Annotated in this window: 43 protein-coding genes and 1 pseudogene; 17 read left to right on the top strand and 27 right to left on the bottom strand. The window is 67.4% G+C overall.

What is annotated here, in order from left to right; genetic code table 11:
• Positions 1-137 precede the first annotated feature (137 nt).
• Both GEV10_15440 and GEV10_15435 read right to left on the bottom strand, forming a co-directional pair.
• Positions 138-539, bottom strand: a complete 402-nt coding sequence (locus GEV10_15440) for a RidA family protein (GenBank protein ID MQA79850.1) — start codon at positions 537-539, stop codon at positions 138-140.
• A gap of 196 nt (positions 540-735) precedes the next feature.
• Positions 736-3537 (bottom strand): AAA family ATPase, encoded by a 2802-nt coding sequence (locus GEV10_15435; GenBank protein ID MQA79849.1) that lies wholly within the window; start codon positions 3535-3537, stop codon positions 736-738.
• A 195-nt stretch (positions 3538-3732) separates the two neighbouring features.
• Here GEV10_15435 and GEV10_15430 point away from each other — a divergent pair, with 195 nt between their 5' ends.
• The 11 genes from GEV10_15430 to GEV10_15380 are packed head-to-tail and all read left to right on the top strand — an operon-like array spanning position 3733 to position 14940.
• Positions 3733-5154 carry an aspartate kinase gene (locus tag GEV10_15430; protein MQA79848.1) on the top strand — a complete coding sequence of 474 codons (1422 nt, stop codon included), beginning with the start codon at positions 3733-3735 and terminating at the stop codon, positions 5152-5154.
• 20 nt (positions 5155-5174) lie between these two features.
• The gene (locus tag GEV10_15425) at positions 5175-5999 is read left to right on the top strand and encodes a 2-amino-4,5-dihydroxy-6-one-heptanoic acid-7-phosphate synthase (protein MQA79847.1); all 825 of its coding nucleotides are present in this window, start codon (positions 5175-5177) and stop codon (positions 5997-5999) included.
• A gap of 42 nt (positions 6000-6041) precedes the next feature.
• Positions 6042-7142 carry a 3-dehydroquinate synthase II family protein gene (locus GEV10_15420; protein MQA79846.1) on the top strand — a complete coding sequence of 367 codons (1101 nt, stop codon included), beginning with the start codon at positions 6042-6044 and terminating at the stop codon, positions 7140-7142.
• 16 nt (positions 7143-7158) lie between these two features.
• Complete coding sequence (locus tag GEV10_15415; GenBank protein ID MQA79845.1) at positions 7159-8475, top strand: AMP-binding protein; 1317 nt, start codon at positions 7159-7161, stop codon at positions 8473-8475.
• 51 nt (positions 8476-8526) lie between these two features.
• Entirely contained in the window at positions 8527-9690 is a 1164-nt protein-coding gene (locus GEV10_15410) for an NAD(P)-binding protein (protein MQA79844.1), read from the top strand.
• A gap of 23 nt (positions 9691-9713) precedes the next feature.
• On the top strand, positions 9714-10490 hold the full coding sequence (locus tag GEV10_15405) for a 2,3-dihydro-2,3-dihydroxybenzoate dehydrogenase (protein MQA79843.1): 777 nt from the start codon (positions 9714-9716) through the stop codon (positions 10488-10490).
• A gap of 42 nt (positions 10491-10532) precedes the next feature.
• A complete protein-coding gene (locus GEV10_15400) occupies positions 10533-11243 on the top strand; it encodes an isochorismatase family protein (protein MQA79842.1) in 711 nt (236 codons plus the stop codon).
• A complete protein-coding gene (locus GEV10_15395) occupies positions 11240-12058 on the top strand; it encodes an amidohydrolase family protein (protein MQA79841.1) in 819 nt (272 codons plus the stop codon). The genes GEV10_15400 and GEV10_15395 overlap by 4 nt, the downstream gene beginning before the upstream one ends.
• A complete protein-coding gene (locus GEV10_15390) occupies positions 12051-13670 on the top strand; it encodes a 2-polyprenyl-6-methoxyphenol hydroxylase (protein MQA79840.1) in 1620 nt (539 codons plus the stop codon). The genes GEV10_15395 and GEV10_15390 overlap by 8 nt, the downstream gene beginning before the upstream one ends.
• Positions 13671-13688: 18 nt before the next feature.
• Positions 13689-14504 carry a hypothetical protein gene (locus GEV10_15385; GenBank protein MQA79839.1) on the top strand — a complete coding sequence of 272 codons (816 nt, stop codon included), beginning with the start codon at positions 13689-13691 and terminating at the stop codon, positions 14502-14504.
• Positions 14505-14535: 31 nt separating this feature from the next.
• Positions 14536-14940 (top strand): hypothetical protein, encoded by a 405-nt coding sequence (locus GEV10_15380; protein MQA79838.1) that lies wholly within the window; start codon positions 14536-14538, stop codon positions 14938-14940.
• A 188-nt stretch (positions 14941-15128) separates the two neighbouring features.
• On the opposite strand, the gene GEV10_15375 is transcribed toward GEV10_15380, so the two are convergent.
• The 6 genes from GEV10_15375 to GEV10_15350 all read right to left on the bottom strand — a co-directional run bounded on the left by GEV10_15375 (position 15129) and on the right by GEV10_15350 (position 21114).
• On the bottom strand, positions 15129-16598 hold the full coding sequence (locus GEV10_15375) for an FAD-binding protein (GenBank protein MQA79837.1): 1470 nt from the start codon (positions 16596-16598) through the stop codon (positions 15129-15131).
• 110 nt (positions 16599-16708) lie between these two features.
• The gene (locus GEV10_15370; protein MQA79836.1) at positions 16709-18055 is read right to left on the bottom strand and encodes an FAD-binding protein; all 1347 of its coding nucleotides are present in this window, start codon (positions 18053-18055) and stop codon (positions 16709-16711) included.
• Positions 18052-19464 carry a hypothetical protein gene (locus GEV10_15365; protein ID MQA79835.1) on the bottom strand — a complete coding sequence of 471 codons (1413 nt, stop codon included), beginning with the start codon at positions 19462-19464 and terminating at the stop codon, positions 18052-18054. The genes GEV10_15370 and GEV10_15365 overlap by 4 nt, the downstream gene beginning before the upstream one ends.
• A gap of 145 nt (positions 19465-19609) precedes the next feature.
• Positions 19610-20005 carry a PPOX class F420-dependent oxidoreductase gene (locus GEV10_15360; protein MQA79834.1) on the bottom strand — a complete coding sequence of 132 codons (396 nt, stop codon included), beginning with the start codon at positions 20003-20005 and terminating at the stop codon, positions 19610-19612.
• A gap of 12 nt (positions 20006-20017) precedes the next feature.
• Positions 20018-20581 carry an FMN reductase gene (locus GEV10_15355; protein MQA79833.1) on the bottom strand — a complete coding sequence of 188 codons (564 nt, stop codon included), beginning with the start codon at positions 20579-20581 and terminating at the stop codon, positions 20018-20020.
• 29 nt (positions 20582-20610) lie between these two features.
• Complete coding sequence (locus GEV10_15350) at positions 20611-21114, bottom strand: DoxX family protein (GenBank protein ID MQA79832.1); 504 nt, start codon at positions 21112-21114, stop codon at positions 20611-20613.
• Between the two features lie 96 nt (positions 21115-21210).
• Between GEV10_15350 and GEV10_15345 the strand changes: the two genes are divergently transcribed.
• On the top strand, positions 21211-21684 hold the full coding sequence (locus GEV10_15345) for a MarR family transcriptional regulator (protein ID MQA79831.1): 474 nt from the start codon (positions 21211-21213) through the stop codon (positions 21682-21684).
• 83 nt (positions 21685-21767) lie between these two features.
• Positions 21768-22259 (top strand): MarR family transcriptional regulator, encoded by a 492-nt coding sequence (locus GEV10_15340; protein ID MQA79830.1) that lies wholly within the window; start codon positions 21768-21770, stop codon positions 22257-22259.
• 195 nt (positions 22260-22454) lie between these two features.
• Here GEV10_15340 and GEV10_15335 read toward each other — a convergent pair whose 3' ends face one another.
• Together GEV10_15335 and GEV10_15330 are read right to left on the bottom strand one after the other, a co-directional pair.
• On the bottom strand, positions 22455-22712 hold the full coding sequence (locus GEV10_15335) for a hypothetical protein (GenBank protein ID MQA79829.1): 258 nt from the start codon (positions 22710-22712) through the stop codon (positions 22455-22457).
• 191 nt (positions 22713-22903) lie between these two features.
• Positions 22904-23218, bottom strand: a pseudogene (locus GEV10_15330) (rhodanese-like domain-containing protein).
• A gap of 95 nt (positions 23219-23313) precedes the next feature.
• Between GEV10_15330 and GEV10_15325 the strand changes: the two are divergent.
• Complete coding sequence (locus tag GEV10_15325) at positions 23314-23949, top strand: TetR family transcriptional regulator (GenBank protein ID MQA79828.1); 636 nt, start codon at positions 23314-23316, stop codon at positions 23947-23949.
• 457 nt (positions 23950-24406) lie between these two features.
• Here the strand turns inward: GEV10_15325 and GEV10_15320 are convergent, their stop codons facing one another.
• On the bottom strand, positions 24407-24877 hold the full coding sequence (locus GEV10_15320; GenBank protein MQA79827.1) for a DUF998 domain-containing protein: 471 nt from the start codon (positions 24875-24877) through the stop codon (positions 24407-24409).
• Here GEV10_15320 and GEV10_15315 point away from each other — a divergent pair.
• Together GEV10_15315 and GEV10_15310 are read left to right on the top strand one after the other, a co-directional pair.
• Positions 24867-25976: a hypothetical protein gene (locus GEV10_15315; GenBank protein ID MQA79826.1), complete on the top strand. Its 1110-nt coding sequence runs from the start codon at positions 24867-24869 to the stop codon at positions 25974-25976. The genes GEV10_15320 and GEV10_15315 overlap by 11 nt on opposite strands.
• A gap of 250 nt (positions 25977-26226) precedes the next feature.
• The gene (locus GEV10_15310) at positions 26227-26661 is read left to right on the top strand and encodes a hypothetical protein (GenBank protein ID MQA79825.1); all 435 of its coding nucleotides are present in this window, start codon (positions 26227-26229) and stop codon (positions 26659-26661) included.
• A 165-nt stretch (positions 26662-26826) separates the two neighbouring features.
• On the opposite strand, the gene GEV10_15305 is transcribed toward GEV10_15310, so the two are convergent.
• The 16 genes from GEV10_15305 to GEV10_15230 form a co-directional block, all read right to left on the bottom strand.
• Complete coding sequence (locus GEV10_15305) at positions 26827-27801, bottom strand: amidohydrolase family protein (GenBank protein MQA79824.1); 975 nt, start codon at positions 27799-27801, stop codon at positions 26827-26829.
• A gap of 28 nt (positions 27802-27829) precedes the next feature.
• On the bottom strand, positions 27830-28549 hold the full coding sequence (locus GEV10_15300) for an ABC transporter permease subunit (protein MQA79823.1): 720 nt from the start codon (positions 28547-28549) through the stop codon (positions 27830-27832).
• Between the two features lie 65 nt (positions 28550-28614).
• A complete protein-coding gene (locus GEV10_15295) occupies positions 28615-29838 on the bottom strand; it encodes an ATP-binding cassette domain-containing protein (protein ID MQA79822.1) in 1224 nt (407 codons plus the stop codon).
• Between the two features lie 260 nt (positions 29839-30098).
• Positions 30099-30968 carry a hypothetical protein gene (locus GEV10_15290; protein ID MQA79821.1) on the bottom strand — a complete coding sequence of 290 codons (870 nt, stop codon included), beginning with the start codon at positions 30966-30968 and terminating at the stop codon, positions 30099-30101.
• A gap of 19 nt (positions 30969-30987) precedes the next feature.
• The gene (locus GEV10_15285) at positions 30988-32823 is read right to left on the bottom strand and encodes a dipeptide ABC transporter ATP-binding protein (GenBank protein MQA79820.1); all 1836 of its coding nucleotides are present in this window, start codon (positions 32821-32823) and stop codon (positions 30988-30990) included.
• Positions 32824-32826: 3 nt separating this feature from the next.
• The gene (locus GEV10_15280; GenBank protein ID MQA79819.1) at positions 32827-33654 is read right to left on the bottom strand and encodes an ABC transporter permease subunit; all 828 of its coding nucleotides are present in this window, start codon (positions 33652-33654) and stop codon (positions 32827-32829) included.
• A 59-nt stretch (positions 33655-33713) separates the two neighbouring features.
• Positions 33714-34661 carry an ABC transporter permease subunit gene (locus GEV10_15275; GenBank protein MQA79818.1) on the bottom strand — a complete coding sequence of 316 codons (948 nt, stop codon included), beginning with the start codon at positions 34659-34661 and terminating at the stop codon, positions 33714-33716.
• 24 nt (positions 34662-34685) lie between these two features.
• Positions 34686-36248, bottom strand: coding sequence for a hypothetical protein (locus tag GEV10_15270; protein ID MQA79817.1), 1563 nt, complete (start codon positions 36246-36248; stop codon positions 34686-34688).
• Complete coding sequence (locus GEV10_15265) at positions 36245-37294, bottom strand: hypothetical protein (protein ID MQA79816.1); 1050 nt, start codon at positions 37292-37294, stop codon at positions 36245-36247. The genes GEV10_15270 and GEV10_15265 overlap by 4 nt, the downstream gene beginning before the upstream one ends.
• Before the next feature lie 46 nt (positions 37295-37340).
• Complete coding sequence (locus GEV10_15260; protein MQA79815.1) at positions 37341-38348, bottom strand: LLM class flavin-dependent oxidoreductase; 1008 nt, start codon at positions 38346-38348, stop codon at positions 37341-37343.
• A 62-nt stretch (positions 38349-38410) separates the two neighbouring features.
• Positions 38411-39163 carry an SDR family oxidoreductase gene (locus tag GEV10_15255; protein MQA79814.1) on the bottom strand — a complete coding sequence of 251 codons (753 nt, stop codon included), beginning with the start codon at positions 39161-39163 and terminating at the stop codon, positions 38411-38413.
• A gap of 21 nt (positions 39164-39184) precedes the next feature.
• The gene (locus GEV10_15250) at positions 39185-40186 is read right to left on the bottom strand and encodes an alpha-ketoacid dehydrogenase subunit beta (GenBank protein MQA79813.1); all 1002 of its coding nucleotides are present in this window, start codon (positions 40184-40186) and stop codon (positions 39185-39187) included.
• A complete protein-coding gene (locus GEV10_15245) occupies positions 40183-41199 on the bottom strand; it encodes a pyruvate dehydrogenase (acetyl-transferring) E1 component subunit alpha (protein MQA79812.1) in 1017 nt (338 codons plus the stop codon). The genes GEV10_15250 and GEV10_15245 overlap by 4 nt, the downstream gene beginning before the upstream one ends.
• Positions 41199-42311 (bottom strand): hypothetical protein, encoded by a 1113-nt coding sequence (locus GEV10_15240; GenBank protein MQA79811.1) that lies wholly within the window; start codon positions 42309-42311, stop codon positions 41199-41201. The genes GEV10_15245 and GEV10_15240 overlap by 1 nt, the downstream gene beginning before the upstream one ends.
• Before the next feature lie 202 nt (positions 42312-42513).
• On the bottom strand, positions 42514-43239 hold the full coding sequence (locus tag GEV10_15235; protein MQA79810.1) for a GntR family transcriptional regulator: 726 nt from the start codon (positions 43237-43239) through the stop codon (positions 42514-42516).
• Positions 43240-43376: 137 nt separating this feature from the next.
• Positions 43377-44156: an SDR family oxidoreductase gene (locus GEV10_15230; GenBank protein ID MQA79809.1), complete on the bottom strand. Its 780-nt coding sequence runs from the start codon at positions 44154-44156 to the stop codon at positions 43377-43379.
• A gap of 343 nt (positions 44157-44499) precedes the next feature.
• Here GEV10_15230 and GEV10_15225 point away from each other — a divergent pair, with 343 nt between their 5' ends.
• A complete protein-coding gene (locus tag GEV10_15225) occupies positions 44500-44931 on the top strand; it encodes a hypothetical protein (protein ID MQA79808.1) in 432 nt (143 codons plus the stop codon).
• The last annotated feature ends 108 nt before the right edge of the window (positions 44932-45039 follow it).

Raw genomic sequence — 45039 nt, 5'->3', positions numbered from 1 at the left:
TGGTCAAGGTCGGAGCGCTGGCAGCGTGAAGAGCCCCACCGGGATGAATCATGCCCACCTGACCGGTCACCGATAGCCGCCCAACCGTCTGCCGAGGTCGCCGTCACGACCCCACAGGGTTTTTCAGGTCGAAGTAGCTAGTATCCTGCGGCGACGGCTTCGACCTCGAACAGGATGTCGGGCATAGCCAGGCCGGCGACCCCGATGACGGTTTGCGTGGGAGGATTGTCGCCGCAGCCGCCCTGCACGGCCCCGGCGATTGCCCCGAGCTTGTCGAAGTCGAGGTTCACCACATACGTCCTGAGCTGGACGACGTGGCTGAGGTCGAGCCCGTGGGCGGCAAGGGCGACGCCGAGGTTGCGGAACGCTTGCTGCACCTGCTCGGTGAAGTCGGTCGAGACAACCGCGCCGTCCGCGCCCGATCCGTACTGACCCGCGACAAGCACCAGCTCCGTGCCAGCCGGGATGGTGGCGGTGTGGCTGTAGCCGAACGGGACCGGATCGTGCAACCCGGCGGGATTGACGATGGTGTGGGACATGTGGATCACCTTTCGTGTCATAGGCGCTTCTCGCGCCCCGGTTACTTCTCTCGGGGCGTTCATGACGAGACGTGGTGGCAACCTATGCGGCACCACTGACATGGGCGGGTCTGCAACCTGACGAACTACATCGCCCGATCACTGCTGGAGACCGGCGGCATCAGACCCCGACCACACCCTGGATCGTGAAGAGCCATCAATCCGCGTCGGCCCGATGTGCCAGGACCTCCCTGGTGAGTTCGACCCGGTTGTTGACGCTGAGCTTGGTGAAGCTGTGCCGCAGGTGGCTGTCCACGGTGTGCGGCGACAGGAAGAGCTGGTCGGCGGCCTCGCGGTTGGTGAGGCCGTCCGCCACCAGCCGGACGACGCGCAGCTCCGACTCGGTCAAGGTGTCCCACGGGCTGCTGGCCGGCGTGTCGCGTACCGACCCGCCCCGCACACCGAGCCGGCGCAGCCGCTTGGCGACGCGGGTCGCCTCGCGTCGCGCCCCGCACGACCGGTAGTGCTCGAGCGCCTCGGTCAGCAGCTCGACGGCCGCCTGCCGACGGCCCGCGTCGCGTTCGGCGCACCCGGTGTCCTCCAACGCCATCGCCCGGGCGAGCACTCGGGGCGTCCCCCGGTACGCCCGAACCGCACAGCGCAGCATGACCACGTCGCCGCGCACCAGCCCGTCGGCGTGCGCGGCCGCGGCGTACAGTGACGCCACGGTCGGGTTGAGCTCGGCCAGCCGCCGCGTCGCCGCGGCCGCAAGGCTCGCCCGGGCCCCGGCATCCGCCCGCAGCGCCATCCGGACGAGCTGTGCTCCCGCGATCGGGTCCTGCGTGAGGATCAGTACCCGCCGCGGGAACCCGGCGTAGATCTCCGTGACCGTCTCCACGGCCGCCGCGGGTTCGCCCATGGCGTCCTGCACGAGCGCGACCCGCCAGGCCAGGTCCTCGGGTCCCGCGCCGATCCCTCCCGCCAGCAGGTCGTCGGCGCTCTTCAGATGGTCGCGGGCGACGTCCACCTCGTCCCGCAGCGTCGCGACCTGGGCGAGGATGCCCAACAGCGGAACGGTCAATGCGCGCGCAGCAAGCTGCTCGGAGATGAGCAGACCGGCCTCGGCCTCCGCGCACGCGTCGTCCAGCCGGCCCGCGGCCATCCGCAGCTCGGCACGGTAGTAGTGCCACAACGGCTGCGACCACGCGGTGCCCATCTGGTCCGCCTCGCGCTGGCCCATCTCGTACACGGCGTCGGCCTCGGCGAACTGGTCGACCGCGACCAACGCCCGCGCGAGCCACAGCCGCGGATGGCGTTGCGACGCCTCACCGCCCGCGGCGTCGGCGGTCGCCACGGCCTCCCGCGCGTGCCGCACCGCGTCGTCGAGCGCACCGCCGGCACGTGACGCCACGCTGCGAGCCACCATGCCGAACACCGTCGCGGCATGCTGCCCGGTCCGCGCTCCCACCTCCGCCGCGTCGGCACCGGCGCTGTCTGCTCCCGTCAGGTCGATCTCGCCGAGCAGGCCGTGGGCGCGGATCGCGAGCAGCTGCGCGCGTAGCGGTTCCGGTACGCCGTCGCGGGACAACGCCCGCGCCGTGAAGTCGACGACCGCAGCGCTGCGACCCGCGTGCTTGTGCGCTTCGGCGAGTCCGAGCAGCAACGCGGCCTCCGACGGCACGTCGAGGCCGGACCGTAACGCCCGTTCTCCGAGCTCCGTGGCCTGCTCCACCCGACCGGCGGCAGCGAGCAGCCGTACCGTGTCCGCGATGAGCTGCGGCCGGCCGGAGTCGTGCTCGTCGACGAGCTCGAGCATGCGCAACGCCAGATCGGCGGCGGTTCCAGGGGCGGACGGCGCGACCTGTCCGATCGCCTCGCGAAGCACCGCCCTGGCGTTCTCGTCGCCGGGACGACCACCACGGACGAGGTGCTCGGCGACCTCGACCGCGGACCGCCCCTCGGCCTGGACGACACCGGCGGCCTCGCGGTGCAGCGCCGACCGCACCGGGCCCGACAGCGCCTCGTAGATCGCCTCCCTGATCAGGTCGTGCCGGAAGTCGAGCTCGTCCCCGCTGTCGACGAGTGCGCAGCACGCGACGGCCTCGGTGGCGGCGGGCACGAGGTCGACCGCGGGCCGACCGAGCAGCCCGGCGGCCTCGTGCAGGCTGAACGGTCGCCCCAGGACGGAGCCGGCGTCGAGCAATCTGCGTACGTCGTCGGAGAGGCCGCGCATCTGCCGGTGCACGGCCGTGAGGAAGTCCGAGGGCAGGTCGCGGTCGACGACGGTGGCGCGACCGTCGTCGATCCGCAGCTGACCCGCCATGTCCAACGTCGTCAACAGCTCACCGATGAGGAACGGGTTCCCCTCGCCGCGGCCGGCGAGCTCGATGACGGTCTGGTCGGGCGTGGCGCCGAGCAGGCGGGCGCAGAGCGTGGCGACCGCGTCGTCGTCGAGCGGTTCCAGCAGGATCTTGCGCGCCCCGTCCAGGACCAGCCAGTCGATGGCCTCCTGCGCGGCCGGCGTGCCGCCCCACACCGGACCGGGCCGGCGGGCAAGCACCCACAGCACGGGAGACGACGCGAGCGCCGGCACCAGGACCCGCAGGGCGAGGGCGCTCAGCTCGTCGGCCCAGTGCGCGTCGTCCAGCAGGACGAGGAGCCGGCGGTCGCGGACGTGGTCCTCGATGGCGGTACGAAGTGCGTCGACCCGCGACAGGCCACCGGAGTCGGCGTCGGTCATGGCGCCGTGCACGAGCGCGGGCGCGTACTCGCGCAGCACCGTGATCAGTGTGGTGAGCGGCGCCACCCGGTCCAGCTCGGCCGCCTGCCCCGCCGCCACCTCGACCCCGAGTCGGCAGGCCCTCGTCGCGACCGCTTCGAGCATCCTGCTCTTGCCGATCCCCGCCGGTCCCTCGAGTACGACACACCCTCCTCCGCCTTCGGCGGTGCCGATGAGCGCGGTACCCAGCTCACGCAGCGCACCGTCGCGTCCCACGAGTGGCGGACTCACCGGCGGCATACCGATCCCTCCTCGGAAGCGACAGCACCAATCTGTCCACCCCACCTCGGGCCCATACACCGCAGCCGAGTGAAGGCTGGCGTAACGACTGTCGACGCGTTACTCTCCGCATCGCGCAGGCGAGGAAACAGTCACGGAGCGAGAGCAGACCTTCGTCGAAACCGCTGTGATCCCAAAGGATCCCGTGAACCGGTGATGCCCCGGTCGGTCGCGCAGCCGCACGCTGATCGCACCAAGAGCCGCGACGTACAGGGGCACCACGTGATCAGCACGAGCCAACCGGTCGATCGAAGGAACCGGGAGACGCAGACCGTCTCCTGGCTCGGTGCGACCGGCCAGAGCTCCGGTACCGGCCGCGCCCCGGCCGTCGTCAAGTACGGGGGTAGCTCGCTCGCGACGGGCGAGCAGGTCGCCGGCATCGCCCGGGCCGTGGCGGCACAGCACAGGTCGGGGCACCCGACGGTCGTGGTCGTGTCAGCGCGCGGCGACACGACCGACGATCTGCTTCGGCTCGCCGCGACAGCCGGTCCCGACCGTGCCGGCCGCGAGACCGACCAGCTGCTCACGACCGGGGAGACCGCCTCGGCCGCGTTGCTCGCGATCGCCTTGGAGGACCTCGGGACACCCGCGTGCTCGCTCACCGCCGCACAGGCCGGGATCCGCGCCGCGGGCCCTCACGGGTCCGGCGTGATCGCGGACATCGACACCCGGCGAATAGGGAGAGTGCTGGCCGACGGCGCCGTCCCCGTGGTCGCCGGATTCCAGGGGGTCGGCGACACGGGCGATGTCATCACGCTCGGTCGTGGCGGCTCGGACACCACGGCCGTCGCACTCGCCGCGGTACTGCGTGCCGGCCGCTGCGAGATCTGCACGGACGTCCCCGGCGTCTCCACCGCGGACCCTCGCGTCGTGGCGGACGCACGCGTCCTCACCACCGTTGACGTCAGCGTCATGGCCGAGATGTCCTTCGCCGGCGCCAAGGTCCTGCACTCCAGGGCGGTCGAGCTCGCGGCGATGCACCGCGTCGAGCTGCGAGTCCGTCACTCGGCACCGAGAGCCACTACCGAGTCGGGAACGGTGATCCCGGCGGAAAGCGACGAGACCATGCTCGAGACAAGTGGAGTGGTCGTGGCCATTGCCCACGATATGGACGTCGCCCGTGTCCTGGTGCACTGCGGATCACGGCGGGGCGACCTCGCCGCGGACATCCTCGCGATGCTGTCCGTTCATGCTGTTCCGGTCGATCTCGTCGCCCGCTCCGGTCTGCACGAGGAAGAGTTCCGGATGGGCTTCACGATGCGGCGAAAGGACGTCGCCGACACGCTGTCCACCATCCGAGAGGCAGTGACCGGGCTCGGTGCCGACGTCCACGTCGACGAGAACGTCGGCAAGGTCTCGGTCATCGGCATGGGACTGCTCAACCGTCCTCAGTACACGGCCCGGATGCTCACCGTTCTCGCGACCGCCGGCATCCCCACCAGCTGGCTCTCCACGTCCCAGATCCGTACCTCCGTGGTCATCCCCTTGGACCGCGTGCTCGATGCGGTGCGGCTGTTGCATGACGAGTTCGAGCTCGCCCGCGAAGACCTCGCCGCCGTGGCAGTGACCTCGGCCTGAGCTGGAAGGAAGGAACGACGATGTCGATGAACTCCTCGTTCGCCCGCCGGATTCGGCTACGCCGCCTCTACCGGCACGCCCCCACACGGATGTTCGTGGTTCCCCTCGACCACTCGATCAGTGACGGGCCCATCACCGGTGGGGCGGGCCTGGACCGGCTGGTCGGCCAGCTCGCCGGCAACGGCGTCGACGCCGTCGTCCTGCACAAGGGCAGCCTGCGCCACGTCGACCCCGCCTGGTTCGCCCGAACGTCCCTCATCGTGCACCTGTCCGCGAGCACGGCCCGCGCCACCGACCCGAACGCCAAGTACCTGGTCGCCAACGTCGCGGAGTCGCTGCGGCTCGGCGCCGACGCGGTCAGCGTGCACGTCAACCTCGGATCGCTGGACGAGGGCCGCCAGGTCGCCGACCTGGCGGCCGTGTCCGAGGCATGCGAGCAGTGGAACGTCCCGCTGCTCGCCATGGTGTACCCGCGCGGGCCTGAGGTCCGCAACCCGCGGGACCCGGAGCTCGTCGCGCACGCCGTGACGCTCGCTGTCGACCTCGGGGCCGACATCGTCAAGACCGTCGCGGTCGACTCGGTGAGCACGATGGCGGACATCACGCGTGCCTGCCCCATTCCCGTGATCCTCGCGGGTGGCCCGCCGGTGACCAGCATCGGCGAGCTGCGCCGATACGTGGGCGACGCGATGCGCGGCGGTGTCGCCGGTCTCGCCATGGGCCGCAACATCTTCCAGGCCACCGATCCGGGCGCGACGGCGCGGATGGTCGCGGACCTGGTGCACGACGACAGTGACCGGATCCCCGCACTCCCCCACGACGAGCTCGCGGTCGCGGCCGGCTGATCGCCGGGACCACCTCAGCAACCACGATTCCAAGGAGATGCCGTGAAACTCTGCTGGCTGGACGTCCGCAAGACCAACGGTGTGAAGGACGCGATCCTCGAAGAGGCGGTGCACCAGCGCGTCGACGGCATCGTCGCCGCCGATCTCGCCGACCTCGAGACCCTGCCACCGACCACCCGCCGGGTGTACTTCCCTCAGGGCGGTGAGGTGCCCAGCGACCTGAAGGCAGACATCGTCATCCTGGGTCCTGAGGCGTACGGCGACCGCGCCGCATTGGCCGCCACCCACCCGACCGTCGAGTTCGGACGCTTCGTCGAGATCACCGACGCGGAGAGCCTCGAGCTCGCCTGCGAGGTCGCCAGGAGCGACCGGTGGGCCGTCCTGCTGTTCCGCGACCCGACCAAGATCCCGCTCGAGATCGTGCTCGCCGCGGCCAACAAGGCCGAGGGCAGCATCATCACCGGGGTCCAGGACGTCGAGGAGGCCGAGATCGTCTTCGGCGTGCTCGAGCACGGTTCGGACGGCGTCATGCTCACCCCGCAGACCGTCGGTGACGCCACGAAGCTCAAGGCGGCCGCCGACGACCGTCCCGCGGACCTCGATCTCGTCGCGCTCGACGTGCGCGGCATCAGGCGTGTGGGCATGGGCGAGCGTGCGTGCGTCGACACCTGCACCCACTTCCGGCTGGACGAGGGCATCCTCGTCGGCTCGACCTCCCAGGGAATGATCCTGGGCTGCAGCGAGACGCACCCGTTGCCGTACATGCCGACCCGGCCGTTCCGGGTGAACGCGGGCGCCCTGCACTCGTACACCGTCGGGGCGGCGGGACGGACGAACTACCTCAGCGAGCTGCGCGCGGGTTCGAAGGTGCTCGCCGTGGACTCGTCAGGACGCACGCGCATCGTCGCAGTCGGCCGGGTGAAGATCGAGACCAGGCCGCTGCTCGCGATCGACGCGGTCGCGCCGTCCGGGCAGGACGTCAACCTCATCGTCCAGGACGACTGGCACGTGCGCGTGCTCGGCCCCGGCGGCGTCGTGCTCAATGTCACCGAGCTGACCGCCGGCACGCGGGTGCTCGGCTATCTGCCGACCGAGCAGCGGCACGTCGGCTACCCCATCGACGAGTTCTGCCTCGAGCAGTGAACGGAAGGGACCGGCGATGACCCAGACCCTTGAGCCACTGCCCCAGCTCGGGCAGTGGGACGGCGCCGAGCAACTCCTCGAGATGCAGTCGCGACAGCTCGCCCGGTCACTGACCTGGGCTGCCCGCTCACCGTTCTACCGGGAACGCTTCGCCGCGGGAAGCCCACCGAGCACGCTCGACGACCTCGCGAGCCTGCCGCTGACGACGAAGCAGGACCTGCGCGACTCGTATCCGTACGGTCTACTGGCAGTGGGCAGGGAACGGCTGGCCACGTACCACGAGTCGAGCGGGACGGCGGGACGGCCGACCGCCTCCTACTACACCGCCGAGGACTGGCTCGACCTCGCGGAACGGTTCGCTCGCAAGGCGATCGGCATGCTGCCGACGGACACGTTCCTGGTCCGCACGCCGTACGCCCTTCTGCTCACCGGGCACCTCGCGCACGCGGCGGGACGCCTGGCCGGGGCGACGGTCGTCCCCGGCGACAACCGCTCGCTGGCGATGCCGTACTCCCGGGTGGTCCGGGTGCTCCGCGACCTCGGCGTCACCATCACCTGGTCGGTGCCGACCGAGTGCCTGCTCTGGGCGGCGGCGGCCAAGGAGGCCGGCCTCGATCCGAAGACCGACTTCCCTGCCCTGCGCGGCCTCTTCGTCGGAGGGGAACCGCTCAGCACGGCACGGCGCCGGCGAATCAGCCAGCTGTGGGGCGTGCCGGTCGTCGAGGAGTACGGCTCCACCGAGACCGGCAGCCTCGCCGGGGAGTGTGCAGCGGGACACATGCACCTGTGGGCCGACCGTTTCGTGTTCGAGGTGTACGACCCACGGACCGGGCGCTGCAGCAGCGAGGGCAGCGGCCAGCTGGTCGCGACCACGCTGTACCGGGAGGCCATGCCGCTGGTCCGTTACAACCTCGAGGACAACGTCGAGGTCAGCTACTCCGACTGCGACTGCGGGTGGGCGCTGCCGTCGATCCGCGTGCTCGGCCGCAACGCGTTCGGCCACGAGGTCGGGGGCGTCCCGGTCAGCCAGCATCAGCTGGAGGAGATCGTCTTCGACCTGCCTGCCGAGTACGGCGTACTGTTCTGGCGCGCCCGCGCGGAGCGGGACGTTCTCCGGGTCGAGATCGAGGCGGCCGACCAGCACCGTGACCACGCCGTCGCCGCGCTCACGGACGCCCTTCGTGACCGGCTCGGCGTCAGGTCCCACGTCGTCGCGCTGCAGGCGGGATCGCTCGTCCCCGCCGAGGTGCTGACCCGCAGCCACGACGTGGTCAAGCCTCGCAGCCTGTTCGGCCCGGACGAGGACTGGAGCAAGGCAGTCCTCTACTACTGACCGGTTCGCGACACGTATCGGAGGTGCGCAGTGCGGAGCGAGGACATCCGGATCGCCGTGGTCGGCGCCGGCATCGCGGGCCTGACCGTGGCGGCGGCGCTGCACGAGGCCGGCCTGTGCTGCGACGTCTTCGAACAGACGCGTCTGCTCGGTGAGGTCGGTGCGGGCATCCAGCTGGCACCCAACGCCGCGCGTGTACTGCACCGGCTCGGCGTGGGCACCAGGCTGCGCGACAAGGGCGTGCGTCCCGCGGCACTCGAGATGCGCCGCTGGGACGACAACTCGTTGCTGCGCCGCACGCCGCTCGGCGACGAGTGCGAGGAACGCTACGGGGCGCCGTACTACACGGTGCACCGGGCCGATCTGCACCGCGGCCTGCTCGAACGGCTGCCGGAGCGGATCGTGCACCTCGGCCGGCGCTGCGTCGCCGTCCGCGAGGGCGTCGACGAGGTCGAACTCGAGTTCTCCGACGGGTCGAGTGTCACCGCCGATCTCGTCATCGGAGCGGACGGCATCCACTCGCGGGTACGCGAACGGCTCGTCCGCGACGAGCCGCGCTATTCGGGGCAGACGATCTACCGGGCGCTCATCCCGGCCGAGCGGGCGCCGTTCCTCCTCGCCGAACCGCGGGTCGTCATCTGGCTCGGCCCCGGGCAGCACTGTGTGAGCTACCCGGTCTCCGGCGGAACGCAGGTCAGCCTCGGCGCGACGTTCCCCGGCAGCCGGTGGGAGATCGAGTCGTGGTCGGCGCAAGGGCGGAGGGAGACGCTCGCGCACGCGTACACCGGGTGGAACTCCGAGGTGCAGACGCTGACGGCGGCCCCGGACACCGTCAGCCAGTGGGCGCTGCACGACCGCGGGACGTTGTCCACCTGGAGCACCGATCGGCTGACCGTCGTCGGTGACGCGGCCCACCCGATGCTGCCGTTCTTCGCGCAGGGCGCGAACCAGGCGATCGAGGACGCCGTGACGCTGGCGGCCTGCCTCCGCGACGTGGACGTCGGCGGGATCGCCGGCGCGCTGCGCCAGTACGAGGACCTTCGCAAGCCACGCACCGGGCGGGTGCACGAGATCTCCCGGGCGAACACGACCGCCTTGCATCTCCCCGACGGCGAGGAGCAGCGGCAGCGTGACCGCGCGCTCGCGGCGGAGGGCGCACTGGCGAAGCAGGACTGGATCTACGGCTACGACGCCGCGGCCGCGGTCACCGGCTGACCGCCACGGAAAGCGAGGACGACATGGACGGGTTCGAGGACCGGGTCGCCGTGGTGACGGGCGCGGCCGCCGGCATCGGGGAGGCCGTCGCCCACGGGCTGGCCAGGAACGGGGCGACCGTCGCGGCGGTCGACCTCGACGCCGCGGGCCTGGACACGCTGGTCGAGAAGCTCGACCGGCCGGGGCGGCACGCCGCTTACCCGGCGGACGTGCGGGACCCGGCCAGCGTCGACGCCGCGGTCGACCGGGTCGAGGCGGAGCTCGGCCCCGTCGACGTCCTGGTCAACGTCGCGGGGGTGCTGCGTACCGGTCAGGCGGTGGAGATGTCCGACGAGGACTGGGCGGCCGTGTTCGCCGTCAACACCTTCGGCGTCTTCCACGCCTGCCGTGCGGTCGGCCGGCGGATGGCGGCACGGGGGTACGGCTGCATCGTCACGGTCGCGTCCAACGCCGCCGGTGTACCGCGGATGGGCATGTCGGCGTACGCCGCGTCGAAGGCCGCCGCCGCTCATTTCACCCGGTGTCTCGCGCTGGAGCTCGCACCACGCGGCATCCGTTGCAACGTGGTCGCGCCGGGTTCGACGGACACGACGATGCTGAGGTCGATGTGGCACGACGGGTACGGCGCGCAGTCCACGATCGACGGCGCGCCCGAGCAGTACCGGGTAGGCATCCCGCTCCAGAAGCTCGCACGGCCCGACGACGTGGCCGACGCGGTGCTGTTCCTGGCCTCCGACCGCGCCGGCCACATCACCATGCAGGACCTCTACGTCGACGGAGGCGCGGCTCTGCGGGCCTGATCCGCACTGCCCGGCCTCGGCGACACCGCAGAAGGAGCAGACATGGCCATCCCCACGATCGCCGCGTACGACATGCCGACCGAGGCCGAGCTCGGCCTGGCCCAGGTGACCTGGCAACCCGACGCCGGTCGGGCCGCCCTGCTCGTCCACGACATGCAGCACTACTTCGTCCAGGCGTTCCCCGCCGACCGGCCACCGGTGACCGACCTGGTCGCGAACATCGTCTCGTTGCGTGAGCTTGCGACGCGGCTCGGCATGCCGGTCGTCTACACGGCGCAGCCGGGACGGATGACCCGCGCACAGCGCGGACTCCTGCACGACTTCTGGGGTCCCGGCATGGGTACCGACGACCACGGCAGGCGGATCATCGACGAGCTCGCCCCCGGGCCGCAGGACGCCGTCCTCACGAAGTGGCGGTACAGCGCGTTCCACGGCACGACGCTGGCGAACATCCTGCACCGGTACCGACGTGACCAGCTGGTCATCTGCGGCGTCTACGCCCACATCGGCTGCCTGATGACGGCCTGCGACGCGTTCACCCAGGACATCGAACCGTTCCTCGTCGCCGACGCGGTCGCCGACTTCTCCTTGGCCCAGCACCGGATGGGACTCGACTATGCGACGCAACGCTGCGCGGTGACCGTCACGACGCGTCGGATGCGGGAGGCACTGACCGCGAGCAGGGCCGGCTCGTCCTCGCTCGCCGCCGGAGTGCGTCGCGACCGGGACCTGGCAGGGCTGAGCGACCGATGAGCGCACGCGCAGGAGCCGCCACCGGCACGCCGATCTTCGACATCCACGCACGGCTCGCACCGCGACCCGGCGCCGTCGACACGCTGCTCGCGACGATGGACGGCTGCGGCATCGACCGCGCCGCCATCTGCTCGGGTGGCGTGATCGACCTCGACCGGCTCGCGAGGCAGATCATGACCGAGGGCCACATCGAGGACGACGCCGACAACGACGCCGTACTCGAGGCCTGCTCGAGCACCGCCGGCCGGTTGCTGCCGTTCTTCTTCGGCAACCCGCACCGCGGCGAACGTCCGTACCGCGAGCAGGTCACCGGCTTCCGAGGACTGGAGATCTCGCCTGCCGTGCACGGCGTGCCGCTCACCGACGAACGCACGATGGCGCTGGTCGAGGTGGCAGCCACCGCAGGGCATCCGGTCTATGTGGTCTGCATCGGCCGGCGCGGCTGCGGCGCCCGCGACCTGGTCGCACTCGCCCAGACGTTCCCCGACACGACGTTCGTGCTCGGGCACTGCGGCTTCATCGGCATCGACGTCTACTCGGTCGACGTCGTCGCCCCGTACCCCACCATCCTCGCGGAGACTTCCGGATGTTACGCCGGCGTGGCAGGCGTGGCGATCGAACGCCTCGGCGCCGACCGGGTACTGCTCGGCACCGAGTATCCGCTGCAGCACCCCGACGTCGAGCTGACCAAGCTCCGCACGCTGCGCCTCGACGCGGACACCTGGGAGCGGATCACCTGGCGCAACGCCTGCCGGTTGCTCGGCGAGCCGGAACACCGGATCGAACCGTCCACGAGGGAGACGTCCCATGTCTGAGTCAGCGCGGGCCGGCCGCGACGGCACGGCGCCAGACGGCGCCACGACGCCGGTGCTGATCGTCGGGGCCGGCCCGGTGGGTGCCGTGCTCGCCCTCGAGCTCGCCCGGCACGGCGTCACCAGCGTGCTCGTCGACCGGGCGCTGACCGCGTCGCCGCATCCGAAGATGGACTACATCAACGGTCGCAGCATGGAGCTGCTGCGCAGGCTCGCCGTGACCGACGAGATCAGGCGGCGCGGTGTACCGCCCGAGCACCCGTTCACCTTCATCTGGAGCCGCGACTTCGCCGAGCCGCCGATCGCGACATGGCACTACTCGTCGGTGACGGAGTTGCGCGACCGCATCGACGCCGTGAACGACGGGACGATGCCGGCCGAACCGCACCAGCGGCTGCAGGGCTCGTTGCTCGAGGAGATCCTGCGCGCCCGGGTGGAGGCACATCCGCTCATCGACTTCCGGCCGGGTTGCGCAGTGACGGACCTCGAGGAGGACGCCAGCAACGTCCGCGTCTCTCTCGTCGAGTCGCAGACGGGCGCCGAGCGGCGTGTCCGGGCGAGCTACGTCATCGGCTGCGACGGCGCGGGCAGCACCGTACGCACGCTGCTCGACGTCGGCGTCGGCCTGCTGGCGCCACCGACCCACCACCGCGACGTCTACTTCCGCAGCAGCGATCCGGTCCTGCGGCGTCACGGCAGGGCGTTCCTCACGATCGCCGCGGGAGGCCTGACCCTGGTCTCCAGGGACGAGCGGGACACCTGGACGGGAACCGTCCACCTCGCCGACGAAGCGGCGCGGGCCGAGGATCCGGTCGCACAGATGCGCCGCAACCTCGGCGCGGACTTCACCGTCGACGACGTGCTCAGCATCGTCGAGTGGGAGGGCAGCCTCGGCGTCGCGGATACGTACGGCCGCGGCCGCGTCTTCCTGGCCGGCGACTCCGTGCACCACTTCTACCCGACCGGCGGACACGGCGCGAACACCGGGATCGCGGACGCGGTCGACCTCGGCTGGAAGCTCGCGGCCAGGCTGCGTGGCTGGGGTGCCGACGCGTTGCTCGCCAGCTACCAGATCGAGCGGCGGCCGGTGGCGTTGTTCAACCGGGAGATGTGCGCGAACCTGCTCGAGGTCTGGCTGCGGTTCCCGCGGCTCGTCGCCGCGGCCGCGTCGCGGGAGCAGATCGCGGGCTTCCTGGCACACGAGACGTACCAGCTCGACAACCTGGGGATCCACTTCGGGTACCGCTACGACACCTCACCCGTGGTCTGGCACGAGGCCGACCCATCCGCGTGGGACTGGGGTCGCATCGTGCCGACCACCTGGCCCGGGGGGCGCGCGCCATCGGTACGGCTGGCGGACGGCAGCCCGCTCTTCGACCGTCTCGGCGCCGGCTTCACCCTCGTCGACTCGTCGGGGGCCGGCGCGGGGAAGGGCGTGGTCGACACGGCGCGGCACCGCGCCATGCCGGTCACGTACCTCCCACTCGACGTCGCGGTACGCGAGGTGTGGGAGCGCGAGCTCGTCCTCGTCCGACCCGACCACCACGTCGCGTGGCGGGGATCGGAACCGCCGGACGACTGGAACACCGTGCTCGCCAAGGTGAGCGGGCACTGACCACGAAGGGGCAACGGCATGGGAAGACACCTGACACCACGAGCTCGCCTGGTCGGCACGATCGCGCTGGCGCTGGCGGTGCCGGCGGCCACGTTCACGGTCGTGACGGCACCCGGCGACACCACCGCGGCGGCCGGACACCACCACGCGAACGCGGTCACGACGCAGCAGTCCGCCGTGACGGGAACGCGGGCGCAGGCGTCGTGCACGCCGCGGGATCGGCGTCAGACCCTGGCCAGGGACCAGCGCAGGCTGCTGGCGAGGCTGGGCACCCTGGTCGTCCTCCGAGACGAGGCCGACGTCGACCGGCTCACCGCCCTCGGGTTCGACTCGTTCCCGCATTGGCAGACCAGCCTCACCGGCGTCGGCTGGACCGCCGCCGACATGGACGCGATGATGGCGCCCACTCCGGGGAAGCCCAGCATGTTGAGCTACCGGCCGTCCGGCACGTCCAATGGACCACGCGACGGGTACGACTTTCCTTACGTACTCGCCGGCTGGTCCTACCAGGCGCCGTACGACGTCGCGAAGTACCCGGCGCAGCTGCTGCCGTGCGTGAGCCGCGCGGAGTGGTTCGCGCACGAACGCGGCATCCACCTGTGGGACGACGGCGGCTTCGAGCCCGTACCCCCGGTCGAGGAGCAGTACGGCACGGCACCCGGTGCCGACCCGCCGCAGGCCCCGCCGCCCAGCTACGGGCACCCGCGCGCGTGGGACCTGCACATCTGGCTCAACGGCACACCCGTCCCGACGACGTCCGTCCGCAACCCCGGTCGACCCATCCCCGGGCTCGACGTGCCTGAAGGAACGTTCTTCTTCCCACCCATGCCCTGACACCGACACCACGTTCGAACGGGAGTTCACCATGCAGGACACCACCAAGACCCTCAAGCTCGTCGCCAAGCCCCTCCGGCGTGAGGTGTTCAAGAACGGCAGCGCCGACGTCAACCTCGGCGACCGCAGCATGTTCACGCACGCCCTGTTCCTCGACGACGAAGAGGTCGGCTTCGACGGTGGCTCCTGCTCCGTCGTGCGCGTCGAGGACGACGCCTCGTACTACATCCTGTGCAACGTCAGCATGATGCTGCCCGAGGGCACGATCGCGTTCCAGACGTTCGTCCAGGAGGTCTTCCCGCCGCCCCCGTTCTACGCGGCGATCACCGGTGGCACCGGCGCGTACGCCGGCGCCACCGGCGAGATGCACATCGACCCGGCGAGCCCCGACATCCACCACTACACCCTGCAGCTGACCCTGCCGGACAAGAGCTGACCCAGGGCCCCACGGACCCCGGTCGCGGCAACGGTTCCGCGACCGGGGCCGTAGGTGGCGGCACCGCATCAGCGTTCGCTGCCCTACGCAAGACGAACAAGCAGAAGGGACAGCAGGATGTGGTGGGAGTACCTCGACGCGATCGAAGTTGCTGTCGAGGCTGCGTCCAACCAGTCCACCTGACGTTCTCAGCCCGCGGGCGGGATGTTGTGGGTGAGCCGGAACAGGTTCTCCGGGTCGTACGCGCGCTTCACCCGCCTCAGCCGCCGGTAGTCCTCCGGCGCATACGCTGCCCGGACGCGGTCCGGCGTGGCGTCGGCCGCGCCGAGGAAGTTGGGGCTCACACCACCGGTCGTCCACGGCGCCATCCGGTCCAGGACGAGCTGTCCGCAGTCGCGCACCGCCTCGGCGCCGTCCGGTCCGCTGACACCCGCGACGTACAGCAGGAACGCGGCATCCCGGTTGCCGACCGCGTTCGGCACCGTCGGCGGCCGGCCAAGCGCGCCACCGAGGTGCCGCACCTCCACCAGCCGCAGCGGGCAACTGCTGTCAGGACCGGCGGCGTACAGCAGCTCGTCGACCGCGTCCTCGTCGAACTCACTGAGGCAGGCGGTGGTCTCGTACAGAGCGAACGGATGCGGCGGATCGTCGTGGATCTCACCGCTCGTGGTGTACGGCCGGTCGGCGACCGTGTCGAGCAACGGGAACGCGACGCGCCGCAACGGTCGCACCAACGCCTCACCGTCGGCGGCCGAGCCGTGGTAGGCGATGCGCACGTGGACGACGAACCGTCCACGCAGCTCCTCGGGGACACCGGCGCCCCACGGGAACCTGGTCAGCGCGATCGACGACCCGAGCTCGTCGGGAACCGTACGCAGCCAGCGCCGGTACGCGGCGAGCACGTCGGACGCGGCGCTGCCGCGGAAGTAGAGCCCGCCGCCGTAGAGCCTGGGCACCGGGAAGAGACCGATCTCCATCGACGTGACGACCCCGAAGTTGCCCTTGCCGCCGCGCAGTGCCCAGAACAGGTCCGCGTACTGCTCGGCATTGACCTGGCGCAACATGCCGTGCCTGGTGACGACGTCGATGCTGCGGACGTGGTCCGCCGCGTAGCCGAACGCCCTGCCCAGCAGCCCGAGGCCACCACCGAGCGTGTACCCGACCGCGCCGATCCCCGGCGAGGACCCGCTCAACGGCGCCAGGCCGAACACGGCGGCCTCGTGGATGACGTCGTCCCAGCGCGCGCCCGCCTCGATCCGCGCGACGCCGGCCATCGGGTCGACGCGCACGCTGCGCATCCGGCGCGGATCGACCAGGATCCCGCCGTCGGCGGGAGCGGACGCACCGTGCCCGGAGTTGAGGACGCCGACCGGAAGATCGTGCACGGTCGCGAACGCGACCGTGGCCATCACATCCGCGACTCCACCGGCCCGGACGACGGCGACCGGGCGGTGGTCGACCGCAAGGTTGTAGCCCGTACGGCTCTCGTCGTAGCCGGCGTCACCGGGAAGAAAGACGTCGCCACGCACCCGCGGAACGAGTTCCCCGACCACCGGGGCCGCCGGTCCGTGGCGTGTGCCGTTGCGGTGGTCGGATGGTGCGGGCGCGACCGCCTCGACGAGCGCGGGAGACGTCGCGTCGAGCGTGGTGTTGGTCATGGTGACTCCCTCGTGCTCTCGCCGTGCCGGCCCCGTCGGTCCACCGCCGATGGTCGGGCCCGCGAGCCGCAACCAGCCGGCGAGCCTCGACCACCGCATGACGCCACCCGCTACCGCGCCGCCGCCGACCCCGCGTGCTCGCGCTCCTCTGCGTCGAGCTCGGGGTAGACCGGGCACTCGCGCACGACGTCGAAGGGCTCGAACGTGTCCCAGCGCCGCTGCTCGCGCAGCCAGCCGGTCAGCGGGTTGAGGTCGCTCCAGAAGTCTCCGCTGAGCATCCGGGCGAACCACCTGTCGTTGTCGACGCTGAAGCCGATCTGCTGCAGGTAGGCGCCCAGCCGGTACTCCGACTCGTAGTACGCGGAGATGAGCCGCGTGTACGAGTCGTATCCAGTCTTGTAGAGGTTGGCGTACGCGAGCTGCTCGGTCCCGGCGCTCCCCGGTTCGTCGAGGATCCGGTTCAGCGTCCGCGCCGCCGCTCGCCCCGTCGTCATCGCGAGGAACGCACCGCCGGAGAAGATCGGGTCGATGAACGTACCGGCGTCACCGGCCATCATCCAGCCCGGCCCGGTGACCGTGTCGGAGTAGTAGCAGTAATCCGACTCGACGTGGACGTCGGGCCTCGGCGTGGTGCCCTTCAGCCGCTCCACGATGCGGGGCACACGGGCGATGTGGTCGTCCAGCAACTCTGCTCGGCTCGCGCCCGCGCGGAGCACGGACTTGGGCATGACGGACCCGACGCTGATCGTGGCCGGCCAGATCGGGATCGCCCACAGCCAGCCGTCCTGGTGACCACCGATCTGGATGTCACCCTCGTGGCCGGGGTTGTGCCGCTCGTCCAGGCCGTCGAAGTGCCGGAAGACCGCCACGTTGCGCAGCCAGCTGATCTCCTTACGGGTGTGAAAGTGCTGGGCCACCTTGCTGGCCCGGCCGCCGGCGTCCAGCACCCACGGCGCCCGCACGGTGCGCACGACACCGTCGTGCTCGTACTGGACGCCGACCACCCGGCCGTCGCCGTCGAGGAGGAGCTCCTTGGCGATGGCGTCCTCGAGCAGGACCGCGCCCTTCGCCACCGCGTGCCGGGTGAGGAACTCGTCGAAGTGCGCGCGCTCCACCTGGAACGTCGTCGGTTGGCGACCGGGACCCTGGTCGGCGAAGTCGGTGCGGCGGAAATCCCCACTGGGGAAGATGAACTCCGCGCCGGTCTTCACCGGGTAGCCCTGCGCGGCGGCGTCCTCGTAGAGGCCCATCCGGCGCAGCAGCTCGGCCGTGTACGTCAGGCCCGACTCGCCGACATGGAACCGGGGCAGAGTGCGCCGCTCGATCATCAACACCGAGCGGCCCGCGCTGGCCAGCTCGAAGGCGGCGGTGGCTCCGGCGGGACCCGCTCCGATGACGATGATGTCGACGTCTGGCGACACGGCATCGTCGTGGTGGCGGTCGTCGTGGGATGTCATGCGGGTTCCTTCCTCTCGGTCAACGTGGTCGTCCGTACGGTGCCTGCGGTCGGGATCGGCCGCGGGTCGGCGGCGTCGACACTCGATCGGTCGTCGGCGCCGCGCTCGGCGTCCTCGAGAGAGACCGGGAACGAGGCACGGTAGATGGGCGTCGCGGCCGCCGTGGTCACCACCGCGACGAGCACGAGCATCGTGAAGAGCGGCGGACCGATCACGCCCTGCCCGAGTCCCACGTTGATGAAGATCAGGATCATCACGCCACGCGCGTTCATCAGCGCCCCGACGGCGGACGCGTGTCGCCAGGAGAAGCCGTGCAGCCGTACCACCAGCGCGCAGCCGACGTACTTGCCGACGAAGGCGACGAGCATGAGGAGCGCGAGGGGCAGCAGCAGGCTGATGTCCAGCAGTCCGGCGAGCTCGGTGTTCAGGCCGGAGAAGACGAAGAACACGGGCATCAGCAGCACCGCGTTGACGTCGGCGAGTCGTGTGGTCAGCTCACGGCGCAGCACTGGGGATGCGGGCAGCGCGACACCGGCGATGAAGCCGCCGAAGACCGAGTGGATGCCGATCGTGTCGGTGAACCACCCGCACGCGACGACGATGAGCAGCACGACGACCACGGAGCCGTGCGTCATCGTGCCGGCACGCTCGACCCGCCGCACGAGGAGACGGAGCAGCCGGCGTCCCAGGGTGAACATTCCGACGGCGAAGAGCGCCGCGCCGAGGATCGCGATCAACACCCCCGAGGTGGATCCCGCGGCACCGAGGGCCACGACGACGGCGAGCAGCGCCCACGCCGCAGCGTCGTCGATGGCGGCCGCCACGAGTGTCATCGAGCCCAGCGGGGTGCTCGTCATCCGACGTTCCTGCAGGATGCGCGCGAGCACCGGGAAGGCGGTCACCGCCAGCGCTGCGCCGAGGAACAGCGCGAACCCCGCGGTCGATGTTCCCTGACCGGCGAGTCGGTCGGCGAGCAGCAGGCCGGTGCCCGCGCCGAGAACCAGCGGGACGACGATCCCGGACGACGCGACCGTCGCGGCCCGCCTGATCGACCGGCGGTTCAGGAACTGATGGTCGATGCCCGCGCCGACCAGGAACATGTAGAACGTCAGGCCGATCGTGCTCAGCACGTACAGCACGTTCTTGATGTCGGGCGTGAAGAGGTCCTGCTGGACGGACGGCAGCACCGCGCCGAAGATCGACGGGCCGAGGACGACGCCGGCGACCATCTCGCCGACGACGCGCGGCTGCCCCACCGCCTGTGCCAGTCGTCCGCAGACACCGGTGGCCACAAGGATGATCGCGAGCGCGGCCAGCACGCCGATCGCCAGGTCGATGCGTGAGTCCACGACGGTCTCCTGTTCGCCTCGGCGTCTGTGCGGCCCGCGTCGGCCGCTGTGATCAAGCATGCGAAGCGGCGCGTGCCCCCGTCATCACGTGAACCCGCGATGCCGACACGTGAGTCGTGCCGGCATGCAAGACGACGGAAGACCGCCTCCGCCAAGGGATGCGGTCTTCCGTCGTGGGTCGGGAGCGGGTGGGATCCGCTGACGGTCAGTCGCCGCCGTCGAGGCCCCAGCTCACGACCCTGGTCGGAAGGATTCGGATGATGGCACCGTGGTCCTCGCCGTCCGGTCCGGTCATGTGGGGAATCGCCTCAGCCTCCCCACGCACCTGCACGCACCGCGGATGCCACGGTGGCTGCACGTCGTCGATGACCAGACAGACCTGCGGATGGGCACGGACGTTGCGGAACTTGCGGGTGGCCGTGAGGTCTCGACCACCCACGTCGATGGTGTCGAGCTCCGCGTTGTACGTCCAGCCGGTGGGCACGACGTGCGGGGCACCGGCGGAGTCCACCGTGGCCAGGCGACCCAACCCCGCGTCGTTCGTGAGGTACGCCAGCTCCGCCGCGGAGAACACGCTCGTGGTCACGATCGTCCTGTCCATCTCGCTCACCACTCAGACCGCGACCGGGAGCAGAGCCAGGATCTCGGCGTCCAACGCCGCGAGCAGCCCCGACACCAGCTCCGCGGTGCCCTCGTCGGTCAAGCGTCCGTCGGCGTCGAACCGCTCGTATGCACTGAAGACCAGCACCTCAGGCTTCGTCACGACGGGCGAGCCCGTCCAGAGGAAGACCTGGCGCAGCGCCAGCTGTGCGCGCACGGTCCCGAACGGCGTCGGGGAGGCGCCCATCAGCGCCACCGGCTTACCCTGCAGCACGGAAGCCCACGGCGGCGTCGACGCCCAGTCGAGGGCGTTCTTCAGCACGCCGGGTGCGCCGTAGTTGTACTCCGGCGTCGCGATCAGCAGACCGTCGGCCGCGGCGATGCGGGCCCGCAGGTCCGCCACCGGCGGCGGCGGTGCCTCGGTGTCGATCCCACTGTCGTACGGCGGGATGTCGCGCAGCCCTTCATAGACCTCGATGCTCATCCCGGACGGCACGCGCTCGCGCGCGGCCTCGATCAGCATCGAGTTGAACGAACCGGTCCGCAGACTGCCTGAGATGGCGAGGACGTTGGTCATGACTCACTTCCGTTCGTCGATCGAGGTGGTCACCGGCGGCCGAGACGGGCGAACAGGTCGGCCGTGTTCGAGCGGCGACCCCACGCGATGGCCGCGGAGATGACGAGCAGCATGACGGCCGACATCGGGTTGCCACCCCAGACAAGGTGGCTGATGACTGCGCCGACGGTGAGCGCCACGAAGGCGACCGCGGCGAGGCCGTACAGCCGGAGCTGCGGCACGACGAGTGCGATGGCCCCGAGCACCTCGAGTGGCGCGATGACGTAGGGCATCCAGCCCGCGGTGCCCATCGACTGGAAGACCTCGACCGCCGCGGGGAATGCCGTGAACTTGCCGAAGGCGCCGAATACGAACCCGGCGGCCGCGAAGGCCTGCAGCACCCAGAGCAGCGCGTTGACACCACGAGAGGTGCCGGCCTGGGCCGGCGCTTCCCGCGCCGTGATCTCGTTCGCCATGATCCCTCCAAAGAACCTGCGATGCGGATATCTGCTGTGACAACTACTTATCTTCATCGAGGAAGTTCCGCGTGTCAAGAGAACAGCAGATGGACGACGCCTCCAGGGCGGTGGCTCGAGGTCAATGTTGCTGCGGTAGTTTTCCGCACGTCAAATAAGTCGTACCGTGGACGCATGACCGAGGAACAGCTCGCCGACCATCGCTTGACCGCGGTCGGCCTTGTGATCGAAGTCCGGAGCAGCCTTCGAGCCAGGACCGGCACGCTGTTCGCCGACCAGCTCGACGGCATGCCCGACTTCGACGCGCTCATCCGGCTCGCCCGGTCGCCGGGTCGGCGGCTGCGGATGGGTGACCTCGCGGCGCAGATGTCCCTGTCCACCGGCGGAGCCACCCGGCTCGTCGACCGCCTGGAACTGCGACGCCTGGTATGCCGCGAGTCGTATCTCGGCGACCGGCGCGGCTCGTACGCGGTGCTCACCGACGCCGGCGCCGAACAGCTGGCCGCCGTACTCCCGATCCTCGTCGAGGCCATCGACCGGTGGTTCATCAGCCTGCTACCACCGGCCGATCTGGACGCCGCCCTGCAGGCGCTGCGCGCGGTACGGGACACCGTCCGCCCCGGCGCGGCAGCCGGGAGTAGCGGCTAGACCTCCCACGTCGTGCGGGCAGAGGACCACACCCTTGCGCTCGCAGTTTTCCCCACGTCAACTAGATCGCGTACACTGTCGGAATGGCCAGACCCGACTTCGACGACCCGCGACTCACCGCGATGGGTCTGCTCATCGAGGTGTACGAAGGTGTCACCAGCCGACTGACCCCCGTGCACACCAGCCACGGCATCTCGGGAAACGACTTCGACACCCTGATCCGGCTCGCCCGATCCCCGAAGAGCCGGCTGCGGATGACCGACCTCGCCGTCCAGACCTCGATGTCGACGAGCGGTGTCACCCGGGTCGTCGACCGGCTCGAACGACACGGACTGGTTCAGCGCGAGCCATGTCCAGGCGACCGACGTAGCTCGTTCGCGGTGCTCACGAAGCAGGGACACGACCGCGTACGCGCCGTTCTTCCGCCGCTACTCAAGGAGATCGACGCATGCTTCACCGGCGTCCTCGGTGTCAAGCAGCTCGATGCCCTGATGAAGGCGCTGAGCGTCGTGCGCGACACCGTACGCCCCGGCGCGGTCGCCGGTGGTTCAGCGGATAACCCCGGTGGCGCGTAGCTCGGCGATGCCTGTCGCGTCACAGCCGGCCTCGGTGAGCGGCCTGCGCCTGCCCATCGGGGGGACGATCCAGCGCGGTAGAGCAGGTCACTGGCCGAGCCGGTGCCGACGAAGAACGGATACACCCAACAAAGGCAACGCGTTGCCGCCAGTCATTTCTCGGACCGGGTGCACTCGTCGGACCGAGTGTCCGGGTCACTGGGTGAACGGCGGGTTCTGTGGGGGTTGGATCATGGGGCCTGATAGCTGGATGTGGGCGATCTTCCAGCCGTCGGCGCCGCGGATGAGGGTGAGTCCGGCTCGGAAGGATCCGTTGTTGTCGTGGCCTCGGGCGGTGGTGCGTTGGGTTTCGACGGCGTGCACGACGGTGGTGTCGCCGTATCCGGCGATCTGGATGTCGGTGACGTCGAACGCGTGTTGACCAGGTCGCCGCCGCGGTGTCGGTCGGCCCATTGTCGGGCGTCGAGGACGAACCCGACCGGGCCGATGCCGGTGAACTGATCGGTGAGCAGGTTCTGGAGACCGTCGGCGTCTTGGGTGCGTTCCAGCTCCGCCCACTGCCGTACCAGTGCCCGGACGGCGTCGTGGTCGTCGGACGATCCGGTGGCGGTCGGCGGCTCGGACGGCTTCTCCGCGGTGGCGCCGGATTCGAGGGGAAGGCCAACGGCCGCCCAGTCGGCAATCCCGTCGGTGTAGACGCGGACGTTGCCGTAGCCGGCGGCGGTGAGGGCCTCGGCCAGTTCTGGTCCACGGGTGCAGGACGCGTCGGTGGAGTAGGTGACGACCGCGGCGGCCTTGTCAGGCAGCATGTCGGCGACGTCGGCGATCTCCTCGATGGTCAGATTGAGCGCGCCGGGTAGGTGCCGGTTGGCGAACGGAGCGGCCGGCAAGGCGTCGACGACCGTGACCGTCCCGGCCGTGAGCGCCTCGGCCAGCTCCGCACGATTGATGGTCTCCACAGTGATCCTCCGTTCGATGCGACATGCGTCCGAGAAGGCGACTCTTAAAGTAGCTTCATGTTTGAAGTCACTATAGGCACTGTTAGGATGTCGGTGTGGGCACGGGTCTGCGGGAACGACAGAAGCTGGCTCGGCATGAGCGCATCGTCACCGCGGCGATCGACCTGTTCGTGGAGCAGGGGTTCGATGCCGTGCGGGTGGTCGATGTGGCCGAGGCCGCCGAGGTGTCCCCGGGGACGGTGTACAACTACTTCCCGACCAAGGAGGACCTGGTGTTCGGAGGGAGCAGGGCCTTCGAGCAAGAGCTCGTCGACACGCTCGCATCTCGTCCGGCGCAGGTGCCGCTGCTAGACGCGTTTCGGAGGTTCTCGATTCGGGTCCGGGGCGCTCTGGCCCAGCAGGACCAGGCGCCGATCCAGGCGATCGCCCGTCATGCCCAGGTCATCGCCGGCAGTCCCGCGCTCCAGCTTCGAGCACGTCAGAACTTCGATCGCTGCACCGAACGGGTCGCCGAGTTGATCATCGCCGAACGCGGTGCGGCGGTGACCTCCGCCCAAGCCTGGGTGATCGCGAACGCCATGATCGGCGTCACCCAGACCATGCAGAACATCGTGCACCGGCTCGCCATCGCCGACCGGCCGGTCACCGAGATCGCGACCATGGTCATCGAGGAAGGTCGGCGTGCTCTGGATCAGCTCGAAGCGGGCATCGGCGAGAGCCAGCTGACATGATCCCGCACGGACCCGGGTGTCGACGTGCTTGGTCATCGGTGGTCGCGACCGAGGCATGCGGCGGCGGCAGCCACGATCGCGGATAGATGGGCGTCACCAGCGCAGACCCGTGTGTGTGACGAGGCTCCGCTATCGACACAGCGGTGGGGTCATGCAGTAGTGACGCGACGGTGGAACCTCTCCGATACGGCGGCGCTGAGCCCAATGCCTCCAAGAGTGTCGGCAGCAGTGACTGATCTGCGCCTTCCGGGTCAAGGAGCTGCTCGATCGCGAGGCCATTGGAAAGCGCAAGCAGCAACGCCGGACGGAGCCTGCTCGACTGCCAGGTCACGGTCTTCTAGGGCCCGCGACCGGGCACGCGCTACCGTCTCAGTCCGCTCGGTTGGGATCCCCAACCGGACACTGGCGCTGGGTCGGGTCGTGCCGAGTGGTGTAGTCCGTCCCGCTCTCGACGTAGTCAGTGCGCGACGCCGGCCCGAGCTCGGCAACGCCAAAGCACGAACACCCCGACGACGGCACTCCAGACCGTTTCCGGGTACAACGCCAGCCGCTCCATGCCCCCCAGCCCGAGACCCCACGGTGTCGCGCCGACGAACAGCACCAGGCCGACCAGCCCGACCAGGCCACACAGCAGCGATAAGACGGCGGCTCCCCGATTGTCCTGCCACCACACGACGCCGAGCAAGAGCATGCCGAGATCCTGTACAGGGAACTGTGGCAGCGAGGCGATCGAATGCGCCACCATGCTGACGTTCAGCGGAAACAGCCCCGTGGCGGCAGTACTGAGGCTGGTTAGGACGACAAGCACCAGTCCGACGGCTGTCATCCTTCGCCGGGCCACACACCGCGCAGCAGGACCGCGCCCGCGCCGGTCAGCACCCCTAGGGTGATGAACGAGCCGTTCAGCAACACATGCCATGGTGAACAAGCCCGGATTGGCGAGAGACGTCTCCGGCCGGGACACAGTCAGTGATGCCGAGCATGCTGATCGTGTCGCCGGCGAAACTGTAGGGCGTGCCCCACGCCGAGGCGACCACTGGTTCCACCGCGAAATAGAGGACGGTCAACAGCCAACACACCGCCCCCAGGCGTTGCTGCTGCAGGGCCGGAAACCTGCCCTGGTGCTTGATCAATGGCTTCATGCCCTGACGATCGCTGCGCGCACGCCAGGTGGCGTCCGTTGTGGTGCGACACGTCGGCTACGCCTCGTGGCGTACCGACGCGTGCACGTCTACGTCAGGGTGCGTAGGGAACAAGCCGTCGCCGAGCGGACGATGTCCGACGTGCGTCGCGCCAGGCTGATGCCGGCCCGACAGCATCGACCACGGGAGTTCACCATGACAGGCACCACATCCACCTCAGGCATCGCGTCGAGCCGGGGCCGAGCCGTCGTGCTTCTCGTCGGCGCGGCGGGCTTCGTCCTGAGCTATCTCGCGTCAGACCCGATCAGTTCGTCGTTCGCGTCCAGTCCGTCTCCACAGCCCAACGTCAGCGGTGACGTGACCCGGGCGTGGATCGTGGAGAACGCCGTGGCCGGTGCGGTACAGGCGGCCATCATGCTGCTGTCGGTCGCCTTCCTCGCCGTCTTCGTCGCCGCGGTCGCGACGATCACCCGGCCGGTCGGCGGTCCTGCTCGGCGTTCGGCCATCGGTGCCGGTGTGGCAGCCGTCGCCGCCATCGTGGTGTCCGGCGTTCTGGCCTGGGTGCTGTGCGCCCTCGCAGCCGGCATGACGCCGGAGACCGTTGCCTTGCTCCGGACATCGAGCTTCATCGCCGGCGGCACCGCGCACGTCGCATTCCTCGGCCTGTTCGCCTTGGCCGCGTCCCGTATCCCGGGTATGTCAACACCGGTTCGGGTCTTCGCGATCGTCGTCGCGGTCTTGGCCGTCGGATCGCTCGTCTCGCTGGCCGTGTACTACGCCTCGGTCCTGATCCTTGCAGGCCGCCTGCTGGGCATGGTCTGGTGCGTGGTCGCGGCGATCAGCCTGGCCCGCGGCTCACAGCGGTTCCGGACGGTGGCCGCCTGACACGCCGACCCGACCCGTCCGACACCGTGTGACCAACGGGTTGGCGGCGTACATAGCTCGACGTAGCCGAAGTGTCGCTTCACGACTGACGCCACCCGGCGGGCGCGCAGCGACCGTAGAGGGCATTCGGATTGGAGTGTGTGTCATGGTCCAACGACTTCATCCCCGTGGAGGGGACACAGACCCCGACGCAGCCCAGGGTGCGATCAGGAGTCCTGGCCGCCTCAGGCGCAATCTCCTCGGCACCGAAATGCCCGGATGGCTCCTGCTGGGCTTGATCGCCCTAGGCTTGCCGCGGACCATTCTTGCGGATCTGGGCATCGTCGCACCGGAGAGTTCGTCGATCTACTACGTGCTCGCACTGACACCGTTTGCCGTCTGGTTGGCAGTTGCGGTATGTCGTCGGACTGGCAGTCCGATCAAGGATCATCTCGTCGCCGGGACGCTCTACGGACTCTCGCTGGTCATTGTGCACGAGGCACTCTGGGCCGCCGGGTCGTCCCTTGGGCATCACCCGCTGCAGAGCGCCGTCAGGTTGGCCGAGCGATTCAGCCCGCCACTTCGCGAGTTGGTCCTGCACGGCTACGCGCTCGTGATCGCCATGACGATCGGTCTCGGCGTCGGTCTGACCGCTGGGGTCGTTGCTGCCGTAGCCAGACGTGCGCGGACCATCCGGGCACGCTGATCGTTCCAGAGATTGGCTCCTCTCTCGGCGACTCCCACGATGACCGCCATGTCGACCACCTGGAGTCCAGGGCCTGGTGCATAGAAGCTCTGGGTCGCAGACACACGCCACGTTGACGCTGGCGAGCTCGGCGTGGATGACCTCGACGAGCTCGGGATGGCTCCGTCACTCCCCCGTGAACATGCGGTTGAGACCGACATCCGCACTCCAGGTACGCCGGTGCGCCTCGAGCAGGTATGGGCGGAGCTTCTCCGTCCGCTCCTTGACCGCTCGGAAGTCCGCCATGTACTTCGGTGCGAGCTCGTTGACCTGTTCGACCAAGGCGTCCCGACTCATGGTGCGCAGAGCGCGGTCCTTGATGACGACGCGCCCGTCGACCACGACATCGGTCACGGCACGACCGGACTCTGCGTACACCAGTTGCCGCACCGGGCTGTTCAGCGGGACGAACGACGGGTCGGCCAGGTCGAGTGCCACGACATCTCCCTTGTACCCGACCTCGAGCGACTCGCCGAGGTAGGTCGCCTCGAGGTAGGCCAGTTGGTCGTTCTTCTTGTCGGGCTCCGCTGCCGTGGACAGGCCGCCGTGCAGTTCGGACGGGAACACGTCCTCCCAGTACGGAATGGTGGTGATCCCCTTCTTGTCCGCGTACTGCAGGCCGACGACCGCGCGCAGGCCGATCTCCTCGTACGCCTCGATGACAGCGTCGAGGTGGTCTGGCTCGAACGGGAAGAGGGTGACCATGTCCTGCACAGTGGTCATGCCGGAACAGAGGTTCTCGTAGGCACCGATAAGGGTCCGTGCCTTCACCTCCTCGCGGGTCCGCGGCGGGAACTGCGGCGGCAGAGCGAGAAGGCGCCAGAACTCGAGCGGCTCCTCTTCGAGCGTTCCCTTGGCAAGCGTGTCATGCGAGTGGTAATGCGAGTTGATCATGCCAGGGATGACCAGCTTGCCGGAGACGTCGAGCACCTCGACCTCTCGGCCCGGCGGGGTCTCGATCCGATCTGCGAGCTCGACGATCACGCCGTCGCTGATACGGATGTCCAGTGGCTCCAGCCGGCTGTCGACGGCCGTGTCGCGCAGGACCAGCCCACCGCGGACAAGCAGATCCCGTTCGTCGTGCGGGGAATCGTCGTTCATGTGTCTCGATCCTTGGTCGTCGGCTCGGCTATTCGTGTCGTGTCCGCAGCAGCCGCTCCATGATCCGCTGCAGGATGACCGTGATCAGGATCAGCAGGGCGACCGTCGCATAGGAGTCCGCGGTCTTCAGCCGGCTCGATGCCTGCTCAATCGCGTGCCCGAGACCCTGGTTGGATCCGAGCAACTCCGCGAGGACGACGTAGATGGCGACGACCGACGAGCCGATCCGCAGGCCAGCCAGGATCATCGGTCGGGCGGCGCCGAGCTTGATGTTGAGGTCGGTCTGCAGGCGGGACGCGCCGTAGGCCTGACCGACCTGCAGATACTTCTTGTCGACGCTGCGCAGGCCTCGGATGGTGTTGTACGCGATCGGGAAGAACGCACCGAGCGCCCCGTACATGATCTTCGACTCGACGCCGACGCCGGCCCAGAGCAGGAGCATCGGATAGATCAGCGCGAACGGGAACATGTAACCCCAGGCAAGCAGCGGCTCGGCTGCCAGGGCGGCGACCCTGCCCCTCGAGACGAGGAAGCCGGTGAGCAGCCCGGCTACCGCCGCGATCGCGAATGCGGCGAGCATCTCGAGCACGGTAATCGCCGCCTGCCCCCACGTTTCGGTCCGGGTGAACACGTTGACGAACGAGTCCACGACGACAGGAAGCTCGGGCAGGATCAGCGGGGAGACACCTCCGGTGCTCGTCAAGAACACCCAGACGCCGAGCACCGCCGCCACAAGCCCGAGCCGCATCGCCCAGATGGCTGCTGGACGCCGAACCGCCCGCAACCGTGGCCTTCGTGCCGTTGCCTGGGGTGTCACGCGATCGCCTCTCGCGACGCAGGCTCGGCGCCATGACGCTGGTGCAGTTGGAGTTGTTCGAAGAGGTGCACACGAATGTCCTGGAACTGCGCTGTCGTCATGAAGTCGAGCTCACGGGGTCGAGGGGCCGTCACCTTGATCTCTTCAGCGATCTTCCCCGGCCTGGCGCTCATCACGATGATCCGGTCCGCCCAGAAGATCGCTTCGTCGAGGCTGTGCGTGATCATGACGACGGCCTGTCCTGCCTCACCAAGGATCCGCGACAGGTCGCTGCCGAGATTGCGCCTGGTCTGCTCGTCCAAGGCACCGAACGGTTCATCCATGAGGAGCATCTTCGGCTCGAGCGCAAGCGCACGGGCGATCGCGACGCGTTGCTGCATCCCACCGGAGAGTTCCCGCGGGTGGCGGTCGACGAAGTCTCCTAGCCCGACGAAGTCGAGCTGCGCCCTGGCCTGCTGAGCTGCTTCCTTTTTCGAGCCACCGGCGAACCGCAGTCCGAGGCCCGCATTTTCCGCGACCGACTTCCAGGGAAAGAGGCTGTAGTCCTGGAACACGAACGCAGTATTCCTCGGGTTCGGCCTCGTCACTTCCTGTCCACCGAACCGGATGTTCCCCTCACTCGGCTTGATGAGACCGACCATCGCGTGCAGGAGCGTCGACTTGCCGCAACCGCTCGGACCAATGATCGTCACGAACTCGTCGCCTTGGATCGTGAGGTCGATGCCCTCGCATGCGGTCAGCTCGTTGCTGGTGTCGACCCCGTACTTGACGGTGAGGTTCTCGACGGTGAGCTCTGTCACGGCCGCTCCATCTGTCCTTGGTTGGTTGCCAGACACGGCTAGTTCCGCCAGTGGGTCAGGCGTGACTCGAGTCGAGACCACAACGATCCGGTCAAGATGACGAGGACAGGCGAGCGCGACCCGGCTCGAGCTGCAGCCGCGAGCGGCCGCGACCGTGTTCACGGCGTCGGCGATCTGCAGGTTTCGTTCCGTCACGGAGCCGGGTGCGATCGCGGCGACGCGTGAGTTGTCCCGCCGCGTCTGGTCGGTGCCGTATCGGCCGCTGAGCAACCCGTTGGCCAGCGGTGACCAGGTCGTGACCGCGAGGTCGAGTGCCCGGGCCATCGGGAGCAGCTCGCGTTCGACGGTTCGTTCGACGAGACCGTACGGGACCTGCATGCCGGCGAACCTCGTCCACGCCCGAGGACCTTCCCGTGGCATGGCGTCTTGGTCAACCCAGACGATGCGGGTGCGCTGTCCTCAGTCACGCGACGCGGCAACGAGCTCAGGGACCTTCGTGCAGATGAGCCGCCCGCGCTCCACCAGGTCCCATGGGCCTCCCGGCCACCGAGCGCGTTCAGCACCTCGTACCCCGGGCGCGATCCGACAACTGTGGGGCCTGAATTTCACCGGTAACGTGCGCACGTCGCCTGCCGGCGAGCATCGTGCATGCCTACCGAGGCGACCAGACCTCCGGGTCATTATCCGGTATGAACCAAGGCATTCCTCACTCCGCCGGTGCCCTCACCGCGCGTCTCCGTAAGGTGAGTCAACATACCCTCCAACGCGGCTAGGCTAGCCGGCGACGGCTGCGCGAAGCCCAGGCGACTCGGACCAATGCCGGCCTTTCGCAGGCGATAGAGAGTCGAACCGAACTCCAACGCGAGACGCGTGCAGTCGTAAACCGGTACGTCGGGTCGACCGTTGACGTGCGTGTAACCCGCCCGGGCCAGCACGGCACCGAAGTAGCCGCAGCCAAGGAGTATCGCGTCGGCACCGGCAGCGACGGCCCGCTGCGCGACTGAGTCCACTCTGCTGACCAGCTCGTCGGGGTCGTCCACCGCACGCACGACGTCATCATGCGTCGACTCCGGGTCGAGCCACCACACTGGCGGTGTCGCCATACGACTCCGTAGCCCGAACTCTTCCAGCAGACTCTCCAGCTCCCACCTGAAGCCTTTCGACACAGTCACAACGGCCGGTCGCTGCGAAAGCACGCAGCCCATGAAGACCGAGCCTTCGTCCACACCTGTGACCGACACATCCAACAACGCGCGTGTTACCCGCACTGGCATGGTCCACCCATTGAACACCACCAGGTCGGCCTTGCCGATGACGGCCGCCTCTCGCGCCGCGGAGAGTCCGAGCACACTGTTCGCGAGACTCGGCGCTGCGGACCGCACGCCGCCCGACTGCATAGGAAGGACGGCGAAGGTCACGTCATAGTCGGAGCCGGCCAGGTCACGAACATGTTCATCCATCAGCTCCCAGAGCCGCTTCAGCTCGGGCCGAGCGACAGTTCCCTCCACCCACGCCAGCGTGGGCCTTGTGCCGTCTCCGCTCGTGTTCACTTCGTTCCTCCTACCGGGTCTAGACCTGCTTGTAGACACTGTCACGGCGAAGTCCTTCGTCGGGCAGATGGCACCACACCACATGACCTGGGGTCACCTCGCGTTCAACTGGAACCGTCTCCTCGCAGACGGCTCCGAGCTTCCGCGGGCAACGAGTGTGGAACCTGCATCCAGGAGGCGGGTTCATCGGGCTCGCCACCGACCCGGTCAGTCGCACCGGTTCCGCCTCCACATTCGGGTCAGCCAGCGGCACGGATGACAGCAACGCCTCCGTGTACGGGTGGTACGGCGGCTCGAACACCTCGGATGCCCTGCCCGACTCACAGAGCACGCCCAGGTACATCACCATGACCCGGTCGCACAGCGACCGCACCACCCTCATGTCGTGCGAGATCACCAGGTAGGCGACGTTGAACTCACGTTGCAGGCTCCGGAGCAGATCGAGAATCCGCGCGGCGACCGACACGTCGAGCGAGGCCGTCGGCTCGTCCGCAATGATCATCTCCGGCCGCGCGCCAAAGGCTCGCGCTATCGCGACTCGCTGCTGTTGTCCACCCGACAACTCCGATGGAAGGCGCGACGCGTAGTCCGACGACAGGTTGACGAGGTCCAGAAGCCTGGCAACCTCCTTCCGGATCGCGTCCCGTCCCGACACGACGCCGTAGAGTTTCAACGGCCGCGCGATCAGCTCGCCCACCGTTCTTCGTGGGTTCAATGAGGACGCCGGATCCTGGAAGATGAACTGCACCTCCCGCCTCATGTTCTTCACTTCATATCTCGACAATGCACCGACATCTCGACCGCGGAACAACACGGTTCCGCCTGTCGGTGTGTGCAACCTCAACAACGTCTTGCCAAGTGTCGTCTTCCCTGAGCCGGACTCCCCCACCAACCCGACCGTCTCGCCCTGGCGAATGTTCAGCGACACACCCTCGACGGCGTGAACTCTCGATCTTCCCCCAGTGAGAGGTGCTCGACCGATACCTCGGAACTCGACACGAACACTCGAGGTAGCCATCACGTCGTCGCCTAGATCTCTCGGCGTCTCATCTGCCTCGACCCGCACCGGTCCCCGCGCAGCCGCCAGCAGCGACTGCGTGTACTCGTGCTTGGGTCGGGCATACAGGTCCGCCACTCGACCCGACTCAACAAGCTCGCCCTGCATCATGACTGCCATACGATCGGCACGACTGGCCACGACGCCAAGGTCATGAGTGATCAGCAGGATCGCAAGGTCTCTGGTGCGCCCGATCTCATTGATCAGATCGAGAATTCTAGCCTCTGTCGTCACGTCGAGTGCCGTCGTCGGCTCATCGAGAATGAGCAGGCTCGGGTTGGCGACGAGCGCCATTGCGATCACGACGCGCTGCTTCATGCCACCTGACAATTGATGAGGATAGCGCTTCACCGTGACATTTGGGTCAGGGATACCACTCAACCGCAACATGTCTTCCGCGCGCATCCGCGCCGTCTTCCGGTCCGCCAGATGGTGAATGCGGAGCACCTCCGATATCTGACGCCCCACCGTCATCGTTGGATTCAACGCCGTACCGGGACTCTGATAGACCATGCCGATCTCCTTGCCGCGAAGCCGGCTAAGCTCATCTGGTCCCGCTGTAAGAAGGTCCTGCCCCTTGAACAGGATCCGGCCCTCGACAACTGCCGCGCCGCCCAGGTACCGCAGGATCGCGAAGGCGACGGATGTCTTGCCCGACCCGCTCTCGCCGACCAGGCCCAGGGTTTCCCCCCTCTTCAGATCCAGATCCACCCCTCGTACCGCATGCGTCACATCTTCTCGGGTTCGGTACACGACGCTCAGTCCCTCGATCCGAAGGATCGGCTCGTCATCACTCATATCTCAGTTCCTCGGTCGGGCGGCATCGAGGGTGCGATCAGTAGCGGACACGATGCCGTCGCCCAGCATGTTGAATCCAACGATGGTGATCGTGATGACCAGCGAAGGGAAGACGATCAGCCACGGCGCCGAGTACATCTGGAGTCTGCTTCCGCTGATCATGAGACCCCAGTCCGGGGCCGGCGGCGACAACCCGAGTCCGAGAAACGAGAGAGCAGCTTGCAGCAACAGGACGAACGACATCCGCATGCTCGCCTCTACCGCCAGCGCAGACGCGGTGTGCGGACCTATCTCCACTGCCATCACATACAGGTGGTTCTCGCCTCGCGCCCGCGCTGCGACCACGAAGTCTCGCTCCCTGATCTCGAGTGTCCTGCTGCGTACCACTCGGGCTATGCGTGGCGCGTAGACCGCGCCGATCGCGATGACGAGGTTCCGTACCGAGCTCCCCAGCGACGTCACGATGACCAGAGCGAGAATGACCGATGGCACTGCGAGCGCTACATCCGTCAGTCGCATTAGGACTTCGTCGATCCAGCCACGGAAGTATCCCGCGATCAGCCCGGCGCACGCTCCGATCACGACAGCTAGGCCGATCGCCCCGACGCCGGTCACCAGGGCGTACCGTGTACCGGCCATCAGTCTGCTAAGTACATCCCGGCCGAACGCATCGGTACCGAACGGATGCGCGAGCGACGGAGTGGCGAGTCGACTGGCCGTATCTCCGTCGAACGGCGAGTAGGGCGTGATGTACGGACCCGCTACTCCCATGACGACAAACACGACACAGATCACGCCACCCACGACCAGTTGACGGTTGCCGGCAACCACAGACCTCCACCTACGGCCGAGCTCTGCCAGGAACGGTCCGTACCGCCGACTTGTGGTCGTCACGACGACTCCCGTAACACTGGGTTCGCGTACCTATAGAGGACGTCGGCCAGCAGGTTGGCAATACCTGTCGCGATACCGAGGACCATGACACAGTCCTGCAGGAGCGGAATGTCCCGGTTGTTGACAGCAAACAATGTCAACCGGCCTATTCCAGGATAAGCAAACACTTCCTCCACCACTACCACGCTGCCAAGAAGCCAACCGATGTTCATCGTTATGACAGTGATCACTGGCAGTAGCGCATTGCGGAGTACGTGACGCACCACCACACCCGCCTCCGACACTCCCTTGAGGCGCGCGGTTCTCACGTACTCCCTGCTCAGTTCGACGGCCACATTGGTTCTCGTCGTTCGGATCACATACGCCAACAACAGCAGGGTGACCGCGGCCGCGGGTAGCACGAGGTGCGAGACAAAGGAAATCATGCCGTCCTTGGGATCCCCGTACCCCGAACCAGGCAGCAGCCCAAGACCACCTCCGGTGAAGATGAGTAGTAGCACCGGACCCGACACGAACTCTGGCACAGATATTCCTACGTACGACACCGCGGATATGCCTTGGTCCAGGAAGCCACGTCGTGTCGCAGCCACCAAGCCGAGACCGATGCCCACGATCACGACGCACACGACGGCCAAGACGCCCAGGTACATCGACCTGGCCAGGCTGGTCATCACGATCGTGCGGCTCTCTTGGCCGAGGGAGATGGACGTCCCCCAGTCTCCCGTCACGAAACCTTTCAGCCAGGTGCCGTATTGCACCCATGCCGGCCGATCCAAGCCGAGCTCCTTGGTCAGCGCCTGCTGCGCCGCCTTACTGGAGTACGGGCCGAGCATGACAGTCGCAGCGTTACCGGGGAGGATCTGCGTTGCCCCGAACACAAGGACAGACAGCAGCCAGAAGGTGATGGCTAACGATGCCAGGCGACGAAATACCAGGACGACCATCTCGACACATCCGTTTCGCCAGGGTCAGCGGAGGTCCACGTAGCGAAGGTCGAAGTTGAGCAGGGCACTTGCCTCGTACCCCTTGACTCCCGACCGAACACCGGAGAACCGTCGCGTGAAGAACGGGATCACGATCGGTCCCTCTCCACCGATGATCGACTGCACGTCTCCGTAGAGTTCCTTCCTCCGTTGATCGTCAACCGCCGCGCGGGCGGCCATGAGCGCCTTGTCCAGCTTCTTCTCCCTGTACCGGTACTCGTTCAGTGATGCATCGGAGGCGAAGTGGGGAGTGAGCAACGAGTCGAGCGGATAAGCTTGACCCCACTGGCCGATATAGAGAGATCCCTTCTTGTACACTCGGTTCAGATAGGTGTTTGGATCGACGGTCTTGACCTTGAAGGTGATGCCTGCCTTCTTCACCATCTGCGTGATCGCGACTGCCACGTCGGCACGCAAGGGCGTGTCCGTGGAAGCCACGATCGTGTGGGTGAATCCGTCGGGCAAGCCGGCCTTCGCGAGAAGCTGCTTGGCACGGCCGATGTCCTGCTCCTTCGGCTTGATGTCGGCGTAGTACTCACTCGACGGTGGCACCGGTTGATCGTTCCCCAAGACGCCATGCCCGTCCAACGGTCCGTCGATCAGCTCCTGCCGATCGATGCACCACTTCAGCGCTTCCCGCACCAGGGGGTCGTCGAACGGCTCTTTGTCCACTCGCATCACCATCGGGAACCACTGTGCCGCGGACGACTGCTCGATCCGGAGGCCTTCACCGTCGTTCACCCTGTCGTAGAACTCGACGGGCACGTCTGCGACGATGTGGACGTCGCCGCTCTCGAGAGCGTTCAGCTGCGCAACATTGTCAGGTATCGTGCGCTGGAAGATCTCTTTCATCCGTCCAGCTTCGGAGTCCCAGTAATCATCTCGTACGCGCACGCTCACATGTGACTGCGGGACGTACTCGTCGAACTCGTAGGGACCCGACCCCAACGGTTTGGTCTTGAGGTCCTTGACTCCCTCTTTCGCCACGATGCGCGCCCACTTCGTCGCCATGAGCGCAGGGAGTTCGGCGTATGGGCCGATGAGCCTGAGGACGACCGTCTCGTTGTCGGGTATCTCGACTCGCTCGATGACAGCCAGCTCGGTTCGTCCGGGTGAAGCGACCTTCTTGTCCAGTAACCGCCGCAGTGAGAAGGCGACATCGTCGCTCACTACTCGTCGGCCGTTGGTGAATCTGGCGTCCTTTCTCAACCGGAACTTCCACACGTCCGCTTGCTTGTTCGATGTCCATTCGAGTGCAAGCGACGGCTTTACGTTCAACTCGTGGTCGAGTCGCACGAGATTGTCATACACCCACGAGGTGACCGAATACTCCGGCCGATCGATCGCGAAGGCGGGGTCGAGCGTGGACGGCGACTCGCTCATGCATACGATGAGCTTTCCGCCGCCACCACCACCTTTCCCCTGCTCCGCCGGCGCCCCCACGCATCCCACCAGTCCCTGGCTCAACGGTAAGGCCGCGGTCGCACCAGCCAGCTGGAGGACTCGACGGCGGCTCAACTTCACGTTTTGCGTGTTCTCGGACATCATCCTCTACCCCTAAAATGCGTAGGTCCTACTGAGTGACGACTCTGTGGTGGCCGGACGGCGGCCCGTTGTAGTCCCACGGCCCGACGATGCTGTGCAACGACGTGCCTCTGCATCTCGTCCTTGTCGCCTGACGCCAGCGCGTCGACAAGGGCCATTCGGCCAAGCGCTATCTCCTCTCTACGCGAGTCAGATCTTGTGATTGCCGGAAGCACCACACTCCCAATCCCAAGACAGCGATATGCCGTCATTAGGCTCCGACTTCGACAGAGCCAGACAAGTTCTTCATGGAATCCCGTGACCGCCTCTACATACTGAGACACGTCGCTGACATACCGGCGGTCCGACACAAGCTCGAGGCTGCGTTGCGCCTGATCCCTCAGGTTCGCCAGGTCGTCCCCGCTGGGGTTGCACTCGAGCAGGCTGATGACGCCGACGTCGATTGCCAGCTTGGCGCGGAGACGATCCACTCCGTTGTCCGCATCCTCCGTACCGTCGCGTACGAGCTCGCGGTCCGGGCTCTGTGCCGTTTTCGTGCGTATGCCATCCTCGAACCGGCCAGTCCTGCGTCTGTAGTAGATCAGCGGCTCGCCGGAGTGGATGTGCACTCTTTCCAATTCACCGAGAACTATCTCGTGTGTACCTGCGTCGTGCGTCGACGTTACGCGGCACTCCAAGTTGGCAAGTGAGTCGGCGAGCAGCGGCTCGCCCCGCTGCGTGCGCACCACAGGAACGTCGGTGAACTTGTGATCGGAGTCCGACGCGAATCGCCCGACAAGGTCCGCCTGCTCCTCCTTGAGAATGCTGATCACGAACGAACCACTGCTCGTGACAGCCTTGTGGGTGGAGCTGCTCCGGTTCAGACAAGCCAGGACGGTGGGCGGTTCGAGAGTCACGGATGCGATCGCGGTTGCGGCCATTCCATAGTCGTGCTCCTCCCATCGGGCGGTGACGATCGTGATGCCGGTGGCGAAGTGGCTCATGACCTCGCGCAACGCGGCGGCACTAACCTCATGTCCCGGACTGTCTGATGTCATCGCTGCGCTCACACCGTTCACATCTCGTTGGATCAGTAGTGGCTCTCGGATCCACGGCCTAGGGCCGCAGCAGTCGCATGAACGCCGTCATCGACGCACGGACTTCTTCGTCGCTGAGGCGCCCGAACCGGAAGGTGACGGAGAGATGAGTGACACCCATGCTCTCGAACGTCGCGATCTTCTTGGCTACCTGTTCCTCGGTCCCTATCAGCGTAGAGCTGAGGATGGTTTCGACACTGGGCTCGCCTTCACCGACTGGTGGTTCGGCCAAGAGACCGTTGCGGACCGTATGTGTGCCCGTGCGCAGTTGGCTCGCCAAGCGATTGATGTAGAGGGTCTCCATGGCCGCACGGTTGTTTGCTTCGTCATTCGCTGAGATGTAGGTGTTGCACTGCACGGCAACGTGCGGTCGTTCCCCTGACGCTTTGGACTGGTCATCGATCGCGCGAATCAGCTGCTCGGCCTTACTCAGGCCCTCGATACCGGCAGTGAGAGCAATGTTCATGCCTCGACCCAAGGCGTTCTTCACCGACTGCTCTGAACCGCACGCGAGCCACAGCGGCGGAGCAGGGCTCTGCAGCGGACGCGGAGCCAGTGTGATCGGAGGGAAGCTGAAGTGCTGACCTGTGTGACTGACGTCAGGCTCCCGCAAGACAGAAGACACGATATCGAGCGCTTCGTCAAAGCGGGTGTGGGACTCCTCGATAGGTGTGCCTAGACCGGAGAACTCGTACGGCTCGAATCCGCGGCCAAACATCACATCGACGCGACCATCCGACAGTTGGTCCGCCATCGCGATCTCTTCGGCGACACGGACGGGGTTGTGTAGCGGTAGGACCACGACGGCACTGCCGACCCGGATTCGTCGGGTGTGCTGGGCGAGTGCCGTTGCCAGGGTCAACGAGTTCGGTATTATCGAGTAGTTGGAGAAATGATGCTCAGCGGCCCATAGGCCATCAAAACCAAGGTCCTCGGCGAGGGCTCCGTCGTCTAGGAACTTTTCGTACACCTCGCGACTGTCGATCTCCGTCGGTTGGTGGCCTAGTAGGAACAGGTATGCCTTCATCTGAGCTCCGATGATGTGTGTGCATGACTCGATCTAGGTGCGTGCGTTCACCGCGCGTACTGTCAGCGGATCAGCAAACCACCACTGGCGACGATCGTCTCGCCCGTGATGAACGAGCTCTCGGGTCCACATAGCCACATGACCACTCCTGCGATTTCTGACGGTTCAGCAACGCGTCCCAGAGGAACTCTCTTGATCGCCTTCTCGAGCCGACCACTTGTGATCATTGGCTCGGTGCGAACGGGGCCTGGTGCGACCGCGTTCACTCGGATGCACTTGTCGGCCAGATCGATCGCGAGCGATCGTGTGACAGAAACGATTGCGGCCTTAGCCGCACTGTAGATGAGCTGATCAGGTTTCGCCGTGAATGCATCGACGGACGCGAAATTCACTATCGCGCCACCTGACTGCGGCATGGCTTCCACCGCTGCTTGAGTTGTCAGCACCGTGCCCAGGAGGTTGACGTCGATGATCGTGCGGTAACGCTCCTCGGTAACGGTGGCGAGGGTGGTCAGGGGGTATACACCTGCCACGTTGGCGCACACAGTCGGTGGGCCGTTGGTGTCGACGGCAGCGCTGATCGCGTCGCGCACTGAGGCTCGCTTGGTCACATCCGCCCGGTAGGCAACACAGCCGGGCACCTCGGTGGAGAGTCGACCGAGGCCGGCCTCGTCCATGTCGAGGGCGGCTACGGTCGCCCCGGCCTTTGCGAATGCGACAGCGCACGCGCGCCCGATACCGCTGGCGGCGCCGGTCACGATCACGTGTTTGCCCGCGAAACCCGTAGTGTCACCGACTTCAGCTGACTCACTCATCGGTCACCTTCCTCTCGACGCTCATTTGCTGGGACTGTCGGAGAGCTTCGTCTCGCATACCTGTGCCACCGCGGCGACGACGTCCCCGGTCGTGGGGGTGATCGCCTCTTCGAGTGCGGGGGCGAAGGGGACGGGTGTGTCAGCGGCCGTGATGCGCACCGGACTTGCGTGCAGGTGCGCAAAGGCCTGCTCCGTGACTCGTGCAACAACTTCCGCCGCGACGCCGGCGGTGCGGACGTCTTCTGCGAGTACGACCGTCCTGCCCGTCTTGGTGACCGAGCCGAGAATAGTCTCGAGATCGAGCGGTGCCAGACTGCGCAGGTCCACGACCTCAGCAGAGATCTGGCGAAGGGCCAGTACCTTTGCCGCGGCGAGTGCTGTGCGGACCCCCCCGGAGTAGGTGATGATCGTGACGTCGTCCCCACTCCGGACCACGTCGGCCGTGCCGAACCCGATCAGCTCACCTTCTGGACCCCGAGGCCCGGACTCGTTGTAGAGCATCGCGTTCTCGATGAAGATCACGGGATCGTCGCTTCGGATCGCATACTTCAGCATTCCCTTGACGTCCCGAGGTGTCGCGGGTGCAAGAACAACGAGACCGGGGAGGTGCATCAACCAACTCTCCGGTCGGCCCGAGTGATGACACCCGGACGATCGACCGAGCACGTTGACTGTGCGTAACGTCATACGCGGTACGGCATTGCCCGCCGATACGTAGTAGATCTGGCTCATGTGGTTGCAGATCTCGTCCATGCAGCAACCAAGGAACGCCGAGAACATCACCTCGACGACCGGTCGACGTCCAGCGATGGCAGCGCCGAGGGCAGCACCCACCATCGCGTCTTCGGAGATCGGGGTGTCCCTGACGCGGTCTCCCCACTTGGTGTGCAAGCCCTTGGTCGTTGCGAAGTTGCCACCCATACGACCGACGTCCTGCCCCATCACGAATACGGTGGGGTCGTGACCAAGTTCTTCGTCGAGGGCCTCGATGACGGCATCCCGACAGGTGAAGTGTTCGGTCATGACTTCGTCCCAGGGTTGATGTCTTGCTGCTGCGACGGGCGAACGAACTTGAATGCTTCCGCGCCGTCCGGCTCCGGGCTCTCCATGCCGAACCTGACGGCCCGGCTCACCTGCGACTCGACATCCTGACGGAGCTCGGTGAGCAGCTCGTCGGTCAGTACGCCCATCGCGCGTAAGGTAGCGATTGCTGCTGGTATCGGATCGCGTGCGCGTGCGGCGTCGTATTCGGCGCGGTCCCGATATTCCTGCGCATCACCTTCTTCGTGCCCATAGCCGCGTGGACAATCGAAGAACAACATGCTCGGGCCGCCGCCGTCACGCGCTCGCGCGACCGCGTTCCCCGCGCCCTCGTAACAAGCCAGTACGTCTTTCCCGTCGACCACCTCGCCTGGTATTCCATACGCTCGTGCCCGGTCGGGAAGAGCTCCGGCTGTCGCGTACGAGCGAGGCACCGAGATCGCCCACCCGTTGTCGATGACCGCGAACACCACGGGCAAGCGCCAGATTGCGGCGAGGTTGACGGCCTCGTGACACGAGCCACGGTTGAGCGCACCATCGCCGAAGTACGCGACGGCGACACCCCCGTCGCCGGAGTCTCGATGCGCGAGGGCGACCCCTGTCATCGTGGCGATGTTCCCGCCTACCAACGGTGAAGCCGGCAGGCAACGCTGCGTCCAGTCCCCCACGTGGAGCGACCCACCACGCCCACCGAGCAAACCATCCCGGCGACCCAGAACCTCGGCCATCATTCCCTGCAGATCAAGGCCTTTTGCGATGGCCGGTCCGTGACCGCGGTGGGTGGCCGCGACGTGGTCGACGCCGCGGAGGTGCGCTTGCACCCCCGCATGCACCGCTTCCTCCCCGATCGCAGGATGAATGAACCCCGGGATGAGGTTGCGCTGGTAGAGGTCGACCATCGCTTCCTCGAACCGTCGAATGAGAAGCATCGTGCGGAGCATCCCGAGCGCGACCTCCGTGCCGATTCGGTTCGATGCCGTGGGAGCAGTGACCATCACGCGACCTCCGATCCAGGTCTGACGTCAGCGATTTCGGCCGCGACTGACTCCAGGAACTCCGCGGCATCGACGCCGTCGAGTATCCGGTGATCGCAGGTGAGTACGGCATCGGCAGTGCGATCGGAGCGAAGCCCGCCCAATGCGAGGGTAAGTGCCGTGCCGGGGAACAGGACCGTCGAGAACCACGTCACACCGGTTCTGCCGATGTTGGATATCACGAAGGTCGGCGACCTCGTTGCGTCGACTGGAAGCGGCGTGACGCCGAGGTGCCCCATCAGCTCCCGACGCACATGGTGGAGTGTGTGCAAGGCGCGACGATCAGGATCGGCGAATACGAGTGGGACCAACGCATCGCCGGAGCGGGTCAGTACCGCCACCCGGATGTCGAGATACCGCCATACCTCACCGTTCTGAATGCACGCGTTCGCGATGGGTACGCGACGCAGAGCACGTGCACATCCCTGGACGAGGACATCGGTGACCGACGCACCGTCCGCCACCATGGCATCCCAGACCGGGGCGAAGTCGAGCCTGCCAGCGAGATGGAAGACAGGCACGGTGCCCACTGACTCGGTGAGTCGTAGCCCGGACCGACGAGCCTTCGACATCGTGACAGGTTCAGTCCGCAGCACTCCGGCCTCGCCCGTGGGGTCAGCAGGCTTCGACGTCGGTTGCGGCGGGGACGCGTCCGTCAGCGCTCCTTCAGCGACCGTCCCGGCGGCGTGGATGACATCCTCTTCGAGAACCCGCCCGCCGGTGCCGGTTCCGCGGACGACCTCGAGGTCGATACCCAGCTCGCGGGCAAGACTTGCGGCTCCGCTCGCAACCTTGCGCTGTGCGACAGGAGAGGAATCCTCCCATCCAGTGGTAGCGGGCTCATCGACGGCGAGCTCCGCCACAACGTCTCCGGCAAGGACGACCTCACCTTCCCGACGCAGGATCCGGCACACCACGCCAGCTGCCGACGCCTCGATGTCGACCTGCGCCTTCGCGGTCTCCATCGTGAACAGTCGCGTGCCGATCTCGACGTGCTCCCCCTCGCTCACGTGCCATGCGACGAGTTCCGCCTCTGTCATGGTCAATGAGTTCTTGGGGAGCACAACGTCCATCGGGCTCGCCTTCCAGTCAACCAATCTCGTAGTCGCGATCGTAGATTGTCTGCCATCCTGCCCAGGCCCGATGACCCTGTCAAGACTCTTGGTTGCCGGTTGTTTTGTCCCGATTCACGAATCGAGCTCGCATCTTTGACCGGCGTGGGCGGGTCGAAGCATGCCGCAGTTGCGGGATCGATCGCCCGTCAGAGCAGGGACGTCAGAGGAGTTGCCACAACCACGGCCGATCGTTGGCGATCGTCTCGCCGTCGGGGGTCAGCGCAAGGAATTCCTTGACCGCGGTGTGCATCCGCTCGTGCCAGAGCGTCTCGGCGAGGTGGGCGTCCTTGGCCCTTATCGCGGCGAGTAGTGCGTCGTGTTCCTTGAGGATCTGATCGACGTCGACATACCGGACCCCGGATGTGGCGACGAACATCCGAACCTCAGTGGTCGTTTCGACGAAGCGTGAAGCGACCCGACGAAGTCCACAGGCATCCATGATCCCCTGTTGCACAGCTAGGTCGGCGTCGACCAGGCTCGCCTGTTTGCCGCGGACACTCGCCTTCTTCGCATGGTCGGCGAGCTTACGCAGCCTGCTCACGACGTTTTCGGTCACCATGTCCGCACCGATGAGTTGCCGGATGGCCACCGATCCGAGCACTGCACGCAGAACGTAGACCTCGAGCACATCCTCCGCGGCGATGGCGCTGACAACAGCACCACGGTTCGGTCGGACCGTGACCAGCCCCTCGTAGCTGAGCGCCCTGACCGCCTCACGGATCGGTCCACGGGACAACTGGAATCGATCCGCGAGGTCACGCTCGATCAACCGCGTGCCAGGCGGCAGCTCGCCCGAGCTGATGGCCTCACGCAGCTCGTCGAGAACATGACTCACGGAGGTGCGGTTGGGCGCGGGCGTCAGGCCATGTGTCGAGCGCTGTGTCAATCAAACCTCCAACGGTGAGTACCTGGAGAGCACCGTTGGACCCGGATCGGCGTCGGGCTCCGCAGTACCTCCGTCTGACGCGTGAACGCCAGTCCGACCTGGAACAATAGGGTACCCAGGCCGGTTGGGGATCCGCCCTAGGTGCCGGAGTCCGACGACGGCACCGCGAGGCGGTAGGTAAGGCCCCCGTCGACCTCGAGGCAGGTACCGGTGACGTAGCTCGCCTCGTTGTCGGCCAAAAATGCCACCACCGCACCACACTCGGCAGGCCGACCAAGCCGACCTTGCGGGATCCGCGCTGCGACACTGGCGAGCGCAGCTGGATCGGCGCGCAAAGCGTCGTTCATCTCGGTGTCGAAGAGACCGGGGAGTACGCAGTTGACACGGATGGTCGGCGCGAGCTCGACCGCAAGCGCTCGGGTGAGCCCGATGAGCGCTGACTTCGACGCGGCGTACGCAGTCCGGTGCCGGCTTCCCAACGGACCGATGACCGAGGCCACATGGATGATCGAACCGCCCGAAGGCTGAGTTCGCATCCCCGGCGCCACCGTCCGGTCGATGGCGAAGGGCGCGAACACATTGACCCGGAAGATGCGATCAAGCGCCTCGTCGCTGGTGTCCGCAAGACTGGATCTCAACAACGCTCCAGCCACGTGCACCACCGCACTCGGCGCGCCCCGCTCACCGACAAGCGCGCCGACGACAGCAGCGCAGGCGGACGGGTCATCGAGGTCGAGCCGGACGGTCGCAGCATCCACTCCACCGTTTCGAACACGTTCCGCGACACCTTCTGCGACGTCCGCCCTCCGACCGTAGGCCACAACAACGTCGAAGCCGCGCGCAGCCAACGCCACCGCGGTCTCGGCACCCAGTCCGCCCGACCCACCGGTCACCAGTGCCCAGCGTGTTTCAGGCATCGGCAGACCCTGCTACCCGCTCAACCACACGGCCTCCACTAACGATCCCGCCCGCAGCTGCACCGGCCCACGTTCGTGGCAGTGCCGACCTCGTCGCTTCACACCCGGATTCGACCACATCTGCTACCTGAGTGGAAACCGCTCACCTGCGACGAGACGCTCGCCAAACGCCCTGACCTGGGCTGATGCTCTCGTCCAAGGGATCAGACGGCCTACCTCCACATACCGTGGCGGCCGGATACGGTGAATCCGCACGTCCTGTTCATGCGGCCCTTGGAGACGGACCGGAGGCAACACCGGCATCGCGCACCTAACCGACCCCACTGGCAAGCATGACCCGGCCGTGGCAGCGAACTCGCGGAACGGGACGACGCTGAAGACGGTGGCCAGCGAGGTCGGGTTAGACATGCCGCACGACCGTGACGCCACCTTCGAACCGCGGCTGGTGCCGAAGGACCGGCTGGGTGGGTTATGTGCAGCTGGCGCACAACCAGAGGGTCGACGGGGTCACCCAGGCGCAGGTACTGCTCAACCTCGGGCGGGAAGATCAGCTCGACAACGACGGGCTGCGCCGCCTGGTCACCTCGATCAACCGTTACCTCGGCGAACCCGAGGCCGGGACGCCGGCCGAAGCTGGACAGCTGGCCGGGGACGGGCTGCGGGTCGCCGCGTCGCGTCCGGTGGGGACGGTGCACCTGCTGGACGGGTTGTGGCGAGCGCTCGACGTGGATACCGCGCTGCGCAAGGTGCTGGGGTCCCGCCGATTCACCACTGACGTGGAGCGGGTGCTGTTCGCGCTGGTCGCCAACCGGGCCATCGATCCGATGAGCAAGCTGTCGGCCGCTGAGTGGGCCAGCTGCGACGTCGCGATCGACGGGCTGGA

The sequence above is a fragment of the Streptosporangiales bacterium genome, assembly GCA_009379955.1.
Classification (GTDB): Bacteria; Actinomycetota; Actinomycetes; order Streptosporangiales; family WHST01; genus WHST01.
The sequence above is the reverse complement of the archived record's forward strand: the minus strand, read 5'-3'. Positions and strand labels throughout refer to the sequence as shown.

What these genes read in the sequence shown, in the direction of transcription:
- GEV10_15440 (MQA79850.1), bottom strand. Translation starts at nt 539, where the DNA reads ATGTCCCACACCATCGTCAATCCCGCCGGGTTGCACGATCCGGTCCCG.
- GEV10_15435 (MQA79849.1), bottom strand. Translation starts at nt 3,537, where the DNA reads ATGCCGCCGGTGAGTCCGCCACTCGTGGGACGCGACGGTGCGCTGCGT.
- GEV10_15430 (MQA79848.1), top strand. Translation starts at nt 3,733, where the DNA reads ATGCCCCGGTCGGTCGCGCAGCCGCACGCTGATCGCACCAAGAGCCGC.
- GEV10_15425 (MQA79847.1), top strand. Translation starts at nt 5,175, where the DNA reads ATGTCGATGAACTCCTCGTTCGCCCGCCGGATTCGGCTACGCCGCCTC.
- GEV10_15415 (MQA79845.1), top strand. Translation starts at nt 7,159, where the DNA reads ATGACCCAGACCCTTGAGCCACTGCCCCAGCTCGGGCAGTGGGACGGC.
- GEV10_15405 (MQA79843.1), top strand. Translation starts at nt 9,714, where the DNA reads ATGGACGGGTTCGAGGACCGGGTCGCCGTGGTGACGGGCGCGGCCGCC.
- GEV10_15400 (MQA79842.1), top strand. Translation starts at nt 10,533, where the DNA reads ATGGCCATCCCCACGATCGCCGCGTACGACATGCCGACCGAGGCCGAG.
- GEV10_15395 (MQA79841.1), top strand. Translation starts at nt 11,240, where the DNA reads ATGAGCGCACGCGCAGGAGCCGCCACCGGCACGCCGATCTTCGACATC.
- GEV10_15390 (MQA79840.1), top strand. Translation starts at nt 12,051, where the DNA reads ATGTCTGAGTCAGCGCGGGCCGGCCGCGACGGCACGGCGCCAGACGGC.
- GEV10_15385 (MQA79839.1), top strand. Translation starts at nt 13,689, where the DNA reads ATGGGAAGACACCTGACACCACGAGCTCGCCTGGTCGGCACGATCGCG.
- GEV10_15380 (MQA79838.1), top strand. Translation starts at nt 14,536, where the DNA reads ATGCAGGACACCACCAAGACCCTCAAGCTCGTCGCCAAGCCCCTCCGG.
- GEV10_15375 (MQA79837.1), bottom strand. Translation starts at nt 16,598, where the DNA reads ATGACCAACACCACGCTCGACGCGACGTCTCCCGCGCTCGTCGAGGCG.
- GEV10_15370 (MQA79836.1), bottom strand. Translation starts at nt 18,055, where the DNA reads ATGACATCCCACGACGACCGCCACCACGACGATGCCGTGTCGCCAGAC.
- GEV10_15365 (MQA79835.1), bottom strand. Translation starts at nt 19,464, where the DNA reads ATGCTTGATCACAGCGGCCGACGCGGGCCGCACAGACGCCGAGGCGAA.
- GEV10_15360 (MQA79834.1), bottom strand. Translation starts at nt 20,005, where the DNA reads ATGGACAGGACGATCGTGACCACGAGCGTGTTCTCCGCGGCGGAGCTG.
- GEV10_15355 (MQA79833.1), bottom strand. Translation starts at nt 20,581, where the DNA reads ATGACCAACGTCCTCGCCATCTCAGGCAGTCTGCGGACCGGTTCGTTC.
- GEV10_15345 (MQA79831.1), top strand. Translation starts at nt 21,211, where the DNA reads ATGACCGAGGAACAGCTCGCCGACCATCGCTTGACCGCGGTCGGCCTT.
- GEV10_15340 (MQA79830.1), top strand. Translation starts at nt 21,768, where the DNA reads ATGGCCAGACCCGACTTCGACGACCCGCGACTCACCGCGATGGGTCTG.
- GEV10_15335 (MQA79829.1), bottom strand. Translation starts at nt 22,712, where the DNA reads ATGGGCCGACCGACACCGCGGCGGCGACCTGGTCAACACGCGTTCGAC.
- GEV10_15315 (MQA79826.1), top strand. Translation starts at nt 24,867, where the DNA reads ATGGTGAACAAGCCCGGATTGGCGAGAGACGTCTCCGGCCGGGACACA.
- GEV10_15310 (MQA79825.1), top strand. Translation starts at nt 26,227, where the DNA reads ATGCCCGGATGGCTCCTGCTGGGCTTGATCGCCCTAGGCTTGCCGCGG.
- GEV10_15305 (MQA79824.1), bottom strand. Translation starts at nt 27,801, where the DNA reads ATGAACGACGATTCCCCGCACGACGAACGGGATCTGCTTGTCCGCGGT.
- GEV10_15300 (MQA79823.1), bottom strand. Translation starts at nt 28,549, where the DNA reads ATGCGGCTCGGGCTTGTGGCGGCGGTGCTCGGCGTCTGGGTGTTCTTG.
- GEV10_15295 (MQA79822.1), bottom strand. Translation starts at nt 29,838, where the DNA reads ATGCCACGGGAAGGTCCTCGGGCGTGGACGAGGTTCGCCGGCATGCAG.
- GEV10_15285 (MQA79820.1), bottom strand. Translation starts at nt 32,823, where the DNA reads ATGAGTGATGACGAGCCGATCCTTCGGATCGAGGGACTGAGCGTCGTG.
- GEV10_15275 (MQA79818.1), bottom strand. Translation starts at nt 34,661, where the DNA reads ATGGTCGTCCTGGTATTTCGTCGCCTGGCATCGTTAGCCATCACCTTC.
- GEV10_15270 (MQA79817.1), bottom strand. Translation starts at nt 36,248, where the DNA reads ATGATGTCCGAGAACACGCAAAACGTGAAGTTGAGCCGCCGTCGAGTC.
- GEV10_15260 (MQA79815.1), bottom strand. Translation starts at nt 38,348, where the DNA reads ATGAAGGCATACCTGTTCCTACTAGGCCACCAACCGACGGAGATCGAC.
- GEV10_15255 (MQA79814.1), bottom strand. Translation starts at nt 39,163, where the DNA reads ATGAGTGAGTCAGCTGAAGTCGGTGACACTACGGGTTTCGCGGGCAAA.
- GEV10_15250 (MQA79813.1), bottom strand. Translation starts at nt 40,186, where the DNA reads ATGACCGAACACTTCACCTGTCGGGATGCCGTCATCGAGGCCCTCGAC.
- GEV10_15245 (MQA79812.1), bottom strand. Translation starts at nt 41,199, where the DNA reads ATGGTCACTGCTCCCACGGCATCGAACCGAATCGGCACGGAGGTCGCG.
- GEV10_15240 (MQA79811.1), bottom strand. Translation starts at nt 42,311, where the DNA reads ATGGACGTTGTGCTCCCCAAGAACTCATTGACCATGACAGAGGCGGAA.
- GEV10_15230 (MQA79809.1), bottom strand. Translation starts at nt 44,156, where the DNA reads ATGCCTGAAACACGCTGGGCACTGGTGACCGGTGGGTCGGGCGGACTG.